At 51.8% G+C, this 48,196-nt stretch carries 42 protein-coding genes and 4 pseudogenes (1 of these 46 cut by a window edge); 36 read left to right on the forward strand and 10 right to left on the reverse strand.

Annotated features, from left to right (window positions below; all coding sequences use genetic code 11):
• The 12 genes and pseudogenes from ltrA to R2K26_RS12520 form a co-directional block, all read left to right on the forward strand.
• On the forward strand, window positions 1-113 hold the end of the coding sequence (ltrA, locus tag R2K26_RS12475) for a group II intron reverse transcriptase/maturase (RefSeq protein ID WP_117477556.1). The gene continues 1,570 nt to the left of window position 1, outside the view; the window shows 113 of its 1,683 coding nt (coding positions 1,571-1,683); its start codon lies beyond the left edge, outside the window; its stop codon occupies window positions 111-113.
• 73 nt (window positions 114-186) lie between these two features.
• Window positions 187-1,131 (forward strand): annotated as a pseudogene (locus R2K26_RS12480) (VirB4-like conjugal transfer ATPase, CD1110 family); the annotation flags it as partial.
• A complete protein-coding gene (locus R2K26_RS12485; protein ID WP_316521900.1) occupies window positions 1,128-2,837 on the forward strand; it encodes a C40 family peptidase in 1,710 nt (569 codons plus the stop codon). The pseudogene R2K26_RS12480 and the gene R2K26_RS12485, both read left to right, overlap by 4 nt.
• Window positions 2,838-2,852: 15 nt before the next feature.
• Entirely contained in the window at window positions 2,853-3,092 is a 240-nt protein-coding gene (locus R2K26_RS12490; protein WP_007883194.1) for a DUF4315 family protein, read from the forward strand.
• A complete protein-coding gene (locus tag R2K26_RS12495; RefSeq protein ID WP_185916425.1) occupies window positions 3,085-4,113 on the forward strand; it encodes a CD1107 family mobile element protein in 1,029 nt (342 codons plus the stop codon). Before R2K26_RS12490 ends, R2K26_RS12495 begins: the two co-directional genes overlap by 8 nt.
• Window positions 4,110-4,298 (forward strand): hypothetical protein, encoded by a 189-nt coding sequence (locus tag R2K26_RS12500; RefSeq protein WP_118683642.1) that lies wholly within the window; start codon window positions 4,110-4,112, stop codon window positions 4,296-4,298. The genes R2K26_RS12495 and R2K26_RS12500 overlap by 4 nt, the downstream gene beginning before the upstream one ends.
• Window positions 4,286-6,328, forward strand: a complete 2,043-nt coding sequence (locus R2K26_RS12505; protein WP_316521916.1) for a DNA topoisomerase 3 — start codon at window positions 4,286-4,288, stop codon at window positions 6,326-6,328. Before R2K26_RS12500 ends, R2K26_RS12505 begins: the two co-directional genes overlap by 13 nt.
• On the forward strand, window positions 6,321-6,686 hold the full coding sequence (locus R2K26_RS12510; RefSeq protein WP_257321551.1) for a cysteine-rich VLP domain-containing protein: 366 nt from the start codon (window positions 6,321-6,323) through the stop codon (window positions 6,684-6,686). Before R2K26_RS12505 ends, R2K26_RS12510 begins: the two co-directional genes overlap by 8 nt.
• Before the next feature lie 164 nt (window positions 6,687-6,850).
• Window positions 6,851-8,293 (forward strand): annotated as a pseudogene (locus tag R2K26_RS12515) (LPD16 domain-containing protein); the annotation flags it as partial.
• Between the two features lie 234 nt (window positions 8,294-8,527).
• Window positions 8,528-8,704, forward strand: a pseudogene (locus tag R2K26_RS15490) (YodL domain-containing protein); the annotation flags it as partial.
• A gap of 99 nt (window positions 8,705-8,803) precedes the next feature.
• Window positions 8,804-9,037: a DUF4316 domain-containing protein gene (locus R2K26_RS15495; RefSeq protein WP_396897251.1), complete on the forward strand. Its 234-nt coding sequence runs from the start codon at window positions 8,804-8,806 to the stop codon at window positions 9,035-9,037.
• A 1-nt stretch (window position 9,038) separates the two neighbouring features.
• The gene (locus tag R2K26_RS12520) at window positions 9,039-9,269 is read left to right on the forward strand and encodes a transposon-transfer assisting family protein (RefSeq protein WP_021633205.1); all 231 of its coding nucleotides are present in this window, start codon (window positions 9,039-9,041) and stop codon (window positions 9,267-9,269) included.
• 565 nt (window positions 9,270-9,834) lie between these two features.
• On the opposite strand, the gene R2K26_RS12525 is transcribed toward R2K26_RS12520, so the two are convergent.
• Window positions 9,835-10,035: a hypothetical protein gene (locus R2K26_RS12525; RefSeq protein WP_021633206.1), complete on the reverse strand. Its 201-nt coding sequence runs from the start codon at window positions 10,033-10,035 to the stop codon at window positions 9,835-9,837.
• Here R2K26_RS12525 and R2K26_RS12530 point away from each other — a divergent pair.
• Genes R2K26_RS12530 through R2K26_RS12545 form a run of 4 tightly spaced genes read left to right on the forward strand, consistent with a single transcriptional unit; the run spans window position 10,034 to window position 19,325 of the window.
• Window positions 10,034-10,387, forward strand: a complete 354-nt coding sequence (locus R2K26_RS12530) for a TnpV protein (RefSeq protein ID WP_021633207.1) — start codon at window positions 10,034-10,036, stop codon at window positions 10,385-10,387. The genes R2K26_RS12525 and R2K26_RS12530 overlap by 2 nt on opposite strands.
• A gap of 29 nt (window positions 10,388-10,416) precedes the next feature.
• On the forward strand, window positions 10,417-18,486 hold the full coding sequence (locus R2K26_RS12535; RefSeq protein ID WP_396897252.1) for an SNF2-related protein: 8,070 nt from the start codon (window positions 10,417-10,419) through the stop codon (window positions 18,484-18,486).
• Window positions 18,486-18,983 carry a DUF3849 domain-containing protein gene (locus R2K26_RS12540; RefSeq protein WP_316521941.1) on the forward strand — a complete coding sequence of 166 codons (498 nt, stop codon included), beginning with the start codon at window positions 18,486-18,488 and terminating at the stop codon, window positions 18,981-18,983. Before R2K26_RS12535 ends, R2K26_RS12540 begins: the two co-directional genes overlap by 1 nt.
• A gap of 3 nt (window positions 18,984-18,986) precedes the next feature.
• Window positions 18,987-19,325: a plasmid mobilization protein gene (locus tag R2K26_RS12545; protein ID WP_316521944.1), complete on the forward strand. Its 339-nt coding sequence runs from the start codon at window positions 18,987-18,989 to the stop codon at window positions 19,323-19,325.
• Window positions 19,326-19,403: 78 nt separating this feature from the next.
• Here R2K26_RS12545 and R2K26_RS12550 read toward each other — a convergent pair whose 3' ends face one another.
• On the reverse strand, window positions 19,404-19,643 hold the full coding sequence (locus R2K26_RS12550) for a helix-turn-helix transcriptional regulator (protein WP_316521948.1): 240 nt from the start codon (window positions 19,641-19,643) through the stop codon (window positions 19,404-19,406).
• A 226-nt stretch (window positions 19,644-19,869) separates the two neighbouring features.
• On the opposite strand from R2K26_RS12550, the gene R2K26_RS12555 reads away from it, so the two are divergent.
• From R2K26_RS12555 to R2K26_RS12615, 13 genes are all read left to right on the forward strand, one after another.
• Window positions 19,870-20,187, forward strand: a complete 318-nt coding sequence (locus tag R2K26_RS12555) for a hypothetical protein (RefSeq protein ID WP_316521951.1) — start codon at window positions 19,870-19,872, stop codon at window positions 20,185-20,187.
• Window positions 20,175-20,462, forward strand: coding sequence for a CD1845 family protein (locus R2K26_RS12560; RefSeq protein WP_316521954.1), 288 nt, complete (start codon window positions 20,175-20,177; stop codon window positions 20,460-20,462). The genes R2K26_RS12555 and R2K26_RS12560 overlap by 13 nt, the downstream gene beginning before the upstream one ends.
• Before the next feature lie 99 nt (window positions 20,463-20,561).
• Window positions 20,562-21,155, forward strand: coding sequence for a type IV toxin-antitoxin system AbiEi family antitoxin domain-containing protein (locus tag R2K26_RS12565; protein WP_116705480.1), 594 nt, complete (start codon window positions 20,562-20,564; stop codon window positions 21,153-21,155).
• On the forward strand, window positions 21,152-21,997 hold the full coding sequence (locus R2K26_RS12570; protein WP_116705479.1) for a nucleotidyl transferase AbiEii/AbiGii toxin family protein: 846 nt from the start codon (window positions 21,152-21,154) through the stop codon (window positions 21,995-21,997). The genes R2K26_RS12565 and R2K26_RS12570 overlap by 4 nt, the downstream gene beginning before the upstream one ends.
• Before the next feature lies 1 nt (window position 21,998).
• A complete protein-coding gene (locus R2K26_RS12575; protein ID WP_007883161.1) occupies window positions 21,999-22,208 on the forward strand; it encodes a hypothetical protein in 210 nt (69 codons plus the stop codon).
• Window positions 22,209-22,264: 56 nt separating this feature from the next.
• The gene (locus R2K26_RS12580; protein ID WP_185916436.1) at window positions 22,265-23,689 is read left to right on the forward strand and encodes a relaxase/mobilization nuclease domain-containing protein; all 1,425 of its coding nucleotides are present in this window, start codon (window positions 22,265-22,267) and stop codon (window positions 23,687-23,689) included.
• 456 nt (window positions 23,690-24,145) lie between these two features.
• Entirely contained in the window at window positions 24,146-25,111 is a 966-nt protein-coding gene (locus tag R2K26_RS12585) for an AraC family transcriptional regulator (RefSeq protein ID WP_055270723.1), read from the forward strand.
• 150 nt (window positions 25,112-25,261) lie between these two features.
• On the forward strand, window positions 25,262-25,858 hold the full coding sequence (locus tag R2K26_RS12590; RefSeq protein ID WP_005601664.1) for an MptD family putative ECF transporter S component: 597 nt from the start codon (window positions 25,262-25,264) through the stop codon (window positions 25,856-25,858).
• The gene (locus tag R2K26_RS12595) at window positions 25,858-26,610 is read left to right on the forward strand and encodes an energy-coupling factor transporter transmembrane component T (RefSeq protein ID WP_006428309.1); all 753 of its coding nucleotides are present in this window, start codon (window positions 25,858-25,860) and stop codon (window positions 26,608-26,610) included. The genes R2K26_RS12590 and R2K26_RS12595 overlap by 1 nt, the downstream gene beginning before the upstream one ends.
• The gene (locus R2K26_RS12600) at window positions 26,607-28,073 is read left to right on the forward strand and encodes an ABC transporter ATP-binding protein (RefSeq protein ID WP_055270719.1); all 1,467 of its coding nucleotides are present in this window, start codon (window positions 26,607-26,609) and stop codon (window positions 28,071-28,073) included. Before R2K26_RS12595 ends, R2K26_RS12600 begins: the two co-directional genes overlap by 4 nt.
• A 126-nt stretch (window positions 28,074-28,199) precedes the next feature.
• The gene (locus R2K26_RS12605) at window positions 28,200-29,984 is read left to right on the forward strand and encodes an ABC transporter ATP-binding protein (protein ID WP_185916438.1); all 1,785 of its coding nucleotides are present in this window, start codon (window positions 28,200-28,202) and stop codon (window positions 29,982-29,984) included.
• Complete coding sequence (locus R2K26_RS12610; protein WP_185916439.1) at window positions 29,985-31,733, forward strand: ABC transporter ATP-binding protein; 1,749 nt, start codon at window positions 29,985-29,987, stop codon at window positions 31,731-31,733.
• An 11-nt stretch (window positions 31,734-31,744) separates the two neighbouring features.
• Window positions 31,745-32,113, forward strand: a complete 369-nt coding sequence (locus R2K26_RS12615; RefSeq protein ID WP_055270715.1) for a metal-dependent transcriptional regulator — start codon at window positions 31,745-31,747, stop codon at window positions 32,111-32,113.
• 117 nt (window positions 32,114-32,230) lie between these two features.
• Here the strand turns inward: R2K26_RS12615 and R2K26_RS12620 are convergent, their stop codons facing one another.
• Window positions 32,231-32,548, reverse strand: a complete 318-nt coding sequence (locus R2K26_RS12620) for a helix-turn-helix domain-containing protein (RefSeq protein WP_021633225.1) — start codon at window positions 32,546-32,548, stop codon at window positions 32,231-32,233.
• Between the two features lie 453 nt (window positions 32,549-33,001).
• Here R2K26_RS12620 and R2K26_RS12625 point away from each other — a divergent pair, with 453 nt between their 5' ends.
• The 5 genes from R2K26_RS12625 to R2K26_RS12645 all read left to right on the forward strand — a co-directional run bounded on the left by R2K26_RS12625 (window position 33,002) and on the right by R2K26_RS12645 (window position 39,209).
• Window positions 33,002-33,484 carry a sigma-70 family RNA polymerase sigma factor gene (locus R2K26_RS12625; RefSeq protein ID WP_185916440.1) on the forward strand — a complete coding sequence of 161 codons (483 nt, stop codon included), beginning with the start codon at window positions 33,002-33,004 and terminating at the stop codon, window positions 33,482-33,484.
• A 574-nt stretch (window positions 33,485-34,058) separates the two neighbouring features.
• On the forward strand, window positions 34,059-34,280 hold the full coding sequence (locus R2K26_RS12630) for a DUF6870 family protein (protein WP_316522063.1): 222 nt from the start codon (window positions 34,059-34,061) through the stop codon (window positions 34,278-34,280).
• A gap of 122 nt (window positions 34,281-34,402) precedes the next feature.
• Window positions 34,403-36,037, forward strand: coding sequence for a recombinase family protein (locus R2K26_RS12635; RefSeq protein WP_316522011.1), 1,635 nt, complete (start codon window positions 34,403-34,405; stop codon window positions 36,035-36,037).
• 2 nt (window positions 36,038-36,039) lie between these two features.
• Window positions 36,040-37,698, forward strand: coding sequence for a recombinase family protein (locus tag R2K26_RS12640; RefSeq protein WP_316522015.1), 1,659 nt, complete (start codon window positions 36,040-36,042; stop codon window positions 37,696-37,698).
• Window positions 37,683-39,209, forward strand: coding sequence for a recombinase family protein (locus R2K26_RS12645; RefSeq protein WP_316522018.1), 1,527 nt, complete (start codon window positions 37,683-37,685; stop codon window positions 39,207-39,209). Before R2K26_RS12640 ends, R2K26_RS12645 begins: the two co-directional genes overlap by 16 nt.
• Before the next feature lie 8 nt (window positions 39,210-39,217).
• Here the strand turns inward: R2K26_RS12645 and R2K26_RS12650 are convergent, their stop codons facing one another.
• The 6 genes from R2K26_RS12650 to R2K26_RS12675 all read right to left on the reverse strand — a co-directional run bounded on the left by R2K26_RS12650 (window position 39,218) and on the right by R2K26_RS12675 (window position 44,542).
• Window positions 39,218-40,378: a site-specific integrase gene (locus R2K26_RS12650; protein ID WP_316522022.1), complete on the reverse strand. Its 1,161-nt coding sequence runs from the start codon at window positions 40,376-40,378 to the stop codon at window positions 39,218-39,220.
• Between the two features lie 120 nt (window positions 40,379-40,498).
• Window positions 40,499-41,416 carry a ParB/RepB/Spo0J family partition protein gene (locus R2K26_RS12655; RefSeq protein WP_177645669.1) on the reverse strand — a complete coding sequence of 306 codons (918 nt, stop codon included), beginning with the start codon at window positions 41,414-41,416 and terminating at the stop codon, window positions 40,499-40,501.
• Complete coding sequence (locus R2K26_RS12660; RefSeq protein WP_177645667.1) at window positions 41,413-42,798, reverse strand: relaxase/mobilization nuclease domain-containing protein; 1,386 nt, start codon at window positions 42,796-42,798, stop codon at window positions 41,413-41,415. The genes R2K26_RS12655 and R2K26_RS12660 overlap by 4 nt, the downstream gene beginning before the upstream one ends.
• Entirely contained in the window at window positions 42,789-43,103 is a 315-nt protein-coding gene (locus tag R2K26_RS12665; protein ID WP_177645664.1) for a plasmid mobilization protein, read from the reverse strand. Before R2K26_RS12665 ends, R2K26_RS12660 begins: the two co-directional genes overlap by 10 nt.
• 196 nt (window positions 43,104-43,299) lie before the next feature.
• Window positions 43,300-44,325, reverse strand: a complete 1,026-nt coding sequence (locus R2K26_RS12670; RefSeq protein WP_177645662.1) for an AAA family ATPase — start codon at window positions 44,323-44,325, stop codon at window positions 43,300-43,302.
• Window positions 44,315-44,542 carry a helix-turn-helix domain-containing protein gene (locus R2K26_RS12675; RefSeq protein ID WP_177645659.1) on the reverse strand — a complete coding sequence of 76 codons (228 nt, stop codon included), beginning with the start codon at window positions 44,540-44,542 and terminating at the stop codon, window positions 44,315-44,317. The genes R2K26_RS12670 and R2K26_RS12675 overlap by 11 nt, the downstream gene beginning before the upstream one ends.
• A gap of 457 nt (window positions 44,543-44,999) precedes the next feature.
• On the opposite strand from R2K26_RS12675, the gene R2K26_RS12680 reads away from it, so the two are divergent.
• Both R2K26_RS12680 and R2K26_RS12685 read left to right on the forward strand, forming a co-directional pair.
• Window positions 45,000-46,421, forward strand: a complete 1,422-nt coding sequence (locus tag R2K26_RS12680) for a DUF6076 domain-containing protein (protein WP_177713923.1) — start codon at window positions 45,000-45,002, stop codon at window positions 46,419-46,421.
• Between the two features lie 189 nt (window positions 46,422-46,610).
• On the forward strand, window positions 46,611-47,831 hold the full coding sequence (locus tag R2K26_RS12685) for a restriction endonuclease subunit S (protein WP_177645652.1): 1,221 nt from the start codon (window positions 46,611-46,613) through the stop codon (window positions 47,829-47,831).
• A gap of 14 nt (window positions 47,832-47,845) precedes the next feature.
• Here R2K26_RS12685 and R2K26_RS15500 read toward each other — a convergent pair.
• A pseudogene (locus R2K26_RS15500) lies at window positions 47,846-48,088 on the reverse strand (restriction endonuclease subunit S); the annotation flags it as partial.
• Window positions 48,089-48,196 lie beyond the last annotated feature (108 nt).

The following is a 48,196-nucleotide window of genomic DNA, read 5'->3' on the forward strand; positions in this document are numbered from 1 at the left end:
AAATCTTCTACCTTGCACCAAAGGCAAAGGCTGGCATGGAAGATGTTCGCAATATGCGCTACGTTCATTGCACCTGTCAGCGTATTTATGCTGAGAACCGCTTGAAGAAGTGATGAAATGCTTGAGCCGTATGACGGGAAACTGTCACGTACGGTTCTTAGGCGGGAAGGCGGTGGTAACACCGCTGACCCAGCCGATTATACGCCGCTGGTGGAGCGTTTGCACGGTCAGGTCATTAAGCTGTCGCCCACCGGCAAGGGCTACGACGGTTCGCCCTGCTATATCAATCCGATGGACTTGAATCTGGATTACAGCGACGATGATAACCCGCTGAGCCTGAAATCCGACTTCATTCTGTCGCTGTGCGAGTTGATTGTCGGCGGCAAGGACGGGCTTGCCCCTGTGGAAAAGACCATCATCGACCGCTGCGTTCGCATCGTCTACCGGGACTACCTCAATGACCCGAAACCGGAGAATATGCCGCTGCTGGAGGACTTGTATAACGCCCTCCGTGCGCAGGATGAAAAGGAAGCGCAGTACATCGCCACCGCTTTGGAAATCTACGTCACCGGCTCGCTGAATGTGTTCAACCATCACACAAACGTGGATGTGAACAGCCGCATTGTCTGCTACGACATCAAGGAGCTGGGCAAGCAGCTCAAAAAAATCGGGATGCTGGTGGTGCAGGATCAGGTCTGGAACCGTGTGACCATCAACCGCGCCGCCCATAAAACGACCCGCTACTATCTTGACGAGTTCCATCTTCTTTTGAAGGAGGAACAGACGGCTTCGTACAGTGTCGAAATCTGGAAGCGCTATCGCAAATGGGGCGGCATCCCCACCGGGATCACGCAAAACGTCAAAGACCTGTTATCCAGCCGGGAGGTTGAGAACATTTTTGAGAACAGCGATTTTATCTACATGCTCAATCAGGCTGCTGGCGACCGGCAGATTCTTGCAAAGCAGCTCAATATTTCGCCGCATCAGCTCTCCTATGTGACTCACTCCGGTGAGGGCGAGGGGCTGCTGTTCTACGGCAACACGATCCTGCCCTTCATTGACCACTTCCCGAAGGACACCGAGCTGTACCGCGTCATGACCACCAAACCGCAAGAGGTGGCGTCGGCATGAAAAGAGAACCGCGTTTGCAGTTTTCCGACGCCGATCTCGTCGAGCCGAAGCTGGAAAAGCCCATCAAGCGGGTGAAAAAAGCAGAGGCCAAGGCGGATAAGGCGCAGGCCAAAATCCCCAAGAAAACCGTGGTCAAAAAGGAGCGCGGCTTTGATCCTGCCACCGGCAAGGTCAAAACGCAGCTCCGGTTTGAGGAAGTGGATAAGAAAAAGCCACCCTCCAAGCTGACCCATGCCGTGCAGGATGCCCCCGCCAACCTTGTTCTCTCTCAGGTTCACCGGGAGGTGCGGCAGAGCGAGGATGACAATGTAGGCGTAGAGGCCGCGCACAAGGTAGAGCAAGCCGTGGAGAGCGGCGGGCGGCTGGTGCAGTCTGCCCACCGCGCCCATCAGCTCAAGCCTTATCGTGCTGCCATCCGTGCAGAGAAAAAGCTGGAACGAGCCAATCTTGACGCGCTCCAGAAGAAAGCGGAGATCGACAGCCCCACCAGCAATCCCGTTTCCAAATGGCAGCAGAAGCAGGCAATTAAGAAGCAGTATGCCGCTGCCAAGCACAATCAGGCGGCGCAGACTACGGCAAAGGCGGCAGAGAATACCGCCAAGGCCGCGAAAAAAGCCGCTGAAAAGGCTGAGAAAGCGGGCAAATATGTGTGGGAACACCGGCGCGGCTTTGCCATTGCCGCCGCGATTCTGCTGATGCTGGCGTTTTTGCTCAACGGCCTGTCCTCCTGCTCGGTGATAATGGATGGCGTCGGCTCCGGGATCGCGGCCAGTACCTATCCGTCGCAGGACGCCGATATGCTGGGTGCGGAAGCGCAGTATTGCGCGATGGAAGCAGAGCTTCAGCGCTACCTCGACACCTACGAAAGCACCCATGACTACGATGAGTACCACTTTGATCTGGACACCATCGAGCATGACCCCTATGTACTCATTTCCATAATTACGGCGCTGCATCAAGGGGAATGGACGCTGGATGAGGTGCAGGGTACGCTCCAGATGCTCTTTGACCGCCAGTACATTTTGACCGAGGATGTGGTGGTGGAAACCCGCTACCGCACAGAAACCGACACATGGACGGACGCGGACGGCAACACCCATACGGACACCTATCAGGTGCCGTATGACTACTACATCTGCACGGTCACGCTGGAAAACTTCAATCTCTCCCATGTTCCCGTTTACATTATGAGCGAAGAACAGCTCGGAATGTACGCCACCTATATGGCCACCCTCGGCAACCGTCCCGACCTGTTCCCCGGTTCAGGCTACATCGGCAAGTATGTGGAAGGCAGCTATACCGACTACGACATTCCCCCGGAGGCGCTGGACGATGAGGTATTCGCCGCCATCATCAAGGAAGCGGAAAAGTATCTCGGCTACCCCTACATTTGGGGCGGCAGCAGCCCCTCTACCTCATTTGACTGTTCGGGCTTCGTCAGTTGGGTCATCAATCATTCCGGTTGGGATGTGGGCAGGCTGGGAGCGCAGGGGCTTTGCAACATCTGCACGCCTGTATCCTCTGCCAACGTCAAACCGGGTGATCTGGTGTTTTTCACCGGAACGTATGATACCCCCGGTGTCAGCCATGTGGGTATCTATGTTGGCAACAATATGATGATCCACTGCGGAGATCCGATCTCTTATGCAAACTTAAATTCAAACTATTGGCAGTCCCATTTCTACCGCTATGGGCGCTTGCCGTAAAGGAGAGTGAACGATATGAACCCGAAAATTATGAAGCTCCGTGGGGAGCTGGAGAAGAACAAAGGCAAAATCTCCGATCTGCAAGGCCGCAACCGCGAGCTGGAAAAGCAGATTCGTGAGTTGGAGGACACCGACATCATCGGCATGGTGCGCGAGAACGGCATGACGATGGAGCAGTTTGCCGAGCTGTTCCGCCGTATGCAGGCCGCGCCTGCACCGGCCACTTCGGAAAAGGAGGCGTTGAACCATGACTAAGAACACACCACACATTTTTATCAGTCTGCTGTTGATGCTCCTGTGCATCGGGATTCTCCCCGTTACCGCCTTTGCCAGCGGCGGCGACTATCCCGATGATACGCTGCCTGCCGCCGAAAGCAGCGCCGCAGACACGCAGGAAACAAAACAGATCGGCACGGTCACGACCAACGGCGGCAGCCTGAATGTCCGCACCGGCGCGGGACTGGACAATACCGCGTTTACGCAGCTTCCCAATGGCACGGTGGTCGATGTGATCGGCAGGGACGGCGATTGGGTAAAAATCCTGCTGCCCGCCCGTGCGGGCTATGTGTACGGCAGCTATCTGACCGTCACCGACACCGCCGACAGTACCGTGAGTATCGGCGGCATTACGCTTCCGTTTGATGAAAAAGAGCTGGCCGACCTCTGGCAGCTTCTTCTCGGCAGCATGACGGGCGGCAGCGACGCGCTGACACCGGACGGCAATCTGACGCTGATCGACGATATTGGCTCCAGCACCAAGGCAGGAAAACAGTTCATTACGCTGGAAAGCAAGAATGGTAACGTATTTTACATGATTATTGACCGTGACGATGAGGGCGAAGAAACCGTCCATTTCTTGAATCAGGTGGATGAGGCTGACCTGATGGCGCTGACCGGCGAGGAAGAAACGCCCGCCACTTGCTCCTGCACCACAAAATGCGTGGCCGGTGCGGTCAATACATCCTGCCCCGTCTGCGCGGTCAACATGACCGAGTGTGCGGGCAAGGAGGCAAAACCAGAAGTCTCCACCGAGCCGACAGAACCCGCCGCCGAGGAACCGGAGAAAAAGAGCGGCGTGGGCGGCATCCTCGTCGTCCTGCTGATTGTCGCGCTGGGCGGCGGTGCAGCGTTCTACATCTTCAAGCAGAAAAAGGCCAAGCCGCAGACCAAGGGCAGCGCCGATCTGGACGATTATGATTACGGTGAGGACGAATATGAGTTTGAGCCGTATGAGGGCGAACCGGAACAAGATACTACGGAGGATACAGACGCATGAGATATTTCACCAATAACCCGCTGGAACGCCTGATGATGCAGAAGCCGAAAGCAGCGCGGGAGGACAGCCCTCCCGCCGCTGCCAAGGAACACTTCTGCTACGGCTGCAAGCGCTTCGGACAGAGCTGCGTTCGCCCCTGCTACCGTGACGTAAAGAGAATGGAGGCTGCGCCATGCGCCTTGTGATCGCCGAAAAACCCTCCGTGGCGCAGAGCATCGCCGCCGTGCTGGGCGCAAAGTCGCGGCATGACGGGTATCTGGAGGGTGGCGGGTACATTGTGTCGTGGTGCTTTGGGCATCTGGCAGAGCTGGCCGACGCCGCCGTTTACAATGCCGATGATGCCAAATGGACGCTGGCGGCGCTGCCCATCATCCCCGCCTCGTTCCGCTTCATCGTCCGTGCGGACAAGCAGAAGCAGTTTGACATTCTGCGGGAGCTGATGCGCCGGGAGGATGTGACCGAAGTGGTCAACGCCTGCGACGCTGGGCGCGAGGGTGAGCTGATTTTCCGCACGGTTTACTGCCTTGCGGGATGCTCCAAGCCGATTCTGCGGCTTTGGATTTCTTCCATGGAGGATGATGCCATCCGCAGCGGCTTCCAGCAGCTTAAGTCTGGGTGCGACTATGACGGCCTGCATCAATCTGCCCTGTGCCGCGCCAGGGCTGATTGGCTGGTTGGTATCAACGCCACGCGGTATTTTTCCCTGACGTATGGACACACATTGAACATCGGGCGCGTCATGTCGCCCACGCTGGCGCTGCTGGTACAGCGTGAGGCGGAGATCTCCGCATTTGTGGCAGAGCCGTTCTACACCGTCCAGCTTGATTGCGGCTTTCCCGCCGCGACAGACCGAATGAAAGACAGAAAGGATGCCGATGCCATCGCCAACGCCTGCAAGGGAAAGACAGTAACCGTCAAAAGCGTGGAGCGCAAGGAAAAGTCTGAGAAAGCGCCCGCGCTCTACGATTTGACCTCCCTCCAGCGCGACGCCAACCGCGTTCTCGGCTACACCTCTCAGCAGACCCTCGACTATCTCCAAGCGCTCTATGAAAAGAAGCTCTGTACCTACCCACGCACCGACAGCCGCTATCTGACCGACGATATGGAGGGCAGCGTCCCCGGCCTTGTCGCCGCCGCTGCCGCTGCCTGCGGCGTGGAGAAGCCGCCGACCATCTGCGCCAAGCAGGTGTGCAGCAGCAAAAAAGTCACCGATCACCACGCTATCGTCCCCACCATCAGCGCAGAAAAGGTAGATATGGCCTCTCTGCCGCTGGGCGAACGCGAGGTGCTGAAGCTGGCGGCAAGGGGCTTGCTTCGTGCGGTGGATGAACCACATCGCTACGCAGAAACGGTCATTACGGTGGACTGCGCCGGTCAGAGCTTCACCGCCAAGGGCAAAACCGTCCTTGCTCCCGGCTGGAAGCGCTATGAGCAGGAGCAGGCAGAGGCAGCGCCCGCGCTGCCGGTGGTAACGGAGAATCAGACGCTTTCCGTATCTGCCGCATCGGTCAAGACCGGAAAAACCACGCCGCCCAAGCATTTCACCGAGGATACGCTGCTGGCGGCGATGGAGAACGCGGGCAAGGAGGATATGCCAGATGATGCCGAGCGCAAGGGCATCGGAACCCCGGCGACCCGTTCCGGTATCATTGAAAAGCTGGTGTCCTCCGGTTTTGTGGAGCGCAGGAAGTCCAAAAAGATCACAAATCTGCTGCCCACCTCCACCGGCACGGCGCTTATCACCGTTCTGCCTGAACAGCTCCAGTCTCCGCAGCTCACCGCTGAATGGGAGCACCGCCTGAAAGAGATCGAGCGCGGCGAAATCGCCTCGGACAGCTTTATGGACGGGATCGCCGCCATGCTGAATGAGCTGGTGCAGACCTACAAACCCATCCCCGGTGTGGAAGTCCTGTTCCCCTCCGGGCGCGAGGTGGTCGGCAAGTGTCCACGCTGCGGGGCCGAGGTAACGGAATCGCAGAAGGGTTTTTTCTGTGAGAATCGTTCTTGCGCATTTGTCCTTTGGAAAAACAGCCGATTCTTCGCCGCCAAGAAAAAGGCGCTGACGAAATCTCTTGCCGCTGCGCTTTTGAAAAATGGCCGCGCCCCGCTGAAAGGCTGCTACTCCGAAAAGACCGGGAAAACCTATGATGCCAGCGTTCTTCTGGAGGACGATGGGCAGCGCGCGGGCTATAAGCTGGTGTTCGACAATGGCTGATGCGCCGCGTATGGATCACAAGCAGCTCCGCCGCGCCAAGAAGCTCATTCGGAAGCTCTGCTGTAATTACGATCACGGCAACTGCCTTGCTCTGGATGATGGAGAGCCTTGCGCCTGCGTACAGGGTATTTCCTACTCGCTGCTGTGCAGCTGGTTCCGAAATGCGGTGCTTCCCGCCGACCATGAGCTGCTGGCCGACGTGATGCGGGAAAGGCCGGGGAAGCGCTGCGCCGTCTGCGGTAAGCCGGTCTATTCTTCCTCCAATCGCGCCAAATATTGCCCCGCCTGCGCCAAGCAGGAGCGCCGAAAGCAGGACGCCAAACGAAAGCGTGAACAATACTGGAACCTCCGCAAATAGAGGGCGTAAAAGCCCCGTGCCGCAAGGCTTTTTCCATGCGGAATCACAAGGGGCTGCGTCATTCTATCCGCAAGCTCAAAAACAACGTCTATCTGCGGAGAATCGCCCCTGTGCAGGATGTGTTTTCTTCTGCGCAGGGGCGCTATTTTTTCTGAAAGGAGATCATCATGGCTGAAAAACAAACCAGCAAAGACCGGATGCGGGAGATCGTTGACAGCATCGAAAACGGCATCAAGGAGCTGTTCGAGAGCGATAAGTACCGGCAGTATCTCTCCACCATGAGCCGCTTTCACCGCTACTCGGTCAACAACACCATGCTCATCTATATGCAGCGCCCCGACGCCACCCATGTGGCGGGCTTCAACAAGTGGCGCGATCAGTTCGGCAGGAACGTCCTGAAAGGCGAAAAAGGTATCCGCATCATCGCTCCTACTCCCTATAAGAAAAAGGTCGAGGAAATCAAGACCGACCCCGAAACCAACGCGCCGATACTGGATGCAGACGGCAAGGCCATCATTGAGGAAAAGGAAATCCGTATCCCTATGTTCAAGGTGGTGTCCGTCTTTGATGTGTCACAGACTGCGGGAAAGCCCTTGCCCCAGCTTGCCGCCGATCTGAGCGGCAATGTGCAGCAGTATGAGGTTTTCATGGAGGCGCTGCGCCGCGCTTCTCCCGTTCCGATGGAGATAAAGCCCGTTGCGCGGGATACGGACGGCTTTTTCAGCATTAAGGCGCAGAGCATCACCATCCGCGCCGGTATGAGTGAGGTGCAGACAGTATGCGCCGCCGTCCACGAGATCGCCCACGCCAAGCTCCACGACTATGAACACATGACGGAGCTTGCGGACGATGGTGAGACGATCCTTGTCCCCGGTGAAAAGAGCCGCAACACCGAGGAGGTCGAGGCCGAAAGCATCTCCTATGCGGTCTGCCAGTATTACGGCATTGAAACGGGCGAAAACAGCTTCGGCTATATCGCCACATGGTCAAAGGGCAAGGAGTTGAAAGAACTTCGCACCAGTCTGGAAACCATCAACAAGACTGCCTCCGAGCTGATTACGGACATTGACCGGCACTTTGCGGAGATTTGCAAGGAGCGCGGCATAGACCGGGAGAATTTGGCCGCTGCGGAGCAGCCAAGCGTGGAAGCGCCAGAGGCGGAAAAGCTCTACATGGTGGACAACGACAAATACATTCACGTTCAGCGCAGCGACACAGGCATTGATTACACCATCTATGACGCCGGTTCCGCAAAAGTGTTGGATGGCGGCGTACTCGACGGCACCGAACAGCAACTGCCCACAGCGGCTCTTGAAATTTGCAAGCTCCACAACATTGGCGGTGCTGCGCCGATCCGCCTTGCGTCGCTGGAGCTGTTGAAAGACTTGCAGGAGGCAAACGAGCTGCCCCTCGGTGCTGGGGAACAGATCACCGGCGCAGTCGCTGTTCCCACCGATGCGGCAGATAATATGCTCCCGGAGCTGGAGCAGGCCGTCCCGATGCCTGACCCCACGCTGACGGTGGACGATATGCGCAGCTATGGGTATCTGGACGGCGATATGCTCCCGCTTTCCAAGGATCGGGCGATGGAGCTGCTGGAACATGACATCACGGTTTATATGCTCTATCCCGACGACGTCGAGGAAATGGTTTTTGAAGCCGAGGACATCATCAAGCATGACGGGATGTTCGGGATCACGCGACCGGATTGGGATGCGGTCAAAGGCCATATCCCGCCCCGCGATGTGGAGCAGCGCTTTTTGAACAGTCCCACCGATTCTATGGCGATCTACCAACTGCGCCGGGATGCGCCGGTGGAGCTGCGTTTTGCCAACCTCGGCAGTCTGGCCGCGCCGCCTGACCCGGCCAACTATGAAGCCGTCTATACCCGTGAGGTGTACCCGGACGATGATACCGGCAGAATCCTTGAAAACTTCTACTACATTTTCAACGACGAGCGCCCCGGCGATTTTGTGGGACACAGCCTCTCCGTCAGTGACATCGTTGCGCTGAAACAGGACGGCAAGGTATCCTATCACTACTGTGACAGCATGGGATTTCAGGAGCTGCCCGCCTTTCAGAAACCGGAGAATTACCTGAAAGCCGCCGAAATGTCGATGGAGGATGATTACGGCATGATCGACGGCATTATCAACAACGGCTCCAAACAGCCCACCGTTGCCGACCTTGAAGCACAGGTCAAGGCCGGTATGTCCATCTCCTTGATGGATTTGGCAGAGGCGGCACACCGGGAAAAGAAAAAGTCTGTGCTGGAGCAGCTCAAAAGCCAACCGGCCCAAGAACGTCCACACAAAACAGCGCCCAAAAAGAGCGCGGAAAAGGAGCTTTGATATGAACATCACCTTTGAAGAACGCCAGCTTATGAGCCTCTACAACACCGGCACCCGCACGGGCTTGATCGCCGCGCTGGTGGAAATGCGCGGCTACCTCGCCGCCGATGAAACGGAGCTGCGGGCGCTGACGGACAGCACCATCGCAAAGCTGCGCAGGATGAGCGACACGGAATATGACGCGCTTGACCTGTTCCCCGATTTTGAAAAGGAGGATATGGATGCCGAGTAAAGTACAGCTCTATGCGCAGATGGCAGACCGCACGGCGGAGCAGATCACAGGCAGCTACCAGAAGTGGACGGCATTTCTGACCACCGCCGCAAGGCTGTATAAGTACCCCTACAACGAACAGCTCATGATCTTCGCCCAGCGCCCGGAAGCCACGGCCTGCGCGGAATACGACCTCTGGAATAAGCAGATGCGCCGCTATGTGCGACGAGGCAGCAAGGGCATCGCCCTTGTGGATACCAGCAGCGACCAACCCAAACTCCGATATGTATTTGATGTTTCCGACACCAGCGGCGGCGAGAACTCTCGCCGCCCTTATCTTTGGGAATACCGGCAGGAGCATCGTGAGGTGGTATCTGCGGCGCTGGAGCAGCGCTTCGACGTTTCCGGTGAAAGCGGGTTTGCCGATCAGTTGGAGCGTGTGGCGGCGCAGCTTGTAGATGAATACTGGCACGACAATCGGCGCGATATTGTCGGCATCGTTGACGGTTCCTTTTTGGAGGACTATGATGAGTTCAACATCGGAGCCGCTTTTCGGAACGCCGCCGTTGTCAGCACCACCTATGCGCTACTGTCCCGCTGTGGGATGCAGCCGGGAGAATACTTCGAGCATGAGGATTTTCTGAACGTCTTTGATTTCAACACCCCGCAGACCGTCGCCGCTCTTGGAACGGCCATCAGCCAGTCCAGCGAGCTGGTGTTGCGGCAGATCGAAGTCACCATCAAGAATTACGAGCGCGAGAAAATCGCGGAAAGGAGCGAAAGCCATGAGCGAACTGACCTACACCCGCAGCGGGGATTATCTGATTCCCGATCTGAGCCTGACCGAGCAGCCGCAAGCCCCGCTGGGCAAGTATGGCAGGATGCGGAAGGATTACCTGAAGGAGCATCGTCCGGTGCTGTGGAACAGCCTGCTGCTGTCCGAGAAGCTGTACCCCCATCTGCGGGAGATCGACGAGGCAGCGAACAACCGGCTGGAACAGATGATGCCGGAGCTGATGAAGTCGGCAGGCGTGACGGAAGCGCTGAAAGCCAGCGACCCGATGAAGTGGGTAGGGCTGATGAACACGCTGAAAGCGCAGGCCGAGGAAACGATCCTCACGGAGTTGGTGTTCAGCTAACCATGTTCGATGCCCCTGCTGGGGCGCAGATGTCCTTCTTCCCCTCAGAGGCAGAACAAATTCAATCCATCGCAGAAGCGGAGAGTGTAACACCCTCCGCTTTTTCTATGTTCATTTCTCAGAATGATATTGACCACATCCTGCGCGCGGGCGGTAATGCGGATGCAGCGCGGATGAAAATTGCTGCGGAATTCTCCAAGCAAAAACCTTTAGAGGATCGCGCGGCATTTCTGAAAGCTCTTTACCACGGCGGCAACGGCCTGATTACGGATAACGGCAGGTTTTCCGCATGGTACGGGGACGATGGTATCCATATTGCAACCGGAGATACCTCTCGCTATCTTCGCTCTGCACAAGTGATAGGCTGGGCAGATGCGGCGGAGCGTATTGAGGAACTTCTGGACGGCGGCACATTTGCCACCAATCTTGAAGTCACAGAAGCCCCGCGCTATGAGCGGCTGGGTATTGCTGTGGATGTCTGGAATCTTTATCACGATTTCTCGGATGAAGCAAAATCGCTGGGGTATCTGTCCTGCTTGGGCAATATCCATAGCACCAGCTTTCCAGAGGAAACGGAGCGTCTGACGGACGATCTGCTGAATCCGGCGTTCCGGGATAGGCTCCTGTCGGAATACAAGGTATTCATGGACGCCTACCACGAAAACCGTGCGCTGCTGCGCTTCCATTACCACCGGCCGCAGGCACTTCTCACACGTTTGGAAGATCTGTCCTTTCCGCGAAAGGAATTCCGCTCCGATATGACGGCTGTTCCAGCAACCGGCAGGTTTATCACCGAAGATGAAATTGCGGCTTCTCTTGCAAACGGAAGCAGCTTTGAGGGTGGAAAGACCCGCATCTATGCGTTTTTCCAGACACAGCATACTCCCAAGGAAAGCGCCGATTTTCTGAAAAAGGAGTACGGCATCGGCGGGCATACCCATGCCGTATCCAGAGAGAGCGGCAGCTATGAAGATCACGGCAGCAAGGGCATCACGCTGAAAAAAGCGGGCTGTGCAGATGTTCGGATGAATTGGAACAAGGTCGCTTCGCGTATCTCTGAGCTGATTCGGATGAACCGCTATTTTACACCAGACGAACAGGCGCTTTATGATAAGGCGCAGGCACAGGATGTAGTGCGAAACACCGCCTACGACAGCTATAACGCCATCAAGGAATCCCACCCGGACAACATCGTGCTGTTTCAGGTGGGGGATTTCTTTGAAATGTACGGTGAGGACGCAAAACAGGCGGCGGAGCTGCTTGACCTCAACCTTACCACAAGAGAGATACCCGGCGCTGGCCGTGTGGAGATGTGCGGCGTACCGTCGCACAATTTAGAGATGTATGTAGAGAAATTGCGCGATAAGTATGATGTGACGATTGCCGAAGCGCCAGACTTTAGAGGTGAGCGCCACATTTACACGCTGCGCTCTATCGACCATGAAGCAGAAGCCGCCATCAATGCTTATGAAGCAGAGTTCGGCGCGGACGGCACGAGGGTGTTCCGCGACCCCGCCGCAGAGCAAGTTCAGCCCACGGTGCAGGAACGTTTGGAGCATTACAGGCCGGTGGTGATGGCAGCGGTTTCGGAGGATACGGCCTATCGCAACGCCTGCGGTCACTCTGACCGGGAAAATGCGGAAATCGAGTGTAATGCCGCTGTGCGCCGTGCCGTTCTCAATTCAAAAGATATGGAGCTTATCCGGCTATTTTCGGATGTTCCAGAATTCCGCAGCCGCTTACATCAGGAGGTTTTTGAGGGAACCTATGAGCGGCTTCACGATCTGCTGCGCCCGCTCTCGCAGGACGATATAGACGATGCACTCCGTGCATGGAACGGAAATATCGAGAGCAAACACGCCGTAGTGCGGTATATGCAGCAGCACGGACGTGAAAAAGAAACTGCTGCATGGCTTGCTCACGAGTACGGCGGCAAGGAGGGCAACAATCTCTTTATCGTCCGCGCTGGAAGCCCGGAAACCGCCGAACTGACATGGCCGAAGGTGCAGCGGCGACTGGCGCAGCTCATCCGCGAGGATAAATTCTACACCGAGGCGGAACGCGACAATTTCGATGATATTGACCCTGTTGCCATTCGGGAAACCCTCGCCGAGCGCGGCATCGTGGGCGGCAAAGTAGTTGACCCCGAAAAGCTGAACAGCGATCCATTTATCCAGCGTGTGATGCAGGATGCGGAGCGTGTTGCGGAGCAGGCGCTCATGGAACGTGCAAAGGGACTGATCTCCGACTTCTGCCGGAGTGAATACGACTCAGAGGCGGATTTCAGCGACCCCACCAAGATTGGCGTCGCTTACACCACCGTCACCGACGATGAGATTCCCATTCAGGTGAACATTGACCTTGTGAATTACCGGCTGGAGCGCTATCTGGATGACGAGCATCTGGAAACCCGGCAGTACGGCTCTTTGCAAGAGATTATTACCAACGAGCTGGAAAACCTCGATTTCAGCGACCTCATTCATGTTTCGGATGAGGATGTGGAGCAATACCGCTGGCATGAGCCAGGGGAAGCAGTTACAGACGTTCCCGAAACAGCTCCTGTCCCGCAGAGAGAACCGTTCCCGTATTCCGTAGGCGATACGGTATATTTGGAGGACGGCAAGCCGTTTATTATTGAGAGCATCGGTCTTTTTGATATTTCTCTCCGCGATCCGTCGCTTCGCTATCCCGTTTCCCGTGCGGAGAGCAGGGAGAGCTTCGCACGGCTCATGGAGCGGTATCCGCAGCCGGAACAGGCACCCGCCTACACCGAGCAGACCGTGGCGGTGTATCCCGCTGACAAAAACAACCTCCCCTATGATGTGGAGATTCGCACCCTGCGCTTTGACGAGCCGGAGCATGACCCGCTCTCTGCGGAACCCGCCAAGCCTGAACCTCCTGCTATGAACGAGGAAGAAAGGCTGATTCTGGAGCATGAAGGTCGAGCGGCACTCTCGGAAATGGGAGAGTTTGTGCCGGATTTTGATGATGCCATCTCTCAGGCCGAGATCGACGAGCCTCCCGCACACCGTCCTGCGGTATCTATCCCCGTTGACGGCGAGTGGCAGGGCTTTCCCAGCGTCGCCGTTGCGGAGCAGGCCGCTTATGCCGACTTTAAGGCGGCAAGCCACCGCGACGCGCAGAATTTCCACATCACCGATGATGCCCTCGGCATCGGCGGCGCAAAAGCCAAGTTCCGGGCAAATATGGCGGCGATCCGCCTCCTGCAAGAGCTGGAGTTTGAGGGCTTACAGGCCAGCCCGGAGCAGCAGGAAATCCTCTCCCGCTATGTCGGCTGGGGCGGTTTGGCTGATGCGTTCGATGAAAATAAGCCAAATTGGGCAGACGAGTTTGCAGAGCTTTACGCCACACTTTCCCCGGAGGAATACGCCGCTGCCAGAGCGTCCACGCTGAATGCCCATTACACCAGTCCCACCGTCATCAAGGCGATCTATGAAGCGGTCGGCAATATGGGCTTCCAGACTGGCAACATTCTGGAGCCATCTATGGGCGTCGGCAACTTCTTTGGCCTGCTGCCGGAGCAGATGCAGGGCAGCAAGCTTTACGGCGTGGAGCTGGACAGCATCACCGGACGTATTGCCAAGCAGCTTTATCCCAAGGCGGACATTACCATCGCGGGCTTTGAGACAACGGACAGAAAAGACTTCTATGACCTTGCCGTGGGCAACGTCCCGTTCGGACAATATCAGGTAGATGACCGGGCTTATAACATGCTCGGTTTTTCCATTCACGACTACTTCTTCGCCAAAACCCTCGACCAAGTGCGTCCGGGCGGCGTGATCGCGTTCGTGACCTCCCGCTACACGATGGACAAGCAATCGCCCGAAGTCCGCAGGTACATCGCGCAGCGGGCGGAGCTGCTGGGTGCCATTCGTCTGCCCAACAATGCGTTCCGCGCCAACGCCGGTACGGATGTGGTTTCGGACATTCTCTTTCTCCAAAAGCGTGACCGTCCCATTGAGATCGAACCGGATTGGGTACACCTCGGCCAGAACGAGGATGGCTTTGCCATCAACCGCTATTTTGTTGACCACCCGGAGATGATTTTAGGCAGGCAGACCTCCGAGAGCACCCAATACGGCAAGCAGGATTTTACCGTTGTCCCCATTGAGGGGCTGGCGCTTGCAGATCAGCTCCATGATGCCGTAAAAAACATTCGCGGCACCTATCAGGAGGCGGAACTGCCAGAGCTGGGCGAGGGCGAACAGATCGACACGTCCATCCCCGCAGACCCCAATGTGAAAAACTACTCCTACACCGTGGTGGACGGCGAGGTGTACTACCGGGAAAACAGCCGCATGGTCAAACCGGAGCTGAACGCCACCGCCGCCGAGCGTGTCAAGGGCATGGTCGCGCTGCGGGATTGCGTGAATGAGCTGATTGCCCTGCAAATGGACGAGTACAGCGCAGAAAGCCGGATTCAGGAAGCGCAGACCGAGCTAAACCGCCTCTATGATGCGTTCTCCGCAAAACATGGCCTGATCAATGACCGTGCGAACCGTCTTGCGTTCTCTGACGATTCCTCTTACTACCTCCTGTGTTCACTGGAAGTGCTGGACGACGACGGAAAGCTGGAGCGCAAGGCGGATATGTTCCACAAGCGCACTATCAAGCAGCAGCGCAGCGTAGATTCTGTGGATACCGCCAGTGAAGCCCTTGCTGTCTGCATCGGAGAAAAAGCCTGTGTCGATCTCGGCTTCATGTCCTCTCTTATGGGCGGCAGTGAAAAGATTCCACAGATTGTTGAGGATTTGAAGGGCGTCATTTACAAGGAACCCAACAGCGGCCCGTTTGACTTGCAGGACGGCGGCGTGCATTGGGCGAAGGGCTGGCAGACGGCGGACGAATATCTCTCCGGCAACGTCCGGCAGAAGCTCCGCACCGCGCAGCGTGTAGCAGCGCGCGACCCATTCTTCGCCGGGAATGTGGATGCCCTGATTGCTGCCCAGCCGAAGGACTTGGAGGCCAGTGAAATTGAGGTGCGGCTGGGTGCGACATGGCTTGATAAGAAGTACATCGAGCAATTCATGTACGAAACCTTTGATACGCCCCGCTATCTGCGCGGACAGATCGAGATTAGCTATGTCCCATACACCGCAGAATGGCAGGTTTCCCGCAAGAGCATGGTGCGCTACAACGATGTGGCGGCATTCACCACCTACGGCACAGACCGCGCCAGCGCCTACCGGTTGCTGGAGGATGCGCTGAACCTCCGCGACATTCGTATCTACGATACCATTGAGGATGCAGACGGACGGGAGCGCCGTGTCCTCAACGCCAAGGAAACCACCCTTGCCGCGCAGAAGCAGCAGCTTATCCGGGATGCGTTCAAGGACTGGATTTGGAAAGACCCGGATCGGCGCGAAACGCTGGTACGGCAATACAACGAGGAAATGAACAGCACCCGTCCCCGCGAGTATGACGGCAGCCACATCGTTTTCTCCGGTATGAACCCGGAAATCACCCTCCGAGAGCATCAGAAAAACGCCATCGCCCATGTGCTGTACGGCGGGAATACGCTGCTGGCACACGAGGTCGGCGCGGGAAAAACCTTTGAAATGGTAGCCTCTGCGATGGAATCTAAGAGATTGGGACTGTGCCAGAAATCCATTTTTGTCGTGCCAAACCATCTGACGGAACAGTGGGCGTCCGAATTTCTGCGGCTCTACCCTTCGGCCAATATCCTTGTCACTACCAAGAAGGACTTTGAAACCCACAACCGCAAGAAATTCTGCGCCCGTATCGCCACCGGCGACTATGACGCCGTTATCATCGGCCACAGCCAGTTTGAGCGTATCCCCATCAGCCCGGAGCGGCAGGAACGGCTCCTTCACCAACAGATTGAGGAAATCACCGATGGCATTCAGGATACCAAGCTTGCAGGCGGCAACAGCTTTACCATCAAGAGCTTGGAGCGCACGAAAAAGGGGCTGGAGGCGCGGCTGAAAAAGCTGCAAGCCAGCGACCGCAAGGATGATGTGATTTACTTTGAACAGCTCGGCGTAGACAGGATGTTCGTGGACGAGTCGGACAATTATAAAAATCTTTTCCTCTATACGAAGATGCGCAATGTGGCAGGGCTTTCCACCACCGATGCGCAGAAATCCTCGGATATGTTCTCAAAGTGCCGCTACATGGATGAGCTGACCGGCGGGCGCGGCGTGGTGTTTGCCACCGGCACCCCGGTTTCCAACTCCATGACAGAGCTTTACACCATCCAGCGCTATTTGCAGCATGACCGGCTGCAAGAGATGGGTATGGGACACTTCGATTGCTGGGCAAGCCGCTTTGGAGAAACCACCACCGCGCTGGAGCTTGCCCCGGAGGGGACAGGCTACCGGGCAAGGACGCGCTTTGCAAAGTTTTTCAACTTGCCCGAATTGATGAATCTGTTCAAAGAGGTCGCCGACATCAAAACGGCGGATCAGCTCCACTTGCCCACGCCGGAGGTTGCGTATCACACCATCGCCACCAAACCCACGCAGATCCAGCAGGACATGGTAAAAGCCCTCTCGGAACGAGCGTCCAAGGTACACAGCGGTGCGGTCAGCCCGGATGTGGACAATATGCTCAAAATCACCTCGGACGGACGCAAGCTGGGGCTTGACCAGCGCATCATCAATCCCATGCTCCCCGACGAAGAAACCACCAAGGTCAATCAGTGCGTGGCGAACATTCTCCAATACTGGCGCGACGGTGAGGAGGAAAAACTGACACAGCTTGTGTTCTGCGACATTTCTACGCCAAAGGCCACGCCCTCGCAGCGGGCGGCAAAGGCTTCCCCCGGTACGCTGGACAGCCCGGAAATCCATGCGCTGGAGAGCGCGATTTCATTGGAGGAAAGCGCGGAAACGCCGTTCACGGTCTATGAGGATGTGCGCCAAAAGCTCATTGACGCCGGTATGCCCCCGGAACAGATCGCGTTCATCCACGATGCCAATACGGAGGTCAAAAAGCGGGAACTGTTCGCAAAGGTACGCAGCGGTCAGGTGCGCGTCCTGATGGGCAGCACGGCCAAGATGGGCGCGGGCACCAACGTGCAGGATCGTTTGGTCGCACTTCACGATTTGGATTGCCCGTGGCGTCCCCGTGATCTCACGCAGCGAAAAGGCCGCATCGAGCGTCAGGGCAATCAGAACAAGCTCGTTCATGTCTGCCGCTATGTGACCGAAGGGACGTTTGACGCCTACCTCTGGCAGACCGTTGAGAACAAGCAGAAATTCATCTCTCAGATCATGACCTCAAAATCCCCGGTTCGCTCCTGTGAGGACGTGGACGCTACGGCGCTGTCCTTTGCGGAGATCAAAGCGCTGTGTGCCGGTGATCCCCGCATCAAGGAGCGTATGGATTTGGACATCGAGGTGTCCAAGCTCAAAATTATGAAAGCAGACCACAACAGCAAGCAATTCCGCTTGGAGGACAGTCTGCTGAAATACTTCCCGGAAAAGATAGAAGAACACAAGGGCTTTGTTCGTGGGCTGGAGGCGGATATGCAGACCCTCGCGGCGCATCCGCTCCCGGCAGAGGGCTTTGTCGGCATGGAGATTCGCGGCGACCGGCTCACCGATAAGGAAAACGCCGGTGCCGCGTTGCTGGATACCTGCAAGGAGGTCAAGGGCAAAGACCCGGTACAGATCGGCAGCTATCGCGGCTTTACCATGTCCGTTGCTTTTGATTCCATGTGGAAAACGTACACGCTGACGCTGAAAGGCCAAATGACCCATCGCGTTGAACTCGGTTCGGATGCCAGAGGCAACCTTGTCCGCATTGAGAACGCGCTGGATAAAATGCCGGAGCGTCTGCGCAGCGTTCAGGAGCAGCTTGAAAACCTCTATAACCAGCAGGCAGCGGCAAAGGCTGAGGTCGGTAAGCCGTTCCCGCAGGAGCAGGAGCTGGCCGCGAAAACGGCGCGGCTGATTGAGCTGGATATGGAGCTGAATCTGGACGGCAAGGGACAGCCGCAGCCTGAGCAGGCGATTGCAAAATCGGCGCGGCCTTCCGTTCTGGACAGGCTGAAAGCGTCGCCTGTTCATGGCGCACCGGAAAAGCCCCACAAAAAAGAAATGGAGGCACGATAATGAAAAATATTCCTGTTTACAAGCACACGGCGGCCTACGCCAGAGAGCATAACGAGCTTGCGGCCTACCGCGCTTCCAATCAGGCGAACACGGCCTGCAAGGAAGCAATCGAAGCCGCTATCCGTGACCACTACCGGGATAACCGGTTGGATACAGCGGCGGTCGCTCAGGTGGTGCAGCAGTTCGGCTATGACCACGCGTTTCACGTCCTTGCCATCACCGTCTGTCAAGCGGACTGGGACAGGCGCTATTCTCCCGACAACAGGGCTTGGGCAAACGCCATGTCCATCCCTGCCAATCCCGACGCATGGGGTACTGACCGCAACTGCTATCTGGCCGTCAACAGCCATCCCGGTCTGGTCGATCTGTTTCTCAGCCAGACCCGCAAAGCCTACGCGCAGGAGCAGCAGAAAACCTCTGTCCGGGACAAGCTGAAAAAGCCGCCTGAAACAACTTCGCCGAAAATTTCGGCGAAGTCCAAAGCCCCGGAGCGTTGAGCGATGGCAAAGCGTAAACGAGATATTCAGCTTAAATTCCGCGTCACACCGCAGGAACGGGAAATGATCGAAACGAAGATGGCGCAGTTCGGCACCACCAACATGGCGGCGTATCTCCGCAAGATGGCGATTGACGGATACGTGGTAAAGCTCGATCTCCCGGAGCTGCGGGAGCTGGTGTCCCTGCTTCGGTATTCCAGCAACAACCTCAATCAGCTCACCCGCCGCGCCCACGAGACGGGACGTATCTATGAGGCCGATCTGAAGGACATTCAGCAAAATCAGGAGCGGATATGGACGGCGGCGGAGAAAATCGTTTCCTCGCTGGCGGCGCTGAAATAAGTCGCAGGGGCGGCGGAATAACCGCCGCCCCTGCCCGTACAAAAGCAAAAGCCCCGACGCAAAACAGCATCGGAGCTTCTACGGTTCCAGATTATTTTCATTGAATAACGGCGAGGCAAAAAAGCTGCTCAGGTCGATCTCCAATCCCTGACAAAGCTCGTGGATGATCCGCAGCTTCATAGACGGGTATGCGCAGTTCACAAGATTACCGATGGTGGACTTCGGTACGCCGCTTTTCATATAAAGCTGATACTGCGTCATGCCCCGCTCCTGCATCAGCTCAACCAAACGCCTGCTGACGGCTTCATTCAACTGCAAGTACCACACCTCCCGTCCCTGTAACTGTACCAACATTATATTTCCCATCTGGAGAAAATTAGTTCAGGTAGCTGTACTAAAGCGAGATTCTGTGATATGGTTAGATGTCGGGCAAAAGGCGAAAACTATTCGTGGGACTTTGCCGCATCCTTGCAAAACACCAATAGGCAAAGTATTCTAATATCAGAAAAGAAATTTGACCGCTTGGAAAGGAGCTGCGGAACGTATGCTGACAAACGAAATTGTGCTGAAGGTATTTTCTGACTACCTCAACCGCGATACGGATTTTGAAGTGATCCTGACCAGCAGAGGCTACACGGTCATGGGTTTTGACAACCACCGTCAGGACTGGAACACCGTAGACTATTGCCCTACGCCCGAAGCGCTGCGGGACTCTCTGTTGAACGCTTATGAGAGCTTCTGCGAGCTGGAGATCACGGGCGGTGATCGTGATTTGACTGCTACGGAAGAAGCGCTGCTTGCGGAAGAACGCTACGCATTGACCGCGCTCTGCGAAAAGGAGGCCGCAAAATGTTCATCCTGAAAATTCTCTTTGCGTCGCTGTCGCTTATCCTGTCCCTGTTCGTCTGGTTGTGCGCGGGGCTGCTGTCTTGTTCCGGCTTCGTGTTCAAGCTGGCAAGCGGACTGCTCTCCCTGCTGGCTTTCGCCGTGCTGATTACCTACTCCGTAAAGAACGGCATCATCCTCCTTATGCTGGCGTTTCTGATCAGCCCGATGGGACTTCCCATGCTGGCCGTGTGGGGGCTGGGCAAACTGCAAGACGTGAACTCTGCCATGAAAAACTTCATTCATAGTTAAAGTGCAAGCCGGGGCGAACGCCTCGGCTTGCTTTTCTAAAATCCCTGTTTACTTTCTTGCTAATCTCGGATATAATATTAGCAAGAAGGAAGTGATAACATGACCGCCTACGACCGGCTTGATCTGCTTTTTCAGCAAAACAATGGGATCGTCAAAACCGCGCAGGTTTTGGAAATCGGTATTGCCAAGTCCACGTTTTACGCCTACGCTAAGCAGCGCGGCGTGGAGCAGGCAGCGCACGGCGTTTATGTTTCGCCCGACGCATGGACGGACGCCATGTACCTGCTGCACCTTCGCTGTGCGCAGGCCGTATTCTCCCATGAAAGCGCATTGTTTTTCCATGACCTGACCGACCGGGAGCCGAGTCCGTATTCCATCACGGTCAAGACTGGCTACAATCCCGCCAGTCTGCAAGCGGATGGCATCAAGGTCTACACCATCAAGAAAGAATTGCATGACGTGGGGATCGTCACGATGAACACGCCGTTCGGGAATCCCGTTCCTGTCTATGATATGGAGCGTACCATCTGCGATCTGATCCGCAGCCGCAGCGGGATCGAGACGCAGACCTTTCAGGATGCACTCAAGCAATACGCAAAACGAAAAGACAAGAACTTACGGAAACTGATGCGCTATGCGCAGATGTTCCGTGTTGAAAAACTGCTTCGGCAGTATTTGGAGGTACTCTTATGATTAAGACTGCACGGCAGCTCAAAGACCTGATCCGCAATCTCTCCAAGGACAAAGCCGCAGATGCACAGATTCTGATGCGCAATTACATGATGGAGCGCTTTCTGGAGCGCATTTCTCTTTCGGAGTACCGGGACAAGTTCATTCTCAAGGGCGGGATGCTGGTGGCTGCCATGGTCGGCCTTGACGCCCGCTCCACAATGGACATTGACGCAACCGTAAAGGGTGCGACGGTCGGCATCGAGGAAGTAGAGAATATGATCGCCTCCATCATCTCCGTTCCGGTGGACGATGGCGTGGAGTTCCGTGTGAAGCGCATTTCCGAGATCATGGACGAAGCCGAGTATCCGGGCATCCGCATCAGCATGGAAACGGAGTTTGACGGCGTAATAACGCCGCTCAAAACCGACATTTCCACCGGTGACGCTATCACGCCCCGCGAAGTGCGGTACAGCTTCAAGCTGATGCTGGAGGATCGCTCCATTGAGATTTGGGCGTACAATCTGGAAACCGTTCTGGCCGAAAAGCTGGAAACCGTCGTGTCCCGCGCCACCACCAACACCCGCATGAGAGATTTCTATGATCTGCACATTCTGAGCCGGCTCCACGGACAGAGTATCGTTCCTGCTGATCTCCGGGCGGCGCTCATTGCAACGGCCAAGAAACGCGGTACAGAGAAGTATCTTGCCGACGCGCCTGCGGCCTTTGATGAAGTCGAGGCCGACTCAAATATGGAAAAGCTGTGGCGGGCTTATCAGAAGAAGTTCTCCTATGCTGCCGACCTGTCGTGGCATACGGTCGTGGAATCCATCCGCAGTCTATATAGATTAGCGCGGGCTGAATAATATGGGAAACAGTAATAAGGTCTGCCCGAACTGCGGCAGAAAGATGAAGCAGCAGTTCATAGGCTTGCAGCATTGCAAATGCGGCATGAGCTGGAAAAAGGACGAAGGCTTTTTCGAACGCACCCCTGATATGATCTTTGCTCTGGAACGACGAACCATTGGAGGAAAGGTAAAACAGGTTCCGATTATCCGCTATCAATCCGATAAATGAAGAATAAAACGGTCTGCTTCGGCAGGCCGTTTTGCTTTTCAAGGAGGTGAACACCCATGGCAACCACGCGCCTGATGCCCCTGCACACCGGCAAAGGCCGCACGGTGGGACAGGCCATCAGCGACATCATCGACTACACCGAAAATCCGCAAAAGACGGACGGCGGCAGGCTGATTACGAGCTGGCAATGCGACAGCAGGATCGCCGACGCCGAGTTTCTTTTCACCAAGAATCAGTACATTCAAAAGACCGGCAGAGTGCGCGGCGAGGATAATGTGATTGCCTACCATCTGCGGCAATCCTTTGTCCCCGGCGAGATCACACCGGAGGACGCGAACCGTTTGGGCTGTGAGCTGGCCAAGCGCTTCACCAAAGGCAATCACGCCTACATTGTCTGCACCCATATTGACAAAGCCCATATTCACAATCATGTGATTTGGAACTCCACCGCGCTCAGCCAGACCCGAAAATTCCGAAACTTTTGGGGTAGCAGCCGCGCCGTGCGGCGGCTCAACGATACCATCTGCATCGAGAACGGCTGCTCCATCGTGGAGAATCCGAAGCGCCACGGCAAGAGCTACAACAAGTGGCTGGGCGACAAAAAGAAGCCCTCCCACCGGGAGCGAATCTGCACAGCCATTGACGATGCGCTGACACAAAAGCCCGATAGCTTTGAAACGCTGCTGGAGCTGCTGCGGCAGGCCGGGTATGAGGTCAAGGGCAAAAAAGTCCCATCCCTGCTGGGCGGCGAACAGAAAAAGTTCATTCGCATGGATACCCTCGGTGACGGTTATACTCCCGCAGATCTCCGCGCGGTGATTGCAGGTGAAAAGGCGCATACGCCGCAAAAGAACGCCGCCGCGCCGGTCAAACCGGAAAAGCGCAGCGGGAATCTGCTGGTGGACATTCAGGCAAAATTACGCGCTGGCAAGGGTGCCGGTTATGCGCGTTGGGCGACGTTATTTAACCTGAAACAGATGGCACAGACGGTGGCCTATCTGCAAGACCATGAGCTGTTAGATTACGCCATTCTCTCGGAGAAAGCGGCGGCAGCGTCCGCTCACTTCAACGAGCTTTCCGCAAGGATCAAATCTGCGGAAACACGCATGGCCGAGATTGCCGTGCTGCGGGAGCATATCGTGGGTTATGCCAAGACCCGCGATACCTACGTTGCCTATCGCAAGGCCGGGTACTCCAAGAAATTTCTTGCAGAGCATGAAAGCGAGATCACGATCCACAAGGCCGCAAAGAACTATTTTGATGGACTGGGCTTCAAGAAGCTGCCCACCATCAAGGCGCTGAATACCGAGTACGCCGAGCTGCTGGCGGAGAAGAAAGCGGCCTACGCCGACTACCGAAAAGCCCGTGAAGAAATGAAAGAGCTGCTGACGGCCAAGGCCAATATCGACCGTATTCTGGAGTTGGATAAGGAGCTGGAGGAAGCGAATGAACGACGGGAAAAAGAGGCGGAGCAGCGCTGAGCTGCCCGCCCACAAGCGATTTGCAAAATCGCGCAGCCGATGGATTTATCCATCGTTCCAGAACACAAAACTTGTGTTCTGCGGGGATTGGGGCAGCGCCCCAACAAGCATGAAACAGGCGGGTTCCGTGTGAACGGAATCTGCCTGTTTTCGCAAAGTGGGTACCGCTTTGCATTGCTTGCCAGTTTCTTGTTCCCGTTCGTAACCCCTCTGAAGCCGTGGTTTTCGATGCCGCATATAGCGTAACGCTTCGCCTCGCACGCGGCCGGTTGACCGTGTCTGCGTCTGCGCCTCGTCGTACCCGAACTGCGCGACATGGCACTCTGCCTCTGCGGGAACGTCCCTGATTTTTTCTGTAGCAGCTTGCATTCGTGCTGAAAATTGACTTTCAGGCGTAAATCGTGTAAACTATATTAGTACATTAGTCACTGCTAACCAAAAAAAGGAGGGCATCCAATGACAAGCGAATACATGAACAACCTCTATCGGGATCTGCTCTCCAATTCACCGCAGACCGTAACGATCCCGATTCCTTCTGATATGGGAACCGGACAAATTGCGCAGGTGGTGACAAAACAGGGTGCCGTTGTTTCAGACTGGAAGATGAATTATTTTTCTGACATGAATGTGCGCGGGATTAACAGCGAGGACTATATTCAAATGCTGTTCTGCCTGAACGACGGCGTGTCGTGGAATATTGCAGGCAGCAGAGAGGGCGCTTGTCTTGCAAAGGGAGAATCCTGCATTTACCGTGGACACGGGAAAATGGAGTCTCTCTGTTATGCGCAAAACAGCGACTTCTATTTTAAGAACATCAAAATTCCCGTTCCATATTTCAAACGTTTATTACAGGACTACTTCGAGGATGGCGAGATTACCGTCTATGAAAAGAAACTGCTGACCGGAATTTCAAAGGTGAGCATAACGCCCTATATGGAGCATATTTTCGCAGAGTTACAAGACTTTACACATTATCGGGGTGGGCTTGGGTATCTGTTTCTGGAAAGCAAAATCCACGAATTGCTGTCAGTATATTTGAGCGAAGTGTTGGAGCTGCGAATCCTCTCGCCGGAATACTGCTGCATATCAAAAAGTGAACGTGATTGCATCATCGAGGCAAAGAGAATCATTGACAGCGAGCTTGCCTTTGCGCCAAGCTGTGAAGGACTGGCAAGGCAGGTTCAAATCAGCGTCTCTAAATTATCAAGGGGATTCTCCATGATGTACGGCATTTCGGTTCATGCGTATGTTATTGAGCAGCGGTTAGAGCGAGCCGCAGGATTGTTATTGGAGAGCAATATGAACATTGGGCAGATAGCGGTTCTTGTGGGTTATACAAAGCCCAGCAACTTTTCTGCTGCATTTAAGAAAAAGTATGGAGTTATGCCAAAAGATTATCGAGAGGCCAGCCGAATCAAATAGGTGCTTTGCATACCCAAAATAAATACCGATTTTGGGTAGAATGAAATTGCTTTTGGGTTGGATATTGGGCATGAAATTGCTAAAATGCGTGGTGTGGTTAGAACACTCTAACCACACCACATTTTCATTTTCTCAGAGGAGGATACTGGTATGAGTTCCCAGAAAAAAAGTTCCCGGCTTGAGGGAAAAGATTTAATTACTATCGGCATCTACACCGTCATCTATGTCGTGATTGTTATGCTGGTGGCGATGCTTGGCTTTATCCCCATTTTTATTCCGCTGATGGCGGTACTGTGCCCTTTGATTGGCGGCATCCCCTATATGCTGTATGTTACAAAGGCTAAAAAATTCGGGATGACTGCAATCATGGGTTTCCTGATTGGCCTAATCATGGTGTTCTTCGGCAACGGCTATCTTACTATGGTAACTGGTCTCGTTGGCGGCCTGTTGGCCGACGTGATCCTGAAAAAGGCGGACTACAAAAGTGCAAAGAGTACAGTTCTTTCCTGCGGCGTGTTCAGCATCTGGGTGTTTGGCAACTTTGCTCCCATTTTCCTGAACCGTGAAAGCTATATGGTAATGTTGACTGAAGGATACGGCGCTGAATATGCAGCTACCCTTAATACATATATGCCTATGTGGATTGCGCCTATTCTGCTGGTTGCCTGCTTTGTGTTTGGCCTTGTCGGAGGTGTGATTGGGAAAGCTATTTGCAAAAAGCACTTCCAGCGTGCCGGTATTGCATAATGGCGCGGGAAATTCTGCTCAGCAAAAAAACAGAACAAGGGTTACGGCTCGATCCGCGTACAAAACTGTTGCTCATCTTCATCATAAGCATTTTTGTCATGGGTGGAACAGGCGGAGAAGCTATGGGGCTGATCCGCCTTGTTCTTTGTACGGTTCCGGCTATATTGCTGCTTACCTCGAAACAATGTGCAAAAGCTGTGGGCTATATTGCTGTGTTTTCTGCTTTTTATGCTGTTCAAATTTATGTTTTGCCGCACCTTACGGGAATATTGAATTTCCTCGTTCTGTTTACAACAGGATTCTTCTGCCGAATCCTTCCCAGTGTTGCGATTGCTGCCTATGCAGTGAAAACAACAACGGTCAGTGAATTGATTTCCGGCATGGAAAGAATCCATATGCCTAAAGAAGTGACGATCCCCTTAACGGTCATGTTCCGCTTCTTTCCAACTGTCTTTCAGGAGTCAGAAGCAATCAGTGACGCTATGAAAATGCGTGGGATTAAACTTGGAGGGAAAAAATCTTCAAAAATATTGGAGTATAAGCTGATCCCGATGATTACCTGCTCCGTGAAAATCGGTGAGGAACTTTCCGCTGCGGCAATTACCCGTGGCCTCGGCGCTCCTGTCAAACGCACAAACATTTGCCAGCTTAAATTCAATTTTGCCGATGTGGTGCTGATCTTGTTTTGTTGCTTTGTAGTGTTTTGGGCGATTGCTTCCCCGATAATTTCCGCAGGAGGGATTTTGCCATGATAGATTTTCAAAATGTTTCTTTTTCTTATGGTGAAGAATCCAGCGGCGGAGGGATTAGAAATGTCAATCTCACCATAAACACAGGGGAATTTGTTTTACTCACGGGAGAATCCGGCTGTGGGAAAACAACGATTACCCGTTTGGTAAACGGGCTGGTGCCTCATTATTACGAGGGCAATTTAGAGGGCGATGTCCTTCTGGACGGAAAAAGCGTATCAGATACGCCGCTTTATGACTTGGCTGCTATGGTGGGATCTGTATTCCAGAATCCCAAAAGTCAGTTTTTCAACGTGGATACGGATAGTGAATTAGCCTTTGCCTGTGAAAATTTAGGCTATCCTCAGGAGGATATCCTGAAAAGGATTGACCGGACAGTTTCCGATTATCATATTGAAGATTTGATGGGGCGAAGCGTGTTTGCTCTGTCCGGGGGCGAAAAGCAAAAAATAGCCTGTGCTTCATCAAGTGTATTGCTGCCGGGAATTATGGTCCTGGACGAACCATCTTCTAATTTGGATATGGCTGCTATTGATGACCTGCGGCAGGTCCTGAGCCTCTGGAAAAAGCAGGGCAAAACAATTCTGATCGCAGAACACCGCCTTTACTACCTTCACGATCTTGCAGATCGTGTGCTGTATGTAAAAGATGGGGAGATTGAACGGGAATACACGCCTGCTGAATTTGACAGCTTATCGGATGGCACTCGAAAAGAAATGGGACTGCGGCCGTTTTCTCTCTCGAAGTTGAAGCCTGCGAATCAGTATCAGGCGCATACAGCTAAACAGATGGAATTTCAAAATTTCTGCTTTGCGTATAAAAAGCGGGAACCGGAAAGCCTCCATATTCCGAGTGCAGAACTGCCTGTTGGAGAAACGATTGCCATTATCGGTCTGAATGGCGCTGGAAAATCTACTCTGGCCCGCTGTATTTGCGGACTGGAAAAGAAGTGTGGCCTTTTGCAGGTTGACGGGAAAACCCTTGATTGGAAAGCCCGGCTCAAACATTGCTACATGGTAATGCAGGATACCAGCCATCAGCTATTTACCGAAAGCGTGACGGATGAAGTGCTTCTGAGCATTGACAACGAGGATGAAACTGTTGTGGATAAAATCCTTAAACAGTTTGATCTGCTGGAATATAAAGACAGGCACCCGCTTTCTCTTTCCGGCGGGCAAAAACAGCGGGTAGCGATCGCGTCTGCCATTGTGAGTAACCGGGAGATCATTGTGTTTGACGAACCAACCAGCGGGCTTGATCTCAAACATATGCGGGAAGTTGCGCGGAGTTTGAAGTCACTCGCGGATCAGGGCAAAACGCTTCTTGTTATTACGCATGATCCGGAGTTGGTGATGGCGGGATGTTCGTATGTAGTCCATATGGAAAAAGGGCAAATAAAAGAAAGCTATCCATTGGACGAATCCGGCAGTAAAAAGGTTTTGGATTTTTTCCGAATCCGCCAGTGAATTTTAGAAATTATGAATGTCAGGGCCGCCTTGACTGGACAGAAAGATAATGATAAGAGGCCGCTTTACTTTGGCGGCCTCTTGTTTTTGAAGCACAGACAGTACGGCTCAATATAAGGAGGGCTTATGTTCAAAAAAATCTTTGAGTACGCAGGGCCATATAAGAAAAATATGTATGTGGCCACGGTTGTTGTACTGGTCAGCGTTCTTATGGGCGTCCTGCCTTTTGTGCTGGCCTATCAGGTCATTTCGCCATTGGTTATGGGCGATTCTGTTGAAACAGAATTTGTTTTATTGCGTGTTATAGGGGTTTTGATCTGTCTTGTTTTGCAGGCGTTTTTTTATGGATGGGGATTATCAATTTCTCATAAAGCAGCATATAACACATTGTTCCGGCTGCGGGTATCTCTGCAAGAGAAGTTTGAGAAACTTCCCCTTGGCATTGTGGAGGAAAAAGGGACAGGGACAATCAAAAAGCTGTTTGTCGATGATGTGGACAGCTTGGAATTGCTCCTTGCTCATTCAGTCCCGGAGGGTATCGCAAATTTGCTGATTCCGCTGGTGATTTATGTTGCTATGTTTTGTGCGGACTGGAAACTGGCTCTTATGTCTTTGGCCTCTATCCCGATCAGCCTGCTCTCCATGGTCATTATGTACTCTGTTGGAATGAAGCGCATGGGTCCCTACTATCAGTCTGCACAGAAAATGAACAACACGATCATTGAGTACATCAATGGTATGGAGGTTGTCAAGGTTTTCAACCGGGAGAGTGAATCTTACGAGAACTTCCGCAAGGATGTAACGGACTATCGGGATTATACCTTGGCATGGTATAAGGCCGCCTGGCCCTGGATGGCGATATACGGAAGTCTGCTGCCCTGCACTGTTATTCTGACTTTGCCTCTTGGGGCATGGTTTGTTCTCTGTGGCATAAGCACTTTACCTGATTTGATTTTAGTCCTTTGCCTTTCCCTCAGCATTGGGATTCCTCTCCTGAAAGCACTGGGCTTTATGGAGACGATTCCGAATCTGAATTATAAGATCACGGCACTTGAACAGATGTTAAATGCGGCGCCGCTGCAAGCTGCTGAGGATGATTTCCACGGACAGGATTTTAACATTTCTTACGATCATGTTTCCTTTGCGTATCAGACGACACAGCCTGGCCCAGATGGGAAACCGATAATAGCGGAAAACGAAGTCCTCCACGATATTACCCTTGTGGCAAAAGCAGGACAAAAAACTGCCCTGGTTGGTGAATCCGGTTCTGGCAAGAGCACCCTTGCAAAACTGTTGATCCACTACTATGACCCGCAGAAAGGGAGCATTTCCATTGGCGGGCAGAAACTTTGTGATATGAGCCTGGAGGCATTGAACAGCCGCATTTCCTATGTGGCTCAGGATCAGTACCTGTTTAACACCTCTCTGCTGGAAAATATCCGTCTTGGACGTTTGGATGCTACCGATGAGGAAGTAATGCAGGCGGCTAAGAAAGCCCAGTGTATGGAGTTTCTGGAAAAGCTGCCGCAAGGTATTCACTCCATGGCGGGCGATGCGGGGAAAATGCTTTCCGGGGGGCAGCGCCAGCGAATTTCCCTGGCGCGAGCAATATTGAAGGATGCCCCGATTGTAGTGCTTGACGAGGCCACGGCCTATGCTGATCCAGAAAATGAGGAAAAAATGGAGGCTGCTATTGCGGAGCTGGTGAAGGGAAAAACCTTGGTAGTTATCGCTCACAAACTTCCCGCTATAATGAACGCAGATCAAATATGCGTTATGGATCACGGAAAGATGGTGGCAACCGGAAAACATCAGGAGCTGATTCAAGCTTGCCCAGAATACCAAAAGTTGTGGAAAGCGGCTCAGGACAGCGCCGAGTGGAAAGTATCTACTGCAAAGGAGGGAAGATAAATGTTTGCATTGATTTCAAGAATCCTGAACCTCTCCGGGAGGTATAAAAGCCGTATTCAGGCTGCATTTCTATGTGCATTTGTCGAGTCCATTCTCTCCAAAATGCCGATCTTCATGGCGTTTATTGTCTTGGCCGGGTTTGCTGATAATACGCTGACTGGAAAGACCTGTCTGTTTGTCGGACTTGGATTATTAGCTGTTGTAGTGGTTCAGACAGTGGTTCACTATTTGAGCGACCGTCTGCAAAGTGCCGCTGGATTTATGATCTTTGCTGATAAACGGATGGAGTTGGGAAATCATTTAAGAAAAATGCCGATGGGTTACTTTACATCGGGGAATATTGGCAAAATCAGCTCTGTTCTCAGTACGGATATGGTATTCATTGAGGAAGTTTCTATGAGTACCATTGGCAACATGATGAGCTATATGCTGTCTACTTTGGTTTTAGCTGTTTTTATGTTCGTACTGGATTGGAGACTTGGGCTGATTGCGGTAATCATTACCTTGCTGGCATCGCTGGTTGCAAAATATATGAATAAGGTTTCCTTCAAGGAGGCTGTCGGGCGTCAAAACCAAAGCGAGAATTTGACGGATGCGGTCTTGTCTTTTGCTGAAGGAATTGGGGTTATCAAAAGTTACAATCTGCTCGGAGAAAAATCTGACGAATTAACGGAAAACTTCAAAAAATCAAGGGATGTCAATACGAAGTTTGAGCAGAAAATGACACCGTGGACCACTGGCTTAAACATTCTCTATGGCGTGGGTATTGCCGCTATCTTCGGTTTATCCGTTTTTTTACATCAGGAAGGCGTACTCTCCCTGGCTTATCTTTTGGGCGTGCTGCTGTTTGTCTTTGATCTCTTTGGACCTCTGAAAGCTCTTTATGGAGAAGCAACCCGACTGACCGTGATGAATGCCGCATTAGACCGCATTGAAGCTGTTTTGGACGAGCCCGAACTTCCCGATAACGGAAATCAACATATTCTGTCACAGGCACAGCCGGATCAGCCAGAAGTACAATTTAGCGATGTGGGCTTCGCCTATCAGGACAAGGAAGTCCTGCACAACATCAGCTTCTCTATGCAGAAGAATACCATGACCGCACTTGTGGGACCGTCTGGCGGTGGAAAATCCACGATTGCGAACCTTCTGGCGCGGCTGTGGGATGTGAAATCCGGCAAAGTGACAATCCGTGGTACAGATATTCGGGATGTACCTCTCGCCGAACTGATGGAACAGATCAGCATGGTTTTCCAGAGGGTGTACTTGTTCCAGGATACCATTTACAACAATATCAGCATGGGTAAACCGGACGCTACCGAGGAAGAAGTCTATGAGGCTGCAAAAAAAGCCCGCTGCTATGATTTTATCATGGCGCTGCCAGATGGATTCCAGACAATCATCGGTGAAGGCGGCGCTACTCTGTCCGGCGGCGAAAAGCAAAGAATCTCTATCGCCCGCTGCATTTTGAAGGACGCACCGATTGTCATTTTGGATGAAGCGACTGCAAGTGTTGATACCGATAATGAAAGCTATATCCAGGAGGCAATCAATGAACTGGTAAAGGGTAAAACATTGCTTGTGATTGCACACCGCCTGAATACCATCCGTCAGGCAGATCAGATTTTGGTGATCTCCGATGGACGGATCAGCGAACAGGGAACCCATGACGAGCTTATGGCAAAAGCCGGAATTTATCAGGATTTTGTAAATATCCGTAAAAAGTCCTCCGGCTGGAGCCTTGCATAAAGGAGACAATAGTGAAGATTCATGCGTCCGGAGAGGATTATCTGGAGGCTGTGCTGGTTCTTCAAAAGAATCACGGTGCTGTCCGCTCTATTGATGTTGCACGGCGTGTTGGAGTTTCAAAAGCCAGTGTAAGCTATGCGGTGTCGGCTTTGCGTGAAGGGGGCTTTTTAACGGTAGATAGTGATTACGTTTTGCATTTGACCGAAACAGGCCGGAATGTTGCCGAAAAAATTTATGAGCGGCATCAGTTCTTTACAGAGCAATTTATCGCAGCTGGCGTTGACCCTGAAATTGCAGAGCGAGATGCTTGCCGGATTGAACACGCCATCAGTCAGGACACCTTTGAAAAGATCCGGGATGCACACAAACAGGAAAAATAGGATACTAATGCCCGTCGTTCCAACTGTGCGGACAAGAGCAGCCAGTGGGGAAAATATAAGCCCACTGGCTGCTCTACATGAAAGACAATCATCGGCCCTTTTGTTTTCCCCTGTACATCACTTCAGCTTATCTGCGCTCATGCACAGGTCTATGTACCGTTGCGACTCTTCTTCACCCTTTCCTGCAAAGTAATCAAGAACGCACTTGGCAACGGTCTGCGGCGCTCTATCGTGGAACACGATTCCATCCAGACTGATGTCCATTTCTTCTGAGATCAGCGCAACCGTTTCAAATTTCGGATTGCTCTTGCACTTTTCAATCTCAATGACAGTTCGGGTACACATATTAAGCCGTTCCGCTAATTCGCGCTGCGTGATCTTTTTCTGCTCCCGCTTTTCGCGAAGCTTTTGAGCGAACAGGTCAAGAAAGTTCATTGTAAATCACCTCTACTACATTGTAGAGTGAGCCTCAATTCACTTAAATACACATGAAGCTCACATTGAATGAGCCGCAAATCACATTCAGCGAGTTGGAGGTAATTTTATGATGTCACGGATGAACAGGAGATACTGCTAAGGCCGCTCGCGGTCATGTAAAAAAGCATAAGCACCGATTAGCCGTCCACTTCAAAAAGCACGCGGCTATCCCCCAGACGAGCTGCACTCACGAAAGCGAGTTGCAGCTCTCTTTTTATGCGGTTTGGTTCATCCGTAATTTAGCCCCTCCCGGTACAGTATTCGTTACTCATGTTTTCACTCGCACGCAAGGCGCTCGTTCAGGTCATCACGCCTGTTCGAGCGCCTTTTTACGTTTTCCTGTCGGCTGTCGTTCTCCGCCGGTGTTGGTCTGGTTCACCACCCACCCAACACCGAAACGGAGGACATATTATGTTTAACAGAAAGAGCAGCTATGCGCTGAACAAGAAAGACCCCAACGCTATCGTTTACATGGATGCCAACGAAGCCATCATCCGCCTGACCCGCGAGGACTTTGCCAGCGAGAAAGAATTTCTGAAATGGAAAGCCCTGTCGGACGAGGACTATCACGCCTCCGAAAAGGAAGCTCACGTCTATGCCAATCACACGCTTGCGCTGGATGAGCTATCCGAGGAAGCGGCCTCCATTCCTGCCGTGGATGTCTGCATGGAGCAGGCGCATGACCGGGCAGAGGCAATCCACCGCAGCGTCAGAAAGGTCACGCAGATTCGGAAGCACCTGACGGATACGCAGTTCCGCAGGGTGTGGATGTATTTCGTGGATGGGATGACGGTTGATGAGATTGGCGCAGCCGAGGGTGTCAGCCATCAGAATATTTCCAAGAGCATCGGCGCGGCGATGAAGAAAATGAAAAAACTTTTCCCTGATTGCTGAAAACAGGGTGCAAAAGTGGCCCAAAATCGGCGATAGGTGAAGGGACATTCTCCACGAAGCCTTTCACCGAACGTTGAAAACTGAATAGACCATGATGCAGGCACAAAACCCGCGTGATAGCGGCATAAGGTGCGCCGCCACGACGTTGGCTTCAAGGAGGTGATTCCGGAAAAGCCATCTGAGCGATCTACGCAGCCTTAGACCTGATTCGGCAAATCGGGCGCGATGACAGCGCGGCGGATAATGAAACTTGCTCACGCCCTCCCACAGACTTGAGGGGGAACCCTGCGGTATGCGCCAGCTCTTTGAGGCAGCGGTATCGTGGAGTTATGACAGCCCTGCCAAGGGCGGCCTGCATCATGCCCACTATTCGGGGCGCGTGGCAAATAGGATAGTTCTTCTCAAATGGACAAGCAGAGCGGCTGCGCCGGTATTCGCCATTATGTTATGTGGCTCCAATTCTGCCCGCGCAGCCGCCTCTCAAAGTCAGATACCATGCGCTGACGGCCTTTCCCGTCAGCGCATTCATGTGACCTTGAGGAAACCCACCAAACCGAGAAAGGAGATCGCCATGATGCAGCCAACGCCAAAAGAATCCCGAATCCACACGGATGAGCTGGTGGACATCCGGGAAGTATCTGTTGACAAAAATCTTCCCAAGGAAGAACGCATCGCCGCCTTTATCCGCCAGATCAAAAATCCCTACCGCTTCCGCTGCGGCGATTTTGTGGTAAACGCCTGCTTTGCCGGGAACGGTATTACGTTGGAGGAATGTCTGCAAGGCATTTTGCGCTGAGCGACATCCTCGCTTTTTTCCGCAGAGAGTGCTATGATCGGTGTGGAAAAGGATGAAAACCTAATAGCCAGATAACCACTCTTTTCATGCGGGAGCAGTCCGGGAGAAAGGAGTGCTTTTTCATGTCTAAATACAAAGCAGCCGCTTATATCCGCCTGTCCTACACCGACGATCATTCCAGCGAGAGCGACAGCGTTTCCAATCAGCGCAAGCTCATTGAAAACTTTGTGGAGCGCAACCCGGATATTGAGGTCGTTTCCGAAAAGATCGACGACGGATACAGCGGCATCATCTTCGACCGCCCCGCGTTCAAGGAAATGATGCAGGATGTCACCGATGGCAACATCAACTGCGTCATCGTAAAAGACCTCTCCCGCTTGGGGCGCGAGTACATCGAAACAGGCCGGTATCTGCGCCGGGTATTCCCGGCCTACGGGGTACGCTTCATCGCCATCACCGACAGCATCGACACCGCCCACGACAGCGGCGATGATCTGACCGTATCGGTCAAGAACATTATGAACGAAGCCTACTGCCGGGACATTTCCATCAAGACCCGTTCTTCTCTGGACGTGAAGCGGCGCAACGGCGATTTCGTCGGCGCTTTCCCGGTGTACGGCTACATGAAAGCCGAGGACAATAAAAACCTACTCGTCCCCGATCCCTACGCCGCCCGCGTTGTCTGCGACATTTTCCGTATGCGGCTGGAGGGTGCAAGCGCCTCCAAAATCGCATCGGAGCTGAACCGGCTGGGTATCCTTTCCCCGCTGGCATATAAGAAAAACAACGGCCTGCCCTATGCGAAAAACGGCTATGCCGATAAAGCGGACTGCAAATGGTCGGCCACCACCATCATCCGCATCTTACAGGATGAAACCTATACCGGAACGCTGGTGCAGGGCAAACAGGGTACACCGCATTACAAGATCAAGCAGATGGAGCAGCGTCCCGCCTCCGAGTGGGTACGCGTCCCAGATGCCCACGAAGCGCTGATTGCCCGTCAGGATTTTGAGCTGGTGCAGCGCATCAAGGGGCTGGATACCCGGACTTCTCCCAACGAGGACACGGTGTACCTGTTCTCCGGTATCCTGATCTGCGGGTGCTGCGGAAGCCGCATGACCCGCAAGACCAACCGTGCAAACGGCAAGGAGTACCACTACTATTATTGTCCCACCGGCAAGAAAAAGGGCTGCGCCCATCCGGTCATGCTGAAAGAAAGCAGCCTGATCGACTGTGTGCGGGACAGCCTGAAATCCTATATCGGCAATATTGCTTCTCTGGAGGCGCTGCTGACCGGCATTGACCAGACCAGCATCAATCAGGCGCTTGCCAAGGAATACAGCGACCACATCACCGACAACGAGCGCCGGTTGGAGCAGGTGCTGGAGTTCAAGGCACGGCTTTATGAGAGCCTTGTGGGAGGTATGCTTACCAAGGAAGAATACGCCTCCTACAAAGCCAAGTACACCAAGCAGGCCGAGGACATCCGTGAGAGCGTCCGCGTTCTCAAGGAAAAGCTCACGGAGGTGCTGGAAAACCGAAGTGAGCGCAACCGCTGGATTTCACAGTTTACGCAGTTCTCCACGCTGGAAACCTTAGACCGCAGGGCGCTCATTCACATGGTACAGAGCATCCGCGTCCGTGGCAAAAAGGAGCTGGATATTACCTTTACCCATGAGGACGAATACAAAAAGGCGTTGCAGCTTTTGGCGCTGGCAGCGCAGCAGAAAGATTACGAACAGAGGAAGGTGGGCTGAGCATGGCAAGAAAGAGCAGAAAAGAAACGGCTGCGGTAGTCGTGCAGGAGGCCGACACCGCTTGCCGCGCCGCGATCTACGTTCGCCTTTCGGTGGAGGATACCCACACGCACAGCGTATCCATTGAAACCCAGCAGATGATTATTGCCCGCTATCTGGAGCAGTACCCGGAGATCAGCGTGTACGATACCTACATTGACAACGGCGCGACGGGGACAAACTTCCACCGTCCGGGCTTTCAGCAGATGCTCTCGGATATTGAGGCCGGTCATGTAAACTGCGTGATTGTCAAAGACCTCTCGCGTTTGGGGCGGAACACCATCGACACCGGCTACTACATCGAACAGCATTTCCGCATCCGCAGCATCCGCTTTATTGCGGTCAATGAAAACTTCGACACCGCCAACCCAGAGGATGCCCATTCCGGTATCATCATCCCGCTGCGGAACATGATAAACGAAGCCTACGCTTTGGACATTGGGCGCAAGATCAGGGCGCAGCAGCGGCAGGCCATGAAGGACGGCAAGTTCATTGGTGCGCGTACTCCCTACGGCTACCTGAAGGCCAAGGACGATTGCCACCAGCTTATCATTGACCCGGTTGCCGCTGTTGTGGTGCAGCGGATGTTCCGCTGGGCTTCCGAGGGCGCTGGCCTCAATACCATCGCCGTGCGGCTGAACGAAGCGGGCGTCCTCACCCCCAGCCACTACAAGAAGATGCAGGGTAAGATCACCCATGAAAATTTGCTTGGCAGCGGCAAGTGGCAGACCCGAACGGTCGGCGTCATTCTCCGCTCCGAGGTCTACACCGGAGATCTCGTTCAGGGGCAGACCAAAACCGTGGATCACCGGCAGGTCAAGGCCGACGCCGAGGAATGGACGGTGGTACGGAACACCCACGAGGCCATCATCAGCCGGGAACAGTTCGCGGCGGTGCAGGAAATTCTCAATCAGACCGCCAGCCGCGCCAAGGCGCGGCTGGTCAAAGCCTACACGCCGAATTTGTTCAAAGGCAAGGTGTTCTGCGCCCATTGCGGCGGCAGTCTGCACCGGCAGCGGAATATCCGCAAGAAGTCCGATGATGTGTACTTCTACCATTGTCTGAGCCAGAGCCGAATCAGCAAGGATGCCTGCCCCGGCGTGACCATCCGCGAGGATGCGCTACTGGATATGCTGGCGGATATGCTTCAGGAAGCGCTCAACACCGCTTTGGGCGACTACCGCCTGTCGCTTGCGGAGCTGCCCCGGCAGGCCGCTGACCGCGCTGAGCTGCGGGAGAAGATCACCAGCCGCAAACAGGAAATCCAGCGGCTTCGCGGTATCGTGCGGAGCCTGTATGAAAACCTTGTGCAAGGCGTTCTCACCAAGGATGAATACTTTGACTACAAGGAGAAGTACGAAAGCCGCATTGCCGACCTCGCCGTGGAAATGGAACAGTTGGAAGATGGCCTGCGAACGATGGATGCTCAAACAGAGCAGCACCGGGCGCTGGAACAGGATGCCGCGCAAATCAAGACTGACCGTGCGCTGACCGGCGCACTCATCGAGCGGCTGATCGACCGCATCGAGGTATCCCACAACAAGCAGATCACGGTGCGCTATCGCTTCCAGAGCGAGTTTGAAACCTATGCGGAGGTGCTGAAACAATGCAGAAATATGTAATTGCCCTCTACATCCGCCTCTCCATTGAGGATTACAAGTACGACAGCCTGAGCATTGAAAATCAGAGCCTTGTTCTCCATGAATATGCGGCATCCATGCCCGAAGCCCTGAACGCGGAGATCACGGAGTTCATCGACAACGGATACAGCGGCACGAATTTCGAGCGCCCGCAGGTACAGAAGCTCATTGAGCTGGTGCGGGCCAATCAAATCGACTGCATCATCGTCAAGGATTTTTCCCGCTTCGGGCGAAACAGCATTGAAACCGGCTACTTTATCGAGCGTGTGTTCCCGCTGTTCCATACCCGCTTCATTTCCATCAGCGACGATTTTGACAGCAGCAAATTCAAGGGCGACACCGGTGGCATGGACGTGGCGTTCAAGTATCTCATCAGCGAGTATTACAGCCGCGATATGTCCATCAAAACCAAGAGTGCCAAGTACGCCAAGATGCAGCGCGGTGAGTATCAGAGCAAAATCTGTCCCTACGGCTACCGCAAAAGTGCCGATGGCAGAATGGAGCCTGACCCGGAGGCCGCTACCGTTGTGCAGCTCATTTTCAGCCTCTCCGCAGGTGGCATGAACGCCGCTGCCATCACGCGGGAACTGTTCCGCAGGAACATCCCCACTCCCGGCCAGTACAAAGCGGCGCACGGCAATCACACCCATGATATTTCCCGCTGTCACGGGATTTGGAGTACATCCACTATTCTCCGCATTTTGGAGGATGAACGCTACACCGGCGTATATGTGATCGGCAAGCGGGCGGTTCTCGAAGTAGGCGGCACCAGAAGCCGCCTGAAGGACAGAGAATCGTGGTACATCATCTCCGACCACCACCCGGCCATCGTTGAGAGAGCCGTGTTTGATACCGTGCAGACCAGCCAGCTCCGTTTTTCCCAGCCCAACAAAAAGAAGCGGGACTACCCGCTGAAAGGCAAAGCCTTCTGTGGCTGCTGCGGTCATGCGCTGTCCCGCACCATGCAGAAAACCTCATATTATCACTGCCGCCATTCCGAGGCGGACGTAGAAAGCCGCTGCCACAAGATGCGTCTGAACGCCGCAGAGCTGGAACAAGCGGTATTCCTGACGCTGAAAAAGCAGATGAAAGCCGCCGCGCCACTTGCCCCTGACGGTACGCTCCGGGTGGATGCTTCCGTACCGGAACGCACCGAATATGAGCAGCAGATCGAGGCGCTGCAAGACGGTAAGCGCGCCTTGTATGAACGCTATCTCATGGGCGAGATTGACCTGAACACCTACAAGGCGGAAAAGACCGCGTGTGACGAGCTGCTTTTGAAAACGAAAAACGCCTATGCCGCAGTATTGGCACAGGCGAAGCAGAAACAGGACGAACAGGCACGGCAGGACAGCCGCATGGAAGCGTCCAAGGCAATTTTCGATGCGGACACGCTGACCACCGAGCTGGCCGAGCTGCTGATCGACAGGGTGCTGGTGTACCCCGACAAGCGCATTGAGATCGCATACAAAATCCAGGACATTTTTGATTGAGGTGGCAGTCATGAAAATCGCTTTCTATTGCAGAGTGGGCGGACAGAGCTTCGGTTTTGTCCTCCCCGATGAAGCTGACAAGCTCCGCGAGTTTTTCGCCGAGCATCAGGATAAGCCTGCGCTTGAGAATCCATCAAGCGCAAGCTAAAAATTTTTGTCGTGTGCTTGACATACGGGTGCCTTAAATCGTGAAAACGCATTCTTTTACAACCGTGCTTTTGAATATACTGCGGAAAATAGCTTGTCAAATATTCCGGTCGCATTAAATCACCAAGCTCGTCTACAAAGACATAACCGTCATATTCGTAGTTGTAGCAGTTTCCGCAGACCTTTTTGTTGACTTCCTGTGCCGCTTTTGCTTCTTTGAAATACTCAGCAAAGCTGCCGACAAGCGGAAGTGTACGCATACTGGATTTTGTTTTTGCAGAGTCCTGTGCGTACATTTTTGTTTTTCCGTCCACTTGCAGCGATGTGACTGTGTGCCTTATAGTGATTGTGCCACGCTCAAAGTCAATGGCGTCCCATTTCAGTCCGCAGACTTCGCCACGACGCAAGCCGTAAAATGCGGCGACCAAAACAGGTAGTTCCAGCTTTGTCCCTTTGACTACTTCAAATAAATGCTGCAGTTCTTCCGCATCAAGGAATACAGGCTGATAATCGTTCTTTTTCGGGCGGTCTACTTTCATTGCCACATTCTGCGTAACGAGGTCGGTTTTCATTGCGTATTTCAGCGCCTGATGAATAACAGCGTGATAGTGAATAACCGAGTTTGGCTTGACCGTTTTCAGCTTTTCGGAATAGAATTGCTGAATGTGTCTTGCCTCCAAGCCCTGAAGCGTTACCGCCTTCTTACGAAAATACGGCTCAATCACCGATTTCACCATTTGCTCGTAAGAGCTGAATGTGGTTGCTTTAACACGCACCTTGACGATTTCCAACCATTCAAGCAGGTAGTCTGCAAACGGCATATCGGAAGCAAGCTCGCCGACTTCCTGCGGCGGTACAAATTCACTTCTAATTCGTGCAAGTTCGGCTTCAGCTTTTCGTTTGTTTCCCTTTTCGGGCAGTCCCGTGGAAAAGTATTTCACACGGCGTTTTCCGTTGTTGTTATAGTAGCTTAGCACTACATAATAAAAACCTTTTTTAACTTGTAGGTGTCCTGATACCATTGTTTTTAACTCCTTTCATTGTACATCACAGGAAAGACCTACACCGACAAGCCTATTATAGCTTGCCAGCATAGTTCTTTCCATTCTGCAAAAGTCACTCGCTGTACACTTTGGTTCGAATTAACGGGCGTCTCTGTTGCGTTCTCGCTGGCGTTTCAAAAGCTCCAATCCTTTAAGAATATCTCGTTTGATTTGCTTATCGCTGTAATTTTGCGGAAAGTATTTGCGAAGCTCATCACGCGGCAGTTTGATTTGTTCTTTTTGATTTGGTTTTTCTTCCGACAAAATAGCGTAAATAGCGTCGGCGGTAAGCAAGCCGTCCTGTGACATTTTCTTCAGCCTGATACTCTGTGCGTGTGACGGTGTGCAGTCGTTCATATTGATTGCGTCAAGCAAAGTGAGCTGTTCGTCACGGTCAAGGTAGGAGATTTCAACCGCAGGGTTAAAAGCGATTTTTTTGTCATCTACCATTGAAAGCAGTTCGGGAATTAAGCAAGTTAAGCGGATATAGCGTTGGATTTGTCGCTCACTATCGTCGCTGTCTTTGCTCACTTGTGTTATACTCAATAACTTCTCGCCAAGTTGGCGAGAAGTAACACCTTGATGTTTTATGGCGTCTAACTTCATCTTGTAGGCAAACGCTTTTTCGCTGGGCAAAATCGTTTCCCTTTGCAAATTGGCGTCCACCATTGCAATCACTGCTTCGTCGTCGGACATCTCACGGACGATTACAGGCATAGTTTCAATTCCGAGCACCTGACACGCCGCAAGCCTTCTGTGCCCCGAAATAAGCTCGTATCCGCCGTCAGGCAGAGGTCTGGCAAGCGCCGGGGTTATTGTGCCGACTTTGCGTATGCTTTCAATCATTCGTTCCATCTCCTCGTTGTTCTGCACCTTAAATGGATGATTCTTAAAAGGGTGAAGTTCGTCAAGAGGTATGTTCTTTACACGCTCAAGCTTTGCGTCGTCACGCTCCGCCTGCGTTGTAAATAGGTCATCCAGAGTCGGTAAAGTAAAATCTGATTTTCGTTTTGTCATCGTTCGTATCCTCTCTTTCTTGATTTATTAAGTCCGAAATATCGGCTTCGCATATTCTCCTCAATGAGAATATTTTCTTTGATTTTAGGGTTATCCTCTATAATCCTTGCCGCTGTTTTCCTGTCCTTTCGGAGCTGAGCCAGAGCCTTTGTGCAGTCATCTCGCTTGACAACAAGCTTTGTTTTTTCGTCGGGATCATGGCAAGAATCAATATCTCGGTAGAGCATTTTGCGGTAATCCGATATGAGCTTTATTTCTGAGTCTGTGTGTTTTATAAATACTTCCACAGAAGAAATATCGGTTAAGTGATTGTCGCAAATGAGCTGTACCTGTGCGGTGTGGCGGTCAAGCCAACGGCAAGCCTCACGCATTTCGGGCGATAACGGATTGTGTTTTTTGTTTTTCGGCAGCACGCCGAGCAGATATAAATATCTGAAATACAATGCTTTAAGACCCGTAATCTTTTTGGCGGTTTTTAAGTTGCCTTTAACAAAATGCGCCTTTTGAATTGTTACACCGAAGCTCTTTTTTTCGGTAAACTCATAGTATAAGCGGTAAGCTTCCTGCGGGTTGTTTCGCAGAGTATCTCTCATTTGGTCATAGATTGCGTCACGGTCATAGGCTTCTCCCAAACGGTACAAACGAGTTTCTTTCTTGCTGTTGACAGAGCGAATAGTAGCGTATTTATGGTATGGGTTTAGATCGATTACATATCCGAGCTGTTTCATAACATAGGTAAAAGCTTTGGGATTTGTACTCATCGAAAGTGCTTTATCTATCGCCTCACGCATTAAATTGTATCGAGTCGGCTCGCCGTTCTTTTCCGCAAAGTACAGCTTGCGGGGTGTCTTTCCTTTAGGATTTTTAATGACCGACAAACCATTTTCTTTGCAAAGCTCATCGGAAATACTACGCAGTTTCCAGTATGCTCCCTCGTTGCAGTTAAACTTCTTACCATTCCACATATTCACCGAATTGATGACCAAATGGTTGTGATATGTGCCGGTGTTAAAGTGCGTAGCGACCAGCACTTGATAATGGTCGCCCCACATTCTTTTGGCAAGCTCAACGCCGAGTTTGTGTGCAAGCTGGGGTGTGACTTCGCCTGTTTTGAAACTCTGATATGCGTGATAAGCCACATTGCCGACCGTCTTATCGAAGCGTTCTTGTACCGCTTTCATCTCGGCAAAAGCTGTTTCTGCGGTGCAGTTTACGCCTGTCACATACATTGCTTTTTCTTCACCGATTACGGTTTTTCTCTCGTCGCTTGCGTAGTGAAGTGCCTTGCAAATATCGCTGTAAATCGTCTTATCAGGGTTCGCCGCATAGCTCAAAACACGGCTGACACTATCGGTTATAGCCCATATTTTTGTTACTGCCACGGCGAATCACTTGCGCTTTCCGGCTCACCGATTGAGTGATAAGACTTCAATAATTTGCTCACAACATCGTTGAAGTTTGCATTTACATTGGCTTCGGAAAGCGACTTCCAATTGTCACGAAGTGAGGTCAAACCTCGGTAAGCTTCGTAAAATTCCTGCGGCAAGGTTGCCTGAACTTCCTTGCCCAACCCGAGTTTTCTAAGGTAAGCCGAGAGCGAAAGTCCACATTTTTTAGCGGCAGTTTCCATTTTTCTTTTTTCTCCCTCAGTCACTCGGATATTGATTGCAGTTGTTCTTTGTCTCATATATTTTCATTCCTTTCTCCTAAAAATCGGGGTTACAGGGGCGGCAAGTCCCTTTCGGCAATTTGCCGCCGGTTTTGTGGGTTTCAAAGGCAACACAAAACCTATGCTCGCTGTCCTTACGGATTGGCAATACCTGTATAGCCTTATATCCACTTTCTCAAAAAGTGACGATAGTGACGGCTGTGACGGCTTTTTCCTATATAGCGGATTTATTGTCATCGCCGTCATTGCCGTCATTCTTTTTTAAGTAAATCAGTCGGCTCGTGCCGGTGCGTTTTGTTTTGTATTCGATGCCTTGCGGCTGAAAAACTTCCGAAGAAAATCGGGCAAGTATTTTGGTCACGACATTCGGTGTAACCTCGGTTTCGTTCACCTGCGTTATAAGTTGCGTTGCAGTGCCTCGCCATTCTTTTATTTCCGAAATATAATCAACCAGCCGGAAAATAAACTTCGGTATTTCTTCACGGTGAATATCCTCCATATCCTTTCGCTCGACCAACTCCCACAAGTGACTGCGGTTGTCAAACTTCAAGGTCAGCTCCTGATATGCAATATCTCGACCGGTGGCAAGCAGCGTTCCGGTTTCGTTGGCACGGCTGCGTTTCAAAACAAAATTCGTATCTGCCGCACCCGTGATACCGGTGGAACCTGACACCTCGTTGAATGGGTCGCTGACATCTTTCAGCTTCCTGACATGGTGAACAACTACAACAGCAATGCCGTACTTGTCCGAAATATTTTTCAGTGCCGTTACATCGTCGTAGTCGCCTGCATACATTCCGCTTTTTCCGCCGGTGCTTTTTGAATCTCGAACCTTTTGAAAGGTGTCGATAATGACAAGTTTTGTTTTCGGAAAGTCGGAAAGATACTGTTCGATTTGCTGTTCCAAGCCGTTGGCGATTTGAAAACTCGTTGTTGCAATGCGAAGTTCGGGCGGTGCTTCGTCTGTGATTTGATACAGGCGGCTTTGTATTCGTGCGTAGGTATCCTCCAAGCAGAGATAAAGTACATCGCTCTTGTGGGTTTCAAATTCCCACACGGGTTGTCCTCTCGCCACTTGAATACCGAGCCAAAGCATAAGCCAGCTCTTGCCGATTTTACTTGAACCCGAAAGCACACTTAGTCCTTGCGGTATCAAGCCGTCAACCACAAATAGGGTTTTTCTCATCGGCGTTGACAGCAGCGTGTCCGCATCAATCGTTTTCAGCTTCTCAACTTGCATTCTTCACACCTTCTTCCATAACATAATTGATGACATTGACCTTCGGAATCTTAAAAGCGTTTCCGATTTTAACGCCGGAGATATATCCGTTGTTAATCAGGTCGTATGCCAAGTGTCGGCTTACGCCGAGCATTTGTTGAAGCTGAGCTACTGTAACGATGTCCGGATATTCCGGGAACATCATCTTGTAAAGCTCTTTCAATTCTGTTTTTCTCATCTTCTTAACCTCCTTTGTGAGAAAAAAGCTGCACGGTATGTACAGCTATGTACAAGGCAACAGTCGAAAGGAGGACTCTTGCTGTTGCCTTTTCGCCGTTCTGCCCGAATGTCGTTTTTCTATCCCTGCCCCCATCTCGGCGGCGTTGCCCTGCTCACGTCGTCACAAACTACAGACCGTTTGCTTCCGTGTAAACACGAAAGCTCGCTCATTTCGCTGTTCCTCCTCTTCCCCAAAAAGTCTTTTGACTTTTCGGGGACCCCGGTTATCGCAAAGTCATATCCCATTCGGACGGTCATTCAGTTTTAGAAAATCAATTCTATTGCAATTTTGATTTGCAAATTCATTATAGCTGTGTATTGACACGAAGGCAACACTTTTGTATAATGTTATTTGTAGTGATATGGATTTGATAATTATTCGAAAATTCTCATTTTCTAAAACGGAGGTCTTAGCAATGAGCGAAAACCTACTCCAAACAGAAGATAAATACAGTGCCGTGTACTTTGAATTTGCTCCAAATAGATGGCACGTAACGGACGACGAAAAATCTTGCGTTCTTTCCGTGAACGGCGAGTACAATTACTCAAAACTGCTTGAGTTGTATAACGCTATCGAGGTCGATAGACGAGAAACGATTGCTTTGGCTGTTACCGGCAAAAAAGAATTTATTTTATCGGACGGTGAACTTCCTCAAATTAAGCAGGATACTGCCGATACGCTTGCTCGTTTGCGAGCTGTTACGCAAAAAATAAATTCTGTATTTGACTTTCTTCCTATGGGCGACAGCAGAGCTTATATCTCACCGATGAACACCGCTTCTGTCTTTTTTTCACCGGGCGAAGGAATTTTGAATTTTCTCTATGCTGATTTTGATTCGGCGTATAATGAATGCCTGAATCGCACAAAAAAAGACTTGCCTGATGAGACAAGTCTTGATATTTCTTTACTGACCGAAAAAGAAAAGAAATTGTATTATTATTTGGCTTTAACCGAAACGCAAAAACGCTTTAAGCCATTGATAGAAGCTTCGCTGTTTACAGCGGAATTTCCGCCGATTCTGCTTCATTGCTCAAAGCAGGAGTTGACGGACTATTACCAGTACCTTAAAAAAATGCAAAATAATCTATTGCATTTAATTGAAGCGACATTTGACGAGAATTTTTGCGACGGATTTTTCAATCGCCTAACCCACAAAACGAGATTTGCAGGCTACTGCCGTAAGCAAGGATTGCCGACAGAGCAAAAGCGAACGATTGTGCATAGCATCAGCATTGTTGATGCAGAACATCAGGTGGAAAATGTACTTGAGGGCTGTGTCGAGAGTGATTTTGATTTGCATATAAAAATGGCGGCCGCTTCGGAAGTTTCTCCGAGCGTTCAAAAGAATTTGGATGAGCTCGGTTTTACTATGCCGGAAATGATTGCCTTGTCTGCAATGCAAGCCGACGAGTACGAAACTTGTATTTGTGAAAGTATTGAACAGCAAATTGAGTTTGAACTGATACAGTTGTTGAAGTCCGACATCGGAATGCGTAAATGCAAACGCTGCGGTAAGTATTTCATTATGAAGGGCAATTACAATACTAATTACTGCGACCGCATTGCCGAGGGTGAAACCCGCAACTGCCAAGACTTAGCCGCACAAGAGAACTATAAAAGGAAAATGGCGGACAATGCCGCCATTCCCTTGTATCAAAAGTATTATAAGAGATATGCCGCCCGTGTTCGTGTAAGGCAGATTAAAGAGCCTGATTTCAAAAAGTGGAAGTATCAGGCGATGACAAAGCGCGACGAATGCTCCGACGGCAAAATCACCCTTGCGGAGTTTGAAGAGTGGCTTGAGGGCAGCTTTCCGAATAGGAAGAAGAAACAATAAAGTGAAAACTTGTGAAAGCACGGCTGATTTTTCGGCCGTGCTTTATTTAATAATATGCGTTTTATTCGAAAAAACGAATATACTTAACAACGGTATAATTTACATTATGAGCAGTTTGCCGATGGAACGGTAAAATGTATTGAAGATGAGATACCATTTGAGTTGCCTGACGGCTGGGCGTGGAGCAGGTTGGAACCGATTGCATCTTTGATCACAGATTATGTTGCCAATGGGAGTTTTGCAAGTCTTAAAGCAAATGTAAGAACCTACAAAGAGAAAAATTACGCTTTGTTCGTAAGAACTGTTGACTTTGCAAACAATTTCAAAGGTGATTTATCGTATATTGATAAGGAAAGTTATGATTTTCTTGAAAAATCAAAATTGTATGGTGGCGAATTGATGTTAAGTAATATTGGAGCATCAATTGGTAAAGTATTTAAGGTTCCTCATCTTGATACTCCAATGTCACTTGCACCAAATGCAATTATACTTAGATTTTTTAACGATATTACGTGTGATTATTTTGAATATGTATTCAAATCTTTTGTCGGTCAAAACTATTTGCAGTTTTTAAGCGGCGGTGCCGCTATGCCCAAGTTCAATAAAACAGATTTACGTGCAATGATTGTTCCGGTTCCGCCAATAAAAGAACAAGAAAGAATTGTAGAATCCGTAAAGAATACTTTTATCGGTATAGATGATCTTGATATTTCCTACAGTGGTTTGGCAAATACCATACAAAGTGTCAAATCCAAAATTCTTGACCTTGCAATTAGAGGAAAACTCGTTCCACAAGACCCGAATGATGAACCGGCTTCTGTTCTTCTTGAACGCATACGAGCCGAAAAAGAGGAATTGATTAAGCAAGGCAAAATCAAGCGTGATAAGAAGGAATCTGTCATCTTCAAAGGTGATGATAACTCTTATTATGAGAAGTATGGTGAGAAACTGCCAAGTGGTTGGGTTGTGACAAACTTTGAAACTATACTGGAATATGAACAGCCGACTAAATACATCGTTCATGATACCAATTACAAGCCGACATATAAAACACCTGTCTTAACAGCCGGTAAATCATTTATACTTGGATACACAAACGAAACGGACAATATATTTGATGATTTGCCTGTAATAATTTTTGATGACTTCACAACAGAAAGCAAGTTTGTCGATTTTTCTTTTAAGGTTAAATCGTCAGCAATGAAAATATTACACATAAATCAAGATTTAGTGCTTCCAAAATATGCTTTTTATCTTATGCAAGCCACAGAAATAGACCACGACAATCATCAAAGATATTGGATTTCTACTTACAGTCAGGAGATAGTTGCTTTGCCACCTATAAATGAACAGGAAAGAATATTGACGGCATTAGAGCATTATTTTAATTTGTTGGATACACTACAATAAACATTAAAGCGAGCTTACGATAAGCTCGCTTTAATGCTTTCTATAAGAACAAATAGATTATTGATTGCTTGGGCTATTTTACACTGTTCTTCAATTGACGGAACAGGAACTAAAATTCTATTCATGTTTTCTTGAGTAAGCTTTAATCTTGTTGTTCCGTATACATAATCAAAATAATCAATTGAATTTAGACAGTTCGTTAGATATTCCGGGAAAACGAGCGATTGTAGAATATGGGCGTGATTATTGATGCTATTATAAAAGTAGACACGGAAGGGTAGAAAAAAGCCTGTCCGTGGAGTATCATAAAGGTGAGTATTCTACCGGAAGGGAGCTCGTCTTTATGTCTAAACACTTGAATCCGT

Source organism: Neglectibacter sp. CSJ-5 (assembly GCF_032490475.1).
GTDB lineage: Bacteria > Bacillota > Clostridia > Oscillospirales > Acutalibacteraceae > Hominenteromicrobium > Hominenteromicrobium mulieris.

Excerpts from the sequence above, each read along its gene's own strand:
- R2K26_RS12485 (WP_316521900.1), top strand. The coding sequence starts at position 1,128 with ATGAAAAGAGAACCGCGTTTGCAGTTTTCCGACGCCGATCTCGTCGAG.
- R2K26_RS12490 (WP_007883194.1), top strand. The coding sequence starts at position 2,853 with ATGAACCCGAAAATTATGAAGCTCCGTGGGGAGCTGGAGAAGAACAAA.
- R2K26_RS12495 (WP_185916425.1), top strand. The coding sequence starts at position 3,085 with ATGACTAAGAACACACCACACATTTTTATCAGTCTGCTGTTGATGCTC.
- R2K26_RS12500 (WP_118683642.1), top strand. The coding sequence starts at position 4,110 with ATGAGATATTTCACCAATAACCCGCTGGAACGCCTGATGATGCAGAAG.
- R2K26_RS12505 (WP_316521916.1), top strand. The coding sequence starts at position 4,286 with ATGCGCCTTGTGATCGCCGAAAAACCCTCCGTGGCGCAGAGCATCGCC.
- R2K26_RS12510 (WP_257321551.1), top strand. The coding sequence starts at position 6,321 with ATGGCTGATGCGCCGCGTATGGATCACAAGCAGCTCCGCCGCGCCAAG.
- R2K26_RS15495 (WP_396897251.1), top strand. The coding sequence starts at position 8,804 with ATGGAGGATGATTACGGCATGATCGACGGCATTATCAACAACGGCTCC.
- R2K26_RS12520 (WP_021633205.1), top strand. The coding sequence starts at position 9,039 with ATGAACATCACCTTTGAAGAACGCCAGCTTATGAGCCTCTACAACACC.
- R2K26_RS12530 (WP_021633207.1), top strand. The coding sequence starts at position 10,034 with ATGAGCGAACTGACCTACACCCGCAGCGGGGATTATCTGATTCCCGAT.
- R2K26_RS12525 (WP_021633206.1), bottom strand. The coding sequence starts at position 10,035 with ATGGCTTTCGCTCCTTTCCGCGATTTTCTCGCGCTCGTAATTCTTGAT.
- R2K26_RS12535 (WP_396897252.1), top strand. The coding sequence starts at position 10,417 with ATGTCCTTCTTCCCCTCAGAGGCAGAACAAATTCAATCCATCGCAGAA.
- R2K26_RS12540 (WP_316521941.1), top strand. The coding sequence starts at position 18,486 with ATGAAAAATATTCCTGTTTACAAGCACACGGCGGCCTACGCCAGAGAG.
- R2K26_RS12545 (WP_316521944.1), top strand. The coding sequence starts at position 18,987 with ATGGCAAAGCGTAAACGAGATATTCAGCTTAAATTCCGCGTCACACCG.
- R2K26_RS12555 (WP_316521951.1), top strand. The coding sequence starts at position 19,870 with ATGCTGACAAACGAAATTGTGCTGAAGGTATTTTCTGACTACCTCAAC.
- R2K26_RS12560 (WP_316521954.1), top strand. The coding sequence starts at position 20,175 with ATGTTCATCCTGAAAATTCTCTTTGCGTCGCTGTCGCTTATCCTGTCC.
- R2K26_RS12565 (WP_116705480.1), top strand. The coding sequence starts at position 20,562 with ATGACCGCCTACGACCGGCTTGATCTGCTTTTTCAGCAAAACAATGGG.
- R2K26_RS12570 (WP_116705479.1), top strand. The coding sequence starts at position 21,152 with ATGATTAAGACTGCACGGCAGCTCAAAGACCTGATCCGCAATCTCTCC.
- R2K26_RS12575 (WP_007883161.1), top strand. The coding sequence starts at position 21,999 with ATGGGAAACAGTAATAAGGTCTGCCCGAACTGCGGCAGAAAGATGAAG.
- R2K26_RS12580 (WP_185916436.1), top strand. The coding sequence starts at position 22,265 with ATGGCAACCACGCGCCTGATGCCCCTGCACACCGGCAAAGGCCGCACG.
- R2K26_RS12585 (WP_055270723.1), top strand. The coding sequence starts at position 24,146 with ATGACAAGCGAATACATGAACAACCTCTATCGGGATCTGCTCTCCAAT.
- R2K26_RS12590 (WP_005601664.1), top strand. The coding sequence starts at position 25,262 with ATGAGTTCCCAGAAAAAAAGTTCCCGGCTTGAGGGAAAAGATTTAATT.
- R2K26_RS12595 (WP_006428309.1), top strand. The coding sequence starts at position 25,858 with ATGGCGCGGGAAATTCTGCTCAGCAAAAAAACAGAACAAGGGTTACGG.
- R2K26_RS12600 (WP_055270719.1), top strand. The coding sequence starts at position 26,607 with ATGATAGATTTTCAAAATGTTTCTTTTTCTTATGGTGAAGAATCCAGC.
- R2K26_RS12605 (WP_185916438.1), top strand. The coding sequence starts at position 28,200 with ATGTTCAAAAAAATCTTTGAGTACGCAGGGCCATATAAGAAAAATATG.
- R2K26_RS12610 (WP_185916439.1), top strand. The coding sequence starts at position 29,985 with ATGTTTGCATTGATTTCAAGAATCCTGAACCTCTCCGGGAGGTATAAA.
- R2K26_RS12620 (WP_021633225.1), bottom strand. The coding sequence starts at position 32,548 with ATGAACTTTCTTGACCTGTTCGCTCAAAAGCTTCGCGAAAAGCGGGAG.
- R2K26_RS12625 (WP_185916440.1), top strand. The coding sequence starts at position 33,002 with ATGTTTAACAGAAAGAGCAGCTATGCGCTGAACAAGAAAGACCCCAAC.
- R2K26_RS12630 (WP_316522063.1), top strand. The coding sequence starts at position 34,059 with ATGCAGCCAACGCCAAAAGAATCCCGAATCCACACGGATGAGCTGGTG.
- R2K26_RS12635 (WP_316522011.1), top strand. The coding sequence starts at position 34,403 with ATGTCTAAATACAAAGCAGCCGCTTATATCCGCCTGTCCTACACCGAC.
- R2K26_RS12640 (WP_316522015.1), top strand. The coding sequence starts at position 36,040 with ATGGCAAGAAAGAGCAGAAAAGAAACGGCTGCGGTAGTCGTGCAGGAG.
- R2K26_RS12645 (WP_316522018.1), top strand. The coding sequence starts at position 37,683 with ATGCAGAAATATGTAATTGCCCTCTACATCCGCCTCTCCATTGAGGAT.
- R2K26_RS12650 (WP_316522022.1), bottom strand. The coding sequence starts at position 40,378 with ATGGTATCAGGACACCTACAAGTTAAAAAAGGTTTTTATTATGTAGTG.
- R2K26_RS12655 (WP_177645669.1), bottom strand. The coding sequence starts at position 41,416 with ATGACAAAACGAAAATCAGATTTTACTTTACCGACTCTGGATGACCTA.
- R2K26_RS12665 (WP_177645664.1), bottom strand. The coding sequence starts at position 43,103 with ATGAGACAAAGAACAACTGCAATCAATATCCGAGTGACTGAGGGAGAA.
- R2K26_RS12670 (WP_177645662.1), bottom strand. The coding sequence starts at position 44,325 with ATGCAAGTTGAGAAGCTGAAAACGATTGATGCGGACACGCTGCTGTCA.
- R2K26_RS12675 (WP_177645659.1), bottom strand. The coding sequence starts at position 44,542 with ATGAGAAAAACAGAATTGAAAGAGCTTTACAAGATGATGTTCCCGGAA.
- R2K26_RS12680 (WP_177713923.1), top strand. The coding sequence starts at position 45,000 with ATGAGCGAAAACCTACTCCAAACAGAAGATAAATACAGTGCCGTGTAC.